Source organism: Embleya scabrispora (genome assembly GCF_002024165.1).
In the GTDB taxonomy this organism is placed as follows: Bacteria; Actinomycetota; Actinomycetes; order Streptomycetales; family Streptomycetaceae; genus Embleya; species Embleya scabrispora_A.
Genome location: NZ_MWQN01000001.1, coordinates 1,826,980 through 1,884,650 on the forward strand (window position 1 = coordinate 1,826,980; position 57,671 = coordinate 1,884,650).

The following is a 57,671-nucleotide window of genomic DNA, read 5'->3' on the forward strand; positions in this document are numbered from 1 at the left end:
TCGGGGGCGCGGGGATCGCGGTTGCTCGACCGGAGACCACCTCACTATCGATGTCCTGCGGTACCCGGGCTCAAGACTTCCGCCCGGGCGATCCCGATGGCGCTTCCACTCCTTCGTTCTTCCCTCGGTGACGATGCACTGCGTACTGCCGGTACTGCGGTACTACTGGTGTTCCTCGTGTTGCGCACTGCCGGTGATACATACCGCTCGGTGGCCTGTGACAGCACCACCCTTCGACAGCCGGCCCCGATCGCCCGTCCTGCCACCACTTGGCGTGGAACCCCACTGCCGAACCTCCCGGTGCGTGCGCCCGCAGTCGACGCCTTCACCGAGGTACTGCTCACCTACTGCACTGCGGGTACTGCTCACGGTGGCCACTATCACCCAGGCCACCCGGTGCGACCGTCGGTCCCGTCGCCGCCTTTCGACAACTGGCTTCGGAACCCCACCAGCGCACCGTCCTGCACACTGCAACTTCGCGTACTTCGCCCGGCAGTTCATGTCTGCCAGGGCCTTCTGTCTCTCTGGGCTACAAGAGAAACCATACCCACACCAGAACCCAATGTCTACTCCCGCCACAACAGATTTTTCCCAGTCCCAGGAGCACAAAATCCGCCTCGCACCAAGGCCATCCTCAACGGCCGCCCATACGGATCGAACTCCACCACGCACGCAGCCCGCCCCACGCACAGTCGAAGGCGGATCGCAGACGGATCCAGGATGAGCGAACCCGCCCCACTCACCCCAGTCCCGGTCGAACGGTGTTCCCCGGCCGTGGCCCACCGCTTCCGCTTGGGCGATGCATCCGGGATACCGGCCCCCTGCGGGGCAACCGGGCGTAGGCCCTATCCGTCTACGCGCTCCAGCACGACAACGGGGATCTGCCTGCCCGCAATTGCCTCGAACTCGGCGAACTTCGGGACGAGCGCCACCTCTTGCGCCCACAGTCGCTCGCGCTCTTCTCCGTGCGCGAGCCGGGCCGTGACCGGCACGGTCCGGGTGCCCACCTCGACGGTGACGCGCGGGTTCGCCATGAGATTGCGGACCCATGCCGGATCACGCGGACTGCCACCGTGGGTTCCGAAGACGGCCCAGCCGTTGTCGACCGGCTGGAAGAACAACGGGTTGATCCGCTTGCGGCCGCTCCTGGCCCCGATGTTGTGCACCAGGATGAGCGACATTCCCCGTTCGTCGAAGCCGGGTATCCGGGGCGGGACGGGACGGCCTGCCGCGAACTCCGCCTCGCTGCTCCAGGACACACACCCGGCGTTCGCCCGGAACTCGGCGATGATCCGTTCGTTCCAAGTGGTGCCGTCCGGCACGGTGACATCGTTCGCGCCGGTCGTGGACGGGTCGGACATGGCTTCCCTCTCGCTATCCGGAGCACGTGCTCCTCAAAGTAGCACGCGCGGAGCACCTGCTCCGGATAAGCCATAGACTCATCCCCATGCCAGTGGCCGAACCAGAAGAACCGGAAGACCCAAAAGAACCGAAAGGCACCACAAAACGCCGCGCGGCGCGCGCGGACGCGACCCGCAATCGCGAAGCGATCATCGAGGCCGCCTCGGAAGTCCTGGCCACCCGCGGCACCGCGGTGGACGTGCGCGAGATCGCCGCCCGCAGCGGAGTGGGCATGGGCACCCTCTACCGGCACTTCCCCAAGAAGGAAGACCTCATCCGCACCGTCCTGCACCGGGAATTCTCCCGATGGGCGGACTCCGCACGCCAAACGGCCATCGAGGCCCGAGACCCCTGGGCCGCCCTGACCGACTTCTACCGACAGGCCCTCACCGGCTACGCACGCCACAGCGCCATCATGGAAAACTTCGCCCTGACCTGGTCGGTCCCCGACCTCGACGGCATCCGGCAGCTTCGCCTGGTCATCGAGGAACTACGCGCCCGCGCCACCGACGTGCTGCGCCCCGGCGTGACCACCGACGACCTTCTGCTCCTGCTGGTCTCCCTGGGCCACGCCGTACAGGTCACCGACGACTGCCGCCCCCACATGTGGAACAGACTGCTGCACATCTCCCTCGCCGGCCTGCACGCCGACCACCGCGAGCCACTACCCACCGAGCCGGCACCGACACCCGCAGCACCAAAGCACCGAGCCGCCACCGACCCCGCCCGAGACAACTCGGCATGACCCGAGAGGCGGCCGATCTGCAAGTTTCCCCACTGGCTGGCCGCCTCTTGGTGGTCCTGAGCTGTGTATCTGACCGCGTGCGGACAGACTCGGACTGTCGACCCCCGCTTTGTTCGGTTCGGCTTCGGTGCGAACCGTGCGGGCGTCGAGCAGCCGGCCCGCCCGGTCGGACATCGCGCCTTGTCCGGGGGATCCCGGGCGGGTCCTGGTCGCGATACGGTCGGGCTCGGCCTGGTGGGGAGGTGCCCGGGTGATGACCGTTGTGGGCATGTTCTTGTACGCGGCAGCGATGATCTTGATGGTCAAGTTCACCTTTCGCGAGATCCGACGGTGGCTGCGGGGTGAAACGGGCCGGTCGCGCCTTTGGTGGCGCATATCCGGACCTCCGACCCGCCCCTGGAGCGGAGCGCCGGGCCGTTCGGCCGGTCCTTGGGGACGGACGCCGATCCCGTCGCCTCGCCCCCGGGAGTGGGCTCCCGAACTGCCGTGGCCGGGCGAAGTCTGGTGGGCACTGGTGCCCTTCGCCGAGGTCGCGGGCGCCAAGGATCGGCCGTGCCTGGTGTTATCCGTACAGGGCGATGTCGCGTTGGTCGCCAAGATCACCAGTAGGTACCATCCCGCAGCCTCGGGGTTGATCCCGCTTCCACCGGGCAGCGTCGACGATCGTCAGGGCCGCCAGAGTTACGTGGATGCCCGCGAACACCGCTACGTCGCTTTCTCCGACTTCCGCCGGTGTGCGGGGTCCGTTCCCCCGACCGTGTGGCACCAGGTGCACCGAAACGTTCCCTGACTCGGCGCCGCGGGCTCGGTACGAGACCGACCGATGCTACGACGCCGGTCTGGTTTCCGTCAGCGTCGTACCCATACGTCGTGTTTCCTCGGGGCCAACCGCATGGATGAGTTCGTCGGCGACATCGTAGGCATACGCCGTCGTCGCCGGAGCACCCTGGGCGGCGCTCATAACCAGGCTGAGCCGCCCACAAGGTCCGCATTGGGATATCGCGCACGCACGCCACCCCACGCGGCCCTCCGCCCGGCGTGGACATCGACCCAGGGCGTGAAAAAGCCCAGGTCAGCGGGCTGACCTGGGCCTGATTTCGGGTGGGCACAGACAGACTCGAACTGTCGACCCCTGCTTTGTAAGAGCAGTGCTCTAACCAACTGAGCTATGCGCCCGGATGTGAGAGGACAGCCTACCGAATCCGTGGGGGTGCGTCGTGCCGCGTTGGGGTGGGGGTGGTCACGTCGTGGGGTGGCGGGAGTTGGGGGTACCGGGAGTTGGGGGTGCCGGCGGGGGTCGGCGGGGCGGGGAGGTGCGGGGCCTGTTGTGTTGGTGCTGGTCGGGGTGGTGGCGCTGTGTCTTGCTGCGGGTCGGGGTGCCCGTTTGGCGGCCGCTGTGCACGTGCGGTTGGTTGTGTGTGGCGGCGTTGCGGGGGGCCTGTGGTGGGCTTGTTCGGTGTCGCCGATGTGCTTTTCTGCGGTCGGCTGGGGTGAACGGCATCGGGTGCCTACCGCGCCGTGCCCCCGCCTGCGGCCGGTGACTGTGAGGGCTCGCCCGTCGGCACTTGTGGGAGGCCGGTGCTGCCTGGGAAAGCCCGGTTCGGCGGTGTCTGAGGGGGGCCGATCGGGACCTGCTCCCGGAAGTCGAGCATCTTCGCCCGCGCGGCCCGATTGACCTCCGGATCGACCCAGAGCGACCAACTCGGCGACATCACGATGTCCCGGAGCTGCTTGGTCGGCACGATCTCATACCCCGGAAATCCCAGGATCCCGGCGTCGATCCTCGACGTCGCCGTCGCCGAAACCCGCACGCCGTCGCGGCGGATCACCTGCGCGGCCCATTCCGAGGGTTCCTTGCCGCCGGGGTCCGGCGTCTGCCCCTCGGCCCGCGTCTGCGCGAGATAGCCGTGCGTGCCGTCGGGTCCCACAAAGGCATCACAGACGCGGTACATCTTCCGGACCGCCGCGCAGTCGTCACCCGCGGGATCCCGACCGCTCGCCTGCACCGTCACCGTGAGCGTCGCCGCTCCCTTGGGACTCGCCACGAGCGTCACCACGAACGCACCCACCGAAGTCGGGTCCCCCGTCTTCGACACGATCCCGGCTCCGGTCAGGTCCCGCATGCTGTCGCCCAACGGCATCTGCCGAAGGATCCGCGCGATCTCCTGCGGGGAGACCACCTCTCGGCCCGCCGGCGGAACGGCCGCCGGGTCGGGGGGAGGGCTGGTACTCGGCGCGGGCGCGCCCGCCGGTCCCGACGTCGCCCGTGTCGCCGACCGGCCGTCGTCCATCCCCGGGAGCACCACCGCGGCGGCCCCGCCCAGCGCCACCACCGCCACCGCCGACGCACCGATCCGCATCCGGCGCGCCCGGCGCATCCGTCGCCCCCGGGTGATCCCGCCCGCGACCAATCCCGCGGGCGGGATCAATTCGGCCGCCGCCCCGCGCATCGCGGCGGCCAACTGCTGCTCCTCAGAACCCGGGGATCCCATCGGCCTGCTGTCTCCTAGACATCCGTTCCACCACGTGTCGTGCCCCGCCCCGAGGCGGTGTCGGCAGGTCGCCCGCTCCCCACTCGGACCGGGCGGCCGTTACGTACCGTTCCGTACTCTTCCGTACCGGATACGGGCGCGACCACGGAGTGCGCCCGGCAGCCCGCCGGATCGCGCCGCAGGCCGCCCGCTCACCCACTAGATAGGACGCAGTGGACCCCCCGGCGCGTCACGGAAATTCGCCCGGATCATGAAGTACGTTCCACGCCAAGGCAGTTGCATTCCGAAGCCACGGTATTGGACCGCACCCCACGTCATCCGCGACACACCGTCCGTACCGAACCCCCCACGTGTCCCACGACCCGCCGGCCATCGGCCCGCGATTCGCCCGTGTCGAAGCGATGATTCCGCACCACCCGCGGAGTCTCCCTCTCGGCGGTACGAAGGCCGCCGCGCACGCGCAGCCGACCCGCACGCCGCCCCGAGGAGCCGACCCGATGAACCCGAGCACCCCAGACGACCTGCGCACACTGCTCGAAACCCACATCGCCGAGGGAACACCCCCGGGCGCCGTGGCCCTGCTCGCCCGCGGCGACCGCGTCGAGGTACGGGCCGCCGGCTCCCTCGACGCCGCCGGCACCGCCCCGATGGCCCGGGACTCGATCTTCCGCATCGCGTCACTCACCAAGCCCGTCGTCGCCGCCGCGGCGATGATGCTGATCGAGGACGGCCGAATCACCCCGGACGACCCGGTCGACGACCTCCTCCCGGAACTGGCCGACCGAAGCGTGGTCCGCACGCCCTCCGCCGCGATCGACGACGTGGTCCCCGCCGATCGCCCGATCACCGTGCTCGACCTGCTCACGTTCCGGGCCGGCTACGGCTTCCCGAGCGACTTCTCGCTGCCCGCGCTCGTCCCGCTGATGGAAAGGCTGGGCCAGGGTCCGCCGCAGCCGCAACAGGTCCCCGCGCCCGACGAGTGGATGGCGCGGCTGTCCGAGATCCCGCTACTCCACCAGCCGGGCGAGGGCTGGCTCTACAACACCTGTTCGGACATCCTCGGCGTACTGATCGCCCGGGCGGCCGGTCGTCCGCTGCCCGAATTCCTCGCCGAACGACTGTTCGAGCCTCTCGGCATGGTCGACACCGGCTTCGCGGTACCGCCCGCCGACCTGGGGCGGTTCACCACCTGCCACCTCACCGACCCGGACGGCAGCCTCCGTATCGTCGACGCCCCCACCGGCCAGTGGAGCACCCCGCCCGCCTTCCCGTCCGGTGGCGGCGGCCTGGTCTCCACCGTGGACGACTACCACGCCTTCACCCGCCTGCTCCTCGCCGAGGGCACCGTCGCCGGGCGGCGTCTGCTCTCGCCGGAGTCGATCCGCCGGATGACCACCAACCACCTGACCCCGGCGCAGCGCAGGGCCACCGACCTGTTCCTGGAGGGCCAGGGATGGGGCTTCGGCGGCTCCGTCGACATCGAGGCCGCCAACGCGTGGAACGTCCCCGGCCGCTACGGATGGATCGGCGGCACCGGCACCACGGCCCACATCGTCCCGACGACCGGCAGCACCGCCATCCTCTTCACCCAGGTACAACTCGCGGATCCCACCCCTCCCGCCCTGATGCGCGCGTTCTGGCAACTCGCCGCCCACGCCTGACCCCACGGCCCGCCGGCGGTCCCGGGAATCGTCCCGCCGCCCGACAACGTTGCCCTGCGACATGAAGACATCGGCCCCGGACCCGGCCCCCACCGACGCCCCGCTTCGCTACACCGCCTTCTCCACCGACCCGAACGGCGGCAACCCTGCCGGCGTGGTCCTGGACGCCGGCGCTCTGACCGACCGGGACATGCTCACGATCGCCGCCGAACTCGGCTACTCCGAAACAGCCTTCCTCACCCGAACCGAAACCGAAGCCGGACCCGGACCCGGACCCGAAGCCGGAATCAAAAGCGGAACCGGAACCGCAGCCGAATCCCCAGCCGAAGCCGCAGTCGAACCCACCACCCCCCGCACCTACACCGTCCGCTACTTCAGCCCCCTCGCCGAGGTCTCCTTCTGCGGCCACGCCACCATCGCCGCCGCGATCGCCCTCGCCGAGCGCATCGGCCCCGGCCCGCTCGCCTTCACCACCCCGGCGGGCCTCGTCCCGGTCGACGTAGCCCCCGGCCCCGACGGCCGGCTCCGCGCCACGCTCACCAGCGTCGAGCCGCACCACACCCCCGCCCCGGCCGCCGACGTCGCCGAAGCGCTGGCCCTGCTCGGCTGGAGCGCCGACGACCTCGACCCCGAACTGCCGCCCGGCTACGCCTACGCCGGTGCCCACCACCTGATCCTGGCCGCCGCGACCCGGTCCCGCCTGGCCGATCTGGATTACGACTTCGACGGCCTCGCCGCCTTCATGCGAGCCCGCGACCTGACCACGCTGCAACTGGTCCGACGCACCTCGGCGGACACCTTCCACGTCCGCGACCCGTTCCCCGTCGGCGGCGTGATCGAGGACCCGGCCACCGGCGCCGCCGCGGCCGCCCTCGGCCACTACCTGCGCGCCCTGTCCCTGGTCCCCGCGCGAGCCACCCTGACCCTGCACCAGGGCGACGACCTCGGCCGCCCCGGCGTACTCACCGTCGACCTCGACGAACACGACCCCCGCATCCGCGTATCCGGCCCGGCCGTCCCGATCCCCACCCCGACCGCCTGAACCCGCCACCGGCCCCGCCGCCCAACCACGCCGCCGAGCAGCCCCCGCCCGCCCCGATCCGGGTTAGCCAATTTGTGCCACAGGTGGTCCAGACCATTGCCGACCGGAATTCCCTCTTCTAACGTGAAGGAGCGCCCCCGGTAACGAAGGCACGCGACTCGCGCAGGTCGCACCCGACACGATCCGCACCCGGATCGTGTGGTTCCACGTTCGGATGCGGATGTCGACGTCCCATCGACTCGTGACATCCGCGCTCCGGCGCACGTGCGCACGCGCGCGGACCGTTTCGAGGCCGCGTCCGAACGAGTCTGCCCGTCCCGGCACGACTTCGTTCACGAGGAGAAGTTCGATGCGCAAGAGCACCATCCTGGCCACGCTGAGCGCTTCGGTGCTCGCCCTGCCGTTCCTGCTGCCGGCGTCCTCCGCCTCCGCCCACGGGTACATCTCCAGCCCCGCCAGCCGCTCCGCGTTGTGCGGCGAGGGCAAGGTCAAGCGCTGCGGCGACATCCAGTGGGAGCCGCAGAGCGTCGAGGGCCCCAAGGGTTACCCCGCGGGTGGACCGCCCGACGGGCAGCTGTGCGCCGGCGCGGACGGCCGCTGGGCCCCGCTCGACAATCCGCGCAACGGCGCCTGGCCGACCACCCCGCTCACCTCCGGCGCCTCGTTCAGCTTCACCTGGGAGATCGAGGCCCGGCACTCGACCACGTCGTTCCGCTACTACATCACCAAGCCGACCTGGAATCCCGCGACCCCGATCAGCCGCGCCCAGATCGAGAGCACCCCGTTCCTGACCGTCCCGTACCACGGTGCCCAGCCCGCCGCACACCAGGTGCACACCGGCACCCTCCCGGCCGGCCGCACCGGCCGCGCGCTGATCTTCGCCGTCTGGGACGTCGACGACACCGACAACGCGTTCTACTCCTGCTCCGACGTGACCTTCTGACCGGAGCACCCTCCGGAACCACCCGTCACACCCCGCCCGGCGGTCGCCCACAACGGCCGCCGGGCCCGCCACGCCCGACATCCCCACGCACCCGCCCGTCCACCTGCCCACCCGCCCACCAGGCCCGACGGCCCACCTCACCTCCCTCCAAGCGCCCCGTCCGACCCCGGACACGCGCCGAAGGGACGGTTGGTGGACCTCCATCGGACAGCACCTGGAAGGATGGGGAGGATGGAGTGCGCACAGTTCACACGGTGACGGGAGCAGGCGTGGTGGTCGGATCCGCACGACGGTCCCTCGGGGGCGGCCTTCCCCTGTCGCTCACGCTCGCGCCGCTGCTCCTGGCTCTGCTCCCGGGCGCGTTCGCCGGCGGCGAGACCCGTCCGTGGCGCCGGCGCAAGGAAGCCGCCCGCTCGGCCGCACTGGCCGCGCGCGAGGCGGCGGGCGAGGCGTTCCTCCAGTTGGACACCGCGCAGCGGGACATGATGCTCTCGCTGGAGACGGTCCGAGCCGTACGCGGCGCGCGCGGCACCGAGGACGCGCTGCGCGGCTTCGCCGCGGTGAGCCTGCGGATCGACGAGGTGAGCGCCGCCTACATCGCGCTGATGGACCGTCATCCGCTCGACGTGGAGTTGGAGACTGACGAATACGAGTCGGCTCGGCGGGAGTTGGCCGAGGTGGCGAGTCGACTCGACGCCGTGCGCCAGGAGTTGGACCGCTTCGGCACCTCGCTGGGCCCGCTGCTCGCCGACGCCGAACAGGCCCTCGGCCGACTGCCCCCCGCCGTGGACCGGGCCCGCCGCGCCGCCGCCGAGGCCGAACGGGCGGTCGCCGAGACCGAGCGGGCCGGCCTCGGCTCGCCCGCGCTCACCACCCGACTGGCCGCCGTACGCGCCGACCTGACCGAACTGGACCGGGGCCCGGCCGCGCTGGGCATCCCGGGCACGCTCGAGGTGGCCCAGCGGATCGAGACCTCGGCCGCCGAGCTGCGCGCGGAGGCCGAGCGGCTGCCCAGGCAGCGCGAGGAGGTCACCAACCGGCTGTCCTCGCTGCGCACCCGCGCTCAGGCGCTGGAATCCCGCCTGGGCACGATGGAGCCGGCCCTGCACCGACTGCGCCGCGACTACGTACAGTCCTGCTGGATCGACCTGGAGCAGGTGCCGGCGCGCACCCGACAGGCCCTGGGCGTGGCCCGCAGCCGCCTGGAGGAGGCCGGCGCCGCGGCCGGACGCGGCGAGTACGCCGACGCGGTCAGCCGGCTGGCCACCGCCCGGGCCACCCTCAAGGACGCCGACGAGGCGATGGCCTCGGTCAACGACCGGCTGCACGCGCTGGAGGAGGTGGCCCGCGACCCGGAGGCCGAGCTGGAGCGCACCCGGTTCGCGCTGCGCGACGCCCAGCGGCTCGCCCTCGGCGGCCGGGCCAACGCCGAGGAGCGCTACGCCCGCCGGCTGGACGCGCTCGTGTACCGCCTGGAGGCGATCGCCGCAGAGCCGGAGCAGCCCCGCCCGGACTGGTGGCGCTTCCTCAGCGAGACCCGGGACATCCGCGCCGAGGTCGCGGCCACCGTGCAGGTGATCCGCGAGGACCGAGCCGGCCCCGGCCCGCACTGACGCGAGGACCGAGCCGACTCGCCCGCACCGACGAGAACCGAGCCGACTCCCACCGGCACTGACGCGAGGACCGAGCCGAACCCCACCGGCACCGACGCGAGAACCGAGCCGACCTCGACCCGCACTGGCACCAAACCCGGACACTACGCACAGCGATCATCCGCCACCCGAAAGCCGTCATTTTCCGCAATCGACGCACATTCGGCAACTCCACGTAGCGCTTTCGTCGCCATGTTCGACCGGTCGGGTAAAAAATCGGCACCGGTGGCCGCTTTCTCGAAAATCAAGGTTTAAAGTCGACGGACCGGCCGACTTCGGGACCTTGGTCCCGATTCACGGGACGAAACCCCGTGGCGCTCGGGTGCGAGACCCCGGGCGCTCGGGGCGGAGAGCCGAGGCGCCGGGGATGGGTCCCGCGCGCCGCGCCGGCGACCACGATGCTGACACCGGGAAGTCGCACATGCCCGTGCTCTTGATGCTCCTGTTCGTCTTTCTCCTCGTCCTGGTACCGCCGTGCCTGCGCGCGCTGCGCCGGGCTCCGCAGGCGGCCCCGGTGTTGCCCCTGCACACCGACGACATGACCGACATGCACCGCATGATGGCCGTCGCCTACGAGGAGGAGCGCGCGGTGCTGCATCGCCGGGCGGTCAGCTGGCTGCACTCGCTCGGGCGCGGTCCGCTGCGGGTGACCGACGCCCAGGCGGCGACCGGCAACCGCGGCTGCGACCTGGTCACCCTCGGCGACGGCACGGTGCTCGGCCTGTCCTCGACGGGGGTGGTCATGCACGAGTTGTGCGGCGCGCTCGACCGCTTCACCGAGGTCGCGCTGACCCGGGTGCGCGCCGCGCGCGACGGCTTCGAACTGACCTTCGACATGGAGTGCGGCCGGCAGCTGCACGCCCGGGCCGAACTACTGACCGTCCGCGGCGCCTGCGTCTGACCGGTCCGGCGCCGCCCCGCCCGGCAGCGATACCGCGTCCACCCAGCGCTCGCGCACCGTGTCCGGCCCGGGTCCGCGCAGCGCCACCGTCGCCGCGTAGCCGACGCCCGGCGCCAGGTCGTACATCCGCACCGCATCCTGCCCGTGGTGCGGATGTCCGCCGTCCGGGTCGATCGCCGCAAGGCGGCCCGGCACGCCCGCCGCACGCGCCGCCTCCGGCGGATCCGGCCACTCCAGCAATCGGGGCGGCTCGCCGGCGCCGGACACCGTCAACCGGCGCGGATCGACGGTCAGACCGAGCCCGTACACCTTGAGCAGTGCCTCCTTGCGGGTCCACCGGGTGATCGCGTCGACCGCCCGCGAGCGCGCCGGCAGCCGGCCCTGCGCGGCCAGTTCGGCGCTCGACAGGATGCCCGCGACGGTGGCGATCCGCTCCACGTCCACGCCCACCTCGGCGCCCTCGACCACCGCGAGCACGACCCGCTCCCCGGCGTGCGAGATGGAGAAGTCGAGCCGGGACGGGCCACGCACCACCCTCGGCTTGCCCCGGTCGCACCCGCAAAGCCGGCAGGTCGTATCGAAGCGCACCTCGCCCGGGGCCACGTCGAGCCGGGCCGCCAGCACCCGCCGGGCCAGCGCCCGGGCGGTGGCGAACCTGGCCCGGTCGGCCGGGCGGCGATACCGCTCGTATCTGGCCCGCTCGGCCGCGTCGAACCAGGCCCGCGCGACCGCGTCGGGATCCGGCTCGGCCCACCACACGACACACTCGGCAGGTCCCACGACGGCCCCTCCTCCTCGTCGCGCACCATTCAACCGCGCCCGAACCGGACCCGGGCCCGATCATCCGGAACAGGCGCGCCCGCCCGCGGCCCGACGGCGGCGAGCCGACACACCGCGACGCCGGACGCCTACGCGCCGATCACCGGCCGACGCCGACTCGACTCCGCTCCAACAGCCACTCGGCGATCCGCTCCCCCGCGGACAGTCCCATCGCGGTCAACGCCTCCACATGCGGCGCCGACCAGCCGCTGTCGGCCAGTTCGCCGTGCCCCGGCCGCACCCCGGCGACCGCGGCCCGCAGCAGTTCGATGTCCAGGAGCGAGTCGCCGGCCGCGAACACCGCGTCGGCCGAGGCCCGTCGGGCCACCTCGCGCACCGCGTCGCCCTTGGTCAGCGCGTCCGGGACGAGGTAGAGCTTGCGCCCTTGGAGCGAGACACCGTAGCCGCGCGCGTTCGCCCACTCCGTCAACTCCGGCACGAACTCCGGCGGCAGCGCCGCCCGTTCCACCACCAGATAGCCGAACAGGTCTTCGGCCACCCGGAGTTTGAGCGTCCACTCGGGCCGGGCGACCACTTCGAGGTGGGCGATCACCTCCGGCAGCGGCGCGGCCTTCGCGGCGAGCGTCTTGCGCACCCCCGCGTGCCAGTCCGGGTCGCTCTCGCCGTGCACGAGCAGGTGGCCGCCGTTGGCGCAGATGGCGAACTCCGGTGCCCGGCCGGGCAGTACGATCCGCCCGTACTGCTCCCGGGTGCGCGTGGTGGTGGGCACGAACGTGCTGTGCTCGGCGAGTTCGGCCAGCAGCTCGCTCGCCCGGCGGGTCACGAAGGACATCGGCGCGCCCTCGTACTCCTCCACGCACACCAGCTCGGGCGTCGGCTCCTCGGGGCCCAGCCCCAGCCGCGCGGCGGCCTTCGAGTAGATCAGGGTCCGGTCCAGGTCACTGGCCACCAGCACGTTCACGCCACGCCCCCGTCCCGGCGAAAGCCCGGTTTGACCAGACCCACGCACGAGTAAGGCAGGTCGCCCACGTCGATCACCGGCACCCCGCGCTGGGCGGCGAGCATGCGCACGTGGTCCAGTTCCGCGCCGACCCCCTCGCGGGCGAGGATCTGCCACGGCACCCGGCGCAGCAGCACCCGCGTGGTCTCGCCGACCCCGGGCTTGATCAGGTTGATGTTGTCGATCCCGTACTCGGCGCCGATCCGCTCGACCGCGCGCCATCCGGCCCACGTCGGCGTGCGGTCGCTCGCGGCGAGCGCGGGCTGGTCGCGCGCCACGTCCTGGGCCACCGCGTCGAAGCGTTCGGCGACGGCGTCCAGGAACAGCCCGGACACGTCCGCGTCGGCCAACTCGGCGTAGAACTTCGCGCCGTGGAACTCGTCCGGACCGACCAGGTCGTCGCGCAGCACGGTGCGCGAGACCAGCCCGGACACCGTCGAGTTCAGGCACGCGGACGGGATGAGGAAGTCGTCCCGGGTGCCGTAGGTACGCACGCACGAGCCCGGGTCGGCCAGCACGGCCAACTCCGGGTCGAAGCGCATGCCGGTGGTCGCCGCGGTCAGATCCAGCGCGTCGGACAACTCGCGGGTGATCGCGCCCTTGCCGGTCCAGCCGTCCACGAAGACGATCCGCGACGGGTCGAACTCGCGGCCCAGCCAACGCAGCGCGGTGGTGTCGATGCCGCGTCCGCGCACGATCGACACGGCGAAGTGCGGCAGCGTCAGGCCGTGCGCGCGCCGGGCCCAGCGGCGCATCAGCACGCCCACCGGGGTGCCGGCGCGGGCCAGCGAGACCAGCACCGCGTCCCGGCCGCGTTCGGCGAGGATGGTCTCGGTGACCACGCCGACCGCGTGCGCGATCCGCTCCGCCGAGGCCTCCAGCGCGGCGTGGAACAGCGCCTGGTACTCGGGCGAGGGCTGGTACTCGATGGGCAACGACTCGGCGTAGTGCGCGCCCGCGTGCTGGATCGCCTCCTCGCGCTCCTCCAGCGGCGCTTCCAACTCGACCGCGGACAGGTCCTTGAGCAGCCAGGCGACCTCGTCGGCGGCGTAGGAGGAGAACGCGGGACCGTACAGCGGCTCCGGCAGCTTCCCGGTGTCGGGTCCGGCCGCACCGGGCCGATCGGACTGGTGGTTCATGACCTGCGCACCTCGGGGGTGAAGGAGGGGACGACGAGCAGAGCGACGTGGTCGGTGACCCGGGACAGCGCGTCCAACAGCCCGCCGGGCGCGCGCAGTTCGGGGGTGTCGGCGACCGAGTCGACGACGATCAGCACCTCGTCGAAGCGCCGCCCGGGGTCGGCGCCGGCCGCGACGTTGTACGCGTAGCGCTCGCCGGGCCCGTCCGCCGGATCGTCGTGGGCGGGGAATTGCAATCGGGTACGGATCGCGTAGCCCGGATCGTCCACGGCCAGCACCGGCGAGCGGGTCGTGGTCGAATAGCGCACCTCGACTCCGGCCGGCACGCGCTCGGCCAGCGCGCGGGCCAACCGCAGCGGGGTGTACATCAGTTCCTCGAAGCCGAGGACCAGGATCCGCCGGCCCACCACCTGCCCGGCCAGCGCCGCGCCGAGGGCGGGCAGGACCCGCTCCAGGGTGTCCTGGTCGGCCTGGGTGAACCCGTGCCGCCCGCCGTCGGGCAGGTCGGCGGGCCAGTCCAGGTCGAGGGTGCGCACCGTGCCGGGCGGCCCGTCCGCCGGCCCGCCGGCCTCGTGCGCCGCGACCAGCGCGGTGCCGCGCGCCAGTACGTCCTCGGGCAGGTCGACGGTGCCGGTCGCGAGCGCCACCACGTCCACCCGGGCGCCGAGTTCGGCCGCGAAGACCTCGAACTCGGCCCGGTCGGCGGGACCGCGCACGTCGATCAGCGCGGCGATCACGTAGTGCATCCGAGGCGTGACCGCGTGCAGTGCCCGGATCGTGTTGGTCACCGTGCGTCCGGTGGACAGTTCGTCGTCCACCAGGACCAACGGCCCGCTTCCGGCGAGCAGTTCGCGATCACGCGGCAGGATCAGGTGCGAGGTGGCGTGCGAGTGCTCCTCCTCGAAGGCGCCGAACCGGTCCACGCCGGCCACCGGACGCCGGGTGGAGTGCAGGTAGGCCGCCCCCGGCAGGGCTTCGGCCACGCAGTGCCCCAGGCCCGTGGCGGTCTCCGCGTAGCCGAGCACCACCGGCGTCGGCTCGCCGGCCAGTACGCGCGCCACTCGCTCGCCCAGGTCGCGACCCGCGTCGTGCACCACCTCGGGCAGTTGCGGAACGTGCTTGCCCAACACGGTGGACACCAGCAGGTGGGCCCGGCGCGGGTTGCGCCGCAGCGCGAGCCCGACCAGCGCGTCGAGGCCGTCCCCGACGAGCGCCACGTCGAGCCGCTCGGCGACCCAACTCCCCGACCAGGTCGCCGTATCCGTCGACCCGCCCGTACCCGTCGACCCGACCGAGGCCTTCGCCCCGCCCGGCCCGCCCGGTCCTCCCGGTCCTCCCGGTCCCCCCGGTCCCCCCGGTCCCCCCGACCAGGTCTCCATCCCATGTTGCGTCACGCACGAACCCGCTTCCCTCGTTGCCCCGTATCGACCGATCCCGCCGGGACGTCCCGCCCCGGCCGCCGGCTCACTCCATGACCCCCGCCGCGAGCAGGTCCACGAACGTGACGTCCTCGCGGGCCACGCCGAACGCGCGCGCTCGGCGCATGACCGCCTGCGCCCACGCGCGGTGCGGCTTCACCTCGTTCATCTTGTTGGTGTACGCCGAGCGCAGCACCCCGCCGCCGGCCGCGCTCTCCGCGAGGATGTCGCCGGCGTCGCAGTACTCCTCGTGCGTGACCACCGACATCGCGTGGATCACCGCCACGTGGCTGGGGTGGATCGCGGTCTTGCCGAGCAGGCCGTTGGCCTTGTCCAGTTCGAGTTCGCGGATCAGCCCGTCCAGGTCGGCGGAGATCAGCCGGGTGCGCAGCTCGACCGCCTCCGGGTCCTCGGCCTCGGCGAACGGCGTGCGCCGCAGCTGTGGCTTGAACAGCCGCTCGCCCTGCGGGAAGTACTCCCACACCGGCCCGCTGATCACGTGTCCGGTGCCGTCGGCCCGCCCGAAGACGTTGACGATGTCGCCGATCAGCTGGGCCACCAGGTGCACGTCGTAGGCGGTCAGATCGCGCGAGCGGCGCAGCGCGTACGCGGACTGGAAGTCGGTGGCCCCGATCCGTACCGCCAGGATGCGCTCGCGGTGCACGGCGATCAGCTCGGCGAGTTCGGCGAGCACGGCCCGGCGGTGCTCGATGTAGGCGATCGACGGCGATTCCAGGACGGGCATGGCGAACAGTCGGCGGCCACTCATCGCGATCGCCTCGTCCAGCGCCTTGAGGTAGCGCGCGCCGCTGTCCGGCTCGAACTTGGGCAGCACGAATCCGGTCAGCACGTCGAGCGAGTCGCCGAGCCGCTCCGCGAGGTCGGTGATCTGCTCGGGGTGGCGGACCCGGATGAACAGCAGCGGCCCCTCGGCCCCGGAGCCGGCGAACGCGGCCAACTGCTCGACCAGGTTCTGCTCGGCGCCGACCACCTCGCGGTCGTCGATCGAGTCCTCCAGGCACAACACCATCGAGGTCACCCCGCGGGCGGCCTGCTTGGCGATGTCCGTCGCGAGCGTCCCGCGCGTCGCGGGGCTGTACAGGGTCGCGCCGAGAGCCGAGGCGAGGACGCCGGCATCGCTGTCCCGGTCGAACGTCTCCGGCTCGCGGTGGAACAGGTGGTCGCGGACCGCATCGTCCAGGTAGCCGAAATGCCGCATCGTGATCTGATCCCCCTCGACCGTCGGTGGTGATGGCACAGGCGCGTCGGGAAGGGAACCCGTACCCGCCCCGGATGTAGCGAAAGGCGCATTACGCGCCGAGCCGGTGAGCCGCCGGCAGGTGCTGCCTACGGTAACCGAAAAGCAAAATCGAAGACGTACGATCCGGTTATAGGACCATGTGTTCACACAATCGTCACGGCCCCGACCCACGTTGAGCCCGACTCCTTCGGGACGGCAGGATGGGGACATGACCCAGGTGATGTCCAAGGGAGCGAATACGGCCCTCCCCGCCCGGTCCGTGCGCATGGTCCTCGAATGGCGGCCGGGAGCCGGTGTCCCGGACATGGACGCCTCGGCCCTGCTGCTCGGCGCGGACGACAAGGTGCGCGGCGACCACGATTTCGTCTTCTACAACCAGCCCAGACACCCTTCCGGCACGGTCGTGCACGAGGGCAAGCACACCGCCCCCGACCGCTGCACCGACGGCGTCCGCGTGGATGTCGCCGCACTCACCCCGGATGTCCGGCACGTGATCGTGGCCGCGTCCGCCGACGGCGGCACGATCGGCGCGGTGCCCGGTCTGGTCCTTCGACTGTACGACGTCGACGGCGGCGGCGAGCTGCTCAACTTCCCGATCACCGGCGCGACCACCGAGACCGCGTTCGTGTTCGGCGAGATCTACCGGCGCGGCGACCAGTGGAAGTTCCGCGCGGTCGGCCAGGGCTACGCGAGCGGTCTCGCCGGTCTGGCCACCGACTACGGGATCAGCGTCGACGACGAACCGGCCCCCGCGAGCGCCCCGCCCGCCCCGGCTCCCGTACCGCTGCCGCCGGTGCACCAGTCGCCGCCCACCGCGCCGGCCCCGCCGCCGGCGCCGGTCTTCGGCAACCCCCCGGCGCCGCAGCCGACCTACCAGGACGCGGCCCCCACCGCCGTGCTGCCGCAGTACGACCGGGGCGCCCCGCCCGCCCCGCCCGCGCGGCAGCAGCCGGCGCCGCCCCAGGGCGTGCTTCCCGTCTCGGGCAACGCGCCGTACGGCGGCCCCTCGGTGCCGCCCCCGCCGCGCCACGACGGCCCGACGATCCCGCCGCCGCCGGCCCCGCACACGTTCGGCGGCCCGCCCCCCGGCTACCCGCAGACGCCCTCCGCCGGCGCGCCCGTACCGCCGCCGCCCGGCCCGGGCGGCACCCCGCCGCAGGGCTTCGCCCAGCCTCCCGGCACCCCCTCGCACGGCGTCGCCTTCCAGACCCCGCCGGGCGTGATGCACATGCCCCCGGGCGGCCCGCAGCTCCCGGCCCCGGGGCAGTACCCGCCCGCACACGGCGCCCCGCAGCCCCCGGGCCCGTACACGCCCTCCCACGGCGCCCCGCAGCCCCCCGGGCAATACCCACCGGGCATGACCCCGCCGCAGGGCATGGGCATGCCCCCGCAGCCGCACCACGGCACCCCGCCCCAGGGCCACGGCGGTCCGCCCCAGTTGCGCCGCCTGGACTCGCCGCCGCAGGGCCCGCAGTTCCAGGGCTGATCCGCCTCGCGCACGGGTGACCCGCTCCGCCGACGGACCGGGTCACCCGCCGCACCGGGTCACCGGTGCCCGCGGCTCACTTGTAGCCGCGCGCCCACAGCAGACCCCACCCGTACTCGCGGTCCAACTCGGCCTGATAGCCGTGCACGTAGCGGACCTCGCGGCGGACCACGATGTCGTCGCCGTGGTTCTCCACCACCGCCACCGCGCAGGTGTGCGCCTCGCGCGCGTGCTCGTCCAGCCGCACCTCGATCGGCAGACCCGCGTTCGGGAACAGCGTGACCACGCCGTTGACCTGGTCGAACGCCGGAATGCCCTCGTAGATGTAGACGAAGATGAGCAGTCGGCGCACATTGCGCGCCTGGTCGATGTTGATGAACAGCGTCTCGCCCGACGCCGATCCGGAGCGGTCGTCGGTGTCCAGGCGCACGTACGGCGGCTGGCTGAACTGCCCGTAGAGGTTGCCGAGCGCCTGGACCACGCCCTTGGAGCCGTCGGACATCTCCCACATGCAGCCCAGGTCGAGGTCGATCTTCTGCGGCAGCGGCGGCGACTGCACCGCAAGCGGCCGGAACAGCCCGCCGCTGCGCTGTCGCGGCGGCGCCTGCTCGACCTGCGGGTTCCAGTGCAGGTTGACCCGCAGCGTGCCGGTCGCCGAGCCCGCCTGGGTCAGCGAGACCTCGGGGGTCGAGCGGGTCAGCGCTACCTTGTGCCCGCCGTGGTCCGGCTCGCGTTCGATCAATCCCCGACGCCAGTCGAAAAGCGGCATCAAGCCCTCCCCTGCTCCCCAGAACCCCGAGCCCCCGTGCCCGCGTACGCGCGGTGGCGGCTTCAGTACACAACATAACCGGGCCGGAAAAAACCGGTACCGCGCCCGACGGATGCTCGGACGCGGTACCGGTGTTGCCTGCGGGGTGGTGCCTCGGGCGGCTAGGCGACGCCGGCCTTGGTCTTGGCCTCGCCGTTCTGCCCGGGGACGTGCCCGATCCGCTTGTTCCGCACGATCGAGGAGATCAGCGCGACGCCGATGAAGCCGACCCCGACCACGCCGGTGATGACCTCGTGGATCTCCCACTTGATCGACGCCAGGAGGATGCCGGCGAGCGCGCCGATCGCGTACATCGCGCCGTGCTCCAGGTACACGTAGTCGTCCAGCGTGCCCTGGCGCACCAGGTAGACGGTGAGCGAACGGATGTACATCGCGCCGATGCCCAGACCCAGCGTGATCATCAGCAGGTCCTGGGTGATGGCGAACGCGCCGACCACACCGTCGAAGGAGAACGACGCGTCGAGCACCTCGAGGTAGAGGAACATGAAGAACGCGGCCTTGCCGGCGGCCAGTTGCGCGTCGTTCGGGCCGCTGCGCGCGGGCCGGGCGGCCTCGGCGCCCTCCTCGGCCTCGTCGTCCTCGTCCTCTTCGGCGTTGATCTCACCGAGCGTGCCGTGCGACTCGAAGTAGTCGGAGAGGCCGCCGACGGCCAGGTAGGCGATCAGGCCGAGCACGCCCGCCACCATGACCGTGCCCTCCTTGTGCGCGGGCGCGATCGACTGCGCCACGACCACCAGGACGACCAGCGCGATCAGCGTGGACAGCACGTCGAGCTTGCCGAGCTTGCCGGTGAACCGTTCCAGCGGGCCGACCCAGTGGTGCTCGCGCTCCTCGTCGAACATGAAGTCCAGGAAGATCATCAGCAGGAACAGCCCGCCGAAGGCGGCGATCGCCGGGTGCGCCTCGTCCAGGTGGTTCGCGTAGGTCATCCCGTCGATCATCTTGTCCTCGTGGAACGCGAGGTCCACCACGTCCGTCGGACTCATGCCGGCGGTCAGACACACGATGAGCAGCGGGAAGACGAGACGCATGCCGAAGACGGCGATGAGAATGCCGACCGTCAGGAACATCTTCTGCCAGAAGGCATTCATCTTCTTGAGGATCGTGGCATTTACTACAGCGTTGTCGAAAGACAACGAGATCTCGAGGATCGACAGGATCAGCACGATGCCGAATCCGGTCGCTCCCCAGAAATAGGCGGCGACGGCGAGACCGACCGCCGTCACAGCGAACGACCAGCCGAACGTACGGATTACCACGGATGAGGTCCTTATCTACCTGGGATTGCAATCTCGGGCGGGTCATCAGGAAGACCGGCCCTCGTCCCCCACCCGAGAGTCCTCGGAAAAGGCGTCAGGGCCGGCCCCACCGGGTGACCGACCCTGACACACCGTCAGCGCATACTCATTGCACGCTGACGCCGAAGTCGAGTGCGATCCCCCGCAGGCCCGAAGCGTACCCCTGCCCTACCGCGCGGAACTTCCACTCCCCCTGGTAACGGTAAAGTTCTCCAAAGATCATGGCAGTCTCGCTTGACGCGTCCTCGGTCAGGTCGTAACGAGCCAGCTCGTTGTTGTCCGCCTGATTCACGATCCGAATGTAGGCGTTGCGGACCTGGCCGAAGGTCTGCCCGCGCATCTCCGCGTCATAGATGGAGACCGGGAAAACCACCTTCTCCACCTGCTCCGGAACGGCCGTCAGGTCGACCAGGATCACCTCGTCGTCACCGTCGCCGTCGCCGGTGAGGTTGTCGCCGGTGTGCTCGATCGACCCCTCGGGCTCTTCAGATTGTTGTAGAAGACGAAATAGTCGTCGCCGAGCACCTTGCCCGCGCCACCGCACAGCAGCGCACTCGCGTCCAGGTCGAACGAGGCGCCCGTGGTGGCACGCGCGTCCCAGCCCAGACCCACCAGCACATTGGTGAGATTGGGTGCGGCCTTGCTCAGCGAGACGTTTCCGCCCTTGGCGAGGGTGACCCCCATCGAATCCTCCTGATCGTCGTACATTCGCGTTCAACCTTGCCACGCCCCCGACCCGCCGGGACCCCCTTTTTGCACAGCTCGAGACGTGTACAGGGGCACATTTGACAGCCCTCGGCGCGGGCCCGACCGGTCCGGGACGACGAACGCCCGCCGACCGCGGTGTGCGGTCGGCGGGCGTCGATCACTGTGCGCCGGGTCAGACGTTGACTCCGAAGTCCTTGGCGATGCCGCGCAGGCCCGAGGCGTAGCCCTGGCCCACCGCGCGGAACTTCCACTCCGCGCCGTTGCGGTACAGCTCGCCGAACACCATCGCGGTCTCGGTCGACGCGTCCTCGGTGAGGTCGTACCGGGCGAGTTCCTTGTTGTCGGCCTGGTTCACGATGCGAATGAACGCGTTGCGGACCTGGCCGAAGCTCTGCTGCCGCGTCTCGGCGTCGTAGATCGAGACCGGGAAGACGATCCGCTCGACATCGGCGGGGACACCCGCGAGGTTGACCTTGATCGTCTCGTCGTCGCCCTCGCCCTCACCGGTGAGGTTGTCGCCGGTGTGCTCGACGGAGCCGTCGGGGCTCTTCAGGTTGTTGAAGAAGACGAAGTGCCCGTCCGACGGCGCCTGGCCGCTTCCGTTGAGCAGGATCGCGCTCGCGTCGAGGTCGAAGTCCGTGCCGGTGGTCGTACGCACGTCCCAACCCAGGCCGACGAGAACGGCGGTCAGGCCGGGAGCCTCCTTCGAGAGCGAGACGTTGCCGCCCTTGCTCAGGCTGACGCCCACGAGTCCTCCAAAAAGTTCATGGAGCAACGGGTGCCCCGGGGTTTTCGCCTACGACGTGACAACGCGCCGATCCTAGTCATGAGTTCCTGACCGGCGGGAGATCTCGCCGCGGCACGGGTACCCGCCCCGGTCCGAGCTACGCCCGAACCGACCGGCGAACCTCGCCTCACAGCGCCGCGAGCGCCCTGTGGTACTCCGTCCCGTCCCGCGCGTCGGGCATCGCGTTGACCACGCTCCAGCGGATCACACCGTCCCGGTCGATCACGAAGCTCGCCCGCAACGCGCACCCCTTGTCCTCGGCGAAGACCCCGTACGCCCGCGCCGCGGCGCCGTGCGGCCAAAAGTCCGAGAGCAGCGGAAACGCGTAGCCCTCCCCCTCGGCGAACACTCGCAGCGAGAACGGCGCGTCACAGGAGACCGCGAGCACCTGCACCTCGTCGTTCTGAAAGGCGGACAGCTCGTCGCGCAGCGCACCCAGCTCGGCCGTGCACACGCCGGTGAACGCGAACGGATAGAAGACGAGGAGCACGTGCCTTTCCCCCCGGAAGTCCGCGAGCCGCACGCTCTCGCCGTGCTGGTCCCGCAGCTCGAAGTCGGGGGCCTCACTACCGATCTCCACGGCCATCGTGCGCATCTCCTCGTCCCGGGCAACGTCCGCTTCGCGCCGGCGAGCCTAGGCCCTGTCCGGCCGGACGCCGCACGGCGGCCCGCACGAGCGGGTGGGGGGCCGGCGTTCGGGTGTCGAGGGAGCGGGCAGTATGCGGGCATGTCCTCGATCGAGATCGTCAGCGGCCCGTGGGGCACCGCCTCCATGCCCGCCGAGGTGCAGCGCACGCGGGCCCTGGCCGCCTGGGACGCCTTCCGAGACCTGGCCGGCCGGGTCGACCTCGACGCGCCGTCGCGCCTGCCGGGCTGGGACGGCCGCGCCGTGATCACTCACCTCGCGTCCTGGCCCGACGCCCCGCTGCTGGTCCGCCTGCTGGCCGAGGCGAGCGGCCGACGGGCCCCGGACGCGGCGCCGATGCACCAGGACGAGGTCAACGCGCGCCTGGTTTTGACCCACCGCGACGCCGATCGGGAGGAACTGCTCGCCGCGCTCGACGACGGCCGGGCCCGACTGGTCGCCGCGTTCGACGCCACCGCCGAGGACCCGTCCCTGGCGCTGGCCCGCACCGGTTCGCAGGTCGGCCCGGTCCCGCTGCTCACCCAGCTCGGCGCCATCGCGTACGAGCTGGCCGTACACGCGCTCGACCTGGCCCCCTGCGGCGCGGGCGAGCCGCCGCCGGAGCTGCTGGACGCCGGCGTGCTGGCCCTGGCCGACATCACCGGCGCGCTCGCCGCCCGGCACGGCGTCCGGGCCCGCACCGGCCTGGCCGTCCCCGGCGGCGGCTGGGGCTTCGCCGCCCCCGGCGCGGCCGGCACCGGCTGGGAGGTCTTCCCGCTCCCGCCCGGCCGGCCGAACCTGCCCGCCGTCGAGGCCCGCGCCGCCGCCCTGCTCCTCGACGCCTCCGCCGGCCGCCGCCCGGTCCCCGCCCTCCTGGCCCGCCGCGACCTGAAGCCGCACAACCTCCCGGGCCTGCTGTCCCTGGCCCCCCTGCTCGACCACGTCCCGGGCCTGCCCGGCGGCCCGGCCCTGCGCCTGGCCGCCGCCGCGCTCGGCGGCGTCGGCCGCATAACCGCCCTGCTTCCCGCCCTCACCCGAACCCGCCCCTGACCCGGACCCGGACCCGGACCCGCCGAGCCGGCCCCGAACAGCCGAGACCCCGGTGCGGTGACCTTTGTCACCGCGCCGGGGTCTCTTCGTCTGCTTACCGCAGTGGCATCGAGTCACTTCTTGCCGCTGCGCACCGCCTTGGGCGACACCAGACGGGTCGCCGACCAGTCCTTGACGGCGCCGAAGCTCGTCGTGCGGGCCAATCCCGCCGTCGGCGCGGCTTCACCGATGTCCGAGGGTTCTACATATCCGTCCCGGCCGGTCTTCGGGGTCAGCAGCCAGATATGGCCGCCATCCGTGAGCGTGGCGAGGGCATCCACGAGGGTGTCGACGAGATCGCCGTCGTCCTCCCGGAACCACAGCAGGACGACGTCGGCAACGTCCTCCTCGTAGTCCTCATCGACGAGTTCGTTTCCGGTGAGTTCCGCGATCTCCTCGCGCAGCTCCTCGTCCACGTCGTCGTCGTAACCGAGCTCCTGGACCACCTGTCCGGGCTGGAACCCAAGTCGAACGGCCGAGTTGGCCCGCTCTTCCGCGTGGTCCGCGGTCGCGCTCACGAATCAACCTCCCTTGTCCGGCCCCACAACGCTTCGGGGCTCACGCGCGTAAGTCCACACGCGCCAGGCTGTTCGCGCAAGTACCCAGGTCACGTACTCGCGCAAACGCCACACCACATGTCCTGCGGAAGCTACCCCCACCGGGCGTGGATCACGCACCGTATTCGAGGGTCCAGCCTGACAGACGAAAGCTCACCAGGTGCGCCGGGGCCGTCCGGCGGCCGGATCCGCGCCCCCGACCCGCTCGATCACCGCGTCGGCGCCGGGGACCACCAGACCGGTGTGCCCGTCCTCGAACCGCACCACGTACGGCGGCCCGCCGTCCGGGCCCCTGACCTCGACGATCTCCCCGAATCGATCGCCTCGGCCGACCGTTTTCCCGTGCACGTGGAGCCGGTCGCCAATTCGTGCCCGCATCAGCCCTGACCTCCCTGTCGAAGGGGTGCGAAACCACTCACACCCTCCCAGGGAACTACGCCAGTGCGCTGTGCGTAAGACAGTCGGCGTAAGGTCTTGGAGGTTCACGGTTGCATCACCCCGCAATCGCGAACCGCCGCGTGGAGCGTCCGGCGACAGCCGGACGATCAGGGCAGCTCCGCTCCTGTCGCGGTAACCGAACACGGATCGGGCTCGGTACATGATCGGTGGATGAGACGCAGGCGGGCACCCCGCCGGTCCATTACCGGTCGGTAGAGATGACGGATCCGACGTCCGGGTACCACGATGGGGACGGCGCGACACCGCTCAGGGTGGTCGACCCCGCTCTCGCGGGGAGGGTCCCCATCTACCGATAAGGCGAAGGAACAGCGTGGCTTCCGGACGAGAGCGCTTCTCGATCATCAGCGACGGCCTCCCGAGCCAGCTCCCCGACATCGATCCGAACGAGACCGGGGAATGGCTGGAGTCGCTGGACGCAGTCATCAACGAGCAGGGCCGCCAGCGAGCCCGATACATCATGCTCAAGCTGCTCGAACGGGCCCGTGAACGTCAGGTCGGCGTGCCGGGCCTGCGGAGCACGGACTACATCAACACGATTGCCCCGGAGAGCGAGCCCTGGTTCCCCGGCGACGAGAACATCGAACGGCGCATCCGTGCGTTCGTCCGGTGGAACGCCGCGATCATGGTGTCGCGGGCCAACCGCCCCGGCCTGGGCGTCGGTGGCCACATCGCCACCTACGCGTCCTCGGCGAGCCTGTACGAGGTCGGCTTCAACCACTTCTTCCGCGGCAAGGACCACGGGGAGTCGGGCGACCAGATCTACTTCCAGGGACACGCGTCGCCGGGCATCTACGCACGTGCCTTCCTGGAAGGACGGCTGAGCGAGGCCCAGCTCGACGGCTTCCGGCAGGAGAAGTCGGCCGCGCCGAACGGGCTGCCCAGCTACCCGCACCCGCGGATGATGCCGGAGTTCTGGGAGTTCCCGACCGTCTCGATGGGCCTCGGCCCGCTCGGCGCGATCTACCAGGCCCGGTTCAACCGCTACCTGCACAACCGCAACATCAAGGACACCTCGCGCAGCCACGTCTGGGCCTTCCTCGGCGACGGCGAGATGGACGAGCCGGAGTCGCTCGGCAACATCGGCCTGGCCGCGCGCGAGGAGCTGGACAACCTCACCTTCGTGATCAACTGCAACCTGCAGCGACTCGACGGTCCGGTGCGCGGCAACGGCAAGATCATCCAGGAGCTGGAGTCGTACTTCCGCGGCGCCGGCTGGAATGTGATCAAGGTCGTCTGGGGCCGCGACTGGGACCCGCTGCTGGCCCAGGACACCGACGGCGCGCTCGTGAACAAGATGAACACGACGCCCGACGGCCAGTTCCAGACCTACGCGGTGGAATCCGGCGCCTACGTGCGCGAGCACTTCTTCGGCGACGACGCGCGGCTGCGCCGCATGGTGTCGGACCTGACCGACGAGGACATCCAAAAGCTCGGTCGCGGCGGGCACGACTACCGCAAGGTCTACGCGGCCTTCAAGTCGGCACGTGAGCACGTCGGCCAGCCGACGGTGATCCTGGCGCAGACGGTGAAGGGGTGGACGCTCGGCCCGAACTTCGAGTCGCGCAACGCCACGCACCAGATGAAGAAGCTCACCAAGTCGGACCTGAAGGCGTTCCGCGACCGGCTCTACCTGCCGATCTCGGACGAGCAGCTCGAGGCCGACCTCCCCCCGTACTTCCACCCCGGTGAGAAGTCCGAGGAGATGGAGTACATGCGCGAGCGGCGCGCCGCGCTCGGTGGCTCGCTGCCGCAGCGGCTCGACCGGTCCAAGGCGCTCAAGCTGCCCGGCGACCCGGTCTACAGCGTGCTGAAGAAGGGCTCGAAGCAGCCGGTCGCCACGACGCAGGCGTTCGTGCGCCTGCTCAAGGACCTGATGCGCGACCCGGAGATCGGCAAGCGCTTCGTGCCGATCGCGCCGGACGAGTACCGCACCTTCGGCATGGACGCGATGTTCCCGACCGCGAAGGTCTACAACCCGCACGGGCAGACCTACGACTCGGTGGACCGGGAACTGCTGCTGTCGTACAAGGAGTCGGCGCAGGGCCAGATGTTGCACGACGGCATCTCCGAGGCCGGTTGTGTGGCGTCGCTGATCGCCGCGGGATCGACGTACTCGACGCACGGCGAGCAGATGATCCCCGTGTACGTCTTCTACTCGATGTTCGGGTTCCAGCGCACCGGCGACCAGTTCTGGCAGATGGCCGACCAGCTCAGCCGCGGCTTCGTGCTCGGCGCCACCGCCGGCCGCACCACGCTGACCGGCGAGGGCACCCAGCACGCGGACGGGCACTCGCAGCTGCTGGCCTCGACCAACCCGGCCTGTGTGGCGTACGACCCGGCCTTCTCGTACGAGATCGCGCACATCGTCAAGGACGGTCTGCGCCGGATGTACGGCGAGAACGCCGAGGACGTCTTCTACTACATGACGGTCTACAACGAGCCGATCGCGCAGCCGGCGGAGCCCGCGAACGTCGACGTGGACGGCATCCTCAAGGGCCTGTACCTCTACCAGGACGGCCCCGCCAAGGAGGGCGCGCTGCGCGCCCAGATCCTCGCCTCCGGTGTCGGCATGCCGTGGGCGCTGGACGCGCAGAAGCTGCTCGCCCAGGACTGGAACGTGGTCGCCGACGTCTGGTCGGTCACGTCCTGGAACGAGCTGCGGCGCGACGCGGTCGCGGCGGAGGAGCACAACCTGCTCCACCCCGAGGCCGAGCCGCACATCCCGTACGTGACCCGCGTGCTCGACGGCCGGCCCGGCCCGGTGGTGGCGGTCAGCGACTGGATGCGGGCCGTCCCGGACCAGATCTCGCGCTGGGTCCCGGCCGACTTCGCGTCGCTCGGCACCGACGGTTTCGGCTTCGCCGACACCCGCGGCGCGGCCCGGCGCTTCTTCCACGTGGACACCGAGTCCGTCGTGGTGGGCGTGCTGTCCGAGCTGTCCCGCCGGGGCGAGATCGACCCGGGCGTGGTGGCCAAGGCCATCGCCCAGTACCAGCTCCTGGACGTCAAGGCGGCCGGAGTGGGCACGGTCGGCGGCGACGCCTGACCCGCCGGTGACCCGCCGACAGTGCGGCCGAGGCCCCGATCCGTGCGCGGATCGGGGCCTCGGCCGTTATTTCCCGCGCCGCCGCGAACTCCCCGGTCTAGACTTTCCGGGCCGGCCGCGGGACTTCGGTTTGCGACTTTCGGAACCGCCTCTCAAGCGTCACTTCGCTGTTCGCTCCTCCATTCCCCGGCCGGCACCCACTTTTGCTCGGGCCGAGGGGATGCGTGGTGGACCGCCGGGACCTGGCCGCCTGCGAAGACGTGGTGATGTTCGTCAACGCGGCGGTGACCGCCACCGGGCAACGCGAGTTCCGTGACGACGCGAGCGCACAGCGGTTGTCGGTGGAGTTCCTGCACGAATACATCCTGGGCAACTACCGCGAGCTCTACGCCGCGTCCCTGGCGCTGGACATCAACGACTTCAACGCCGCGCTGATCGTGCGCAACCTGCTGGTGAGCAGCCGCGACCTGACCCCCGAGGTGCGCCGCCGCGAGGGCGAACTGATCGCCCGCCGGCTGGAACTGATGGCCCCTCAGCGGGTCTGGCGACTGTTTCGCGAGCTGGCCGGGCGCGGCGTCAACAACCGGCGCACCCGGGCGATCATGCGGGACTGGACCGCGCAGCGCCGCGATCCGGTCTTCGACGCGGTGAAGTACCGCACCGGGGTGAAGGCGACGATGCGGCACGCCCATCTGGAAGTGCCCGCCGAGACGGGGACGTTCCTGTTCAGCTCGCCGCGGAAGGTGTCTGCGTTCGGCACGCCGCTGTTCGAGACGTGGCGGCAGGCGCACTACGCACAGCGCGCGCTCTACGACCTGCCGTACAGCGTGGCCGAGGGGCTGGCCTCGATGCACGGCATCAAGCGGGCCACGTTCCTGGAGAAGATCGCCCCGCAACTGACCCGCCTGGAGCGCCTGCGCCTGCAGGACGCGGCCGAGCGCGCCGGGGTGGCGGCGGTCCGGGCCGATCTCACCGCGATGCCGCTGACCCGGCTCGCGTCGTATGTACTGTCCCTGTCGCAGACCGAACGGGCGTCCCGGCACGACGAGTTGCGCCACGCGATGACCGTCTCCGCACGCCGTGTGGCGGGTCCCGCCGCGGGCACCTGGGGGCGGGTGGTCGCGGTGCTCGACGACAGTTTCTCGTCCTTCGGTTCGACCGCGAAGCGGCAGCGGCCGCTGGCCGTGGCACTCGCGTGTCGGTTCCTGCTCAAGGCGCTCGCCGAGGAGTTCACCGGGTTGTGGACCTCGGGCACGCACGATCCGCTGCTGGTGCGGCCGAGCGGGCCGACGCCGCTGGGCGAGCGCTTGATCGACGCGCTGGAGCTTGCCCCAGACCGGCTGATCGTGGTCTCGGACGGGTGGGACAACAGTCCGCCGGGGCTGGCCGCCGAGGTGTTGCGGGTGTGGCGCGAGCGGTTGGACCCGACGGGGGCGACCGCGGTGGTGCATCTGAACCCGGTGTACGACGCGGAGGGCTTCGACGTGAAGCGGTTGTCGGCGAGCGTGCCGACGGTGGGTGTGCGCGACGCCGAGGACGTGCCGGCGCTGGTGGAGTTGGCCCGGTTCGCCGAGGGTCGGGCCGGGTTCGCCGAGCTGCGCCGCTATCTGGCGGATCGGCAGGACCGGTTCCGGTCCCGGAAGGCGGCGGCGTGAGCGGCGGTTTCGCGGCGACCGGGCTGGTCGCCCGACCCGCGCAGGTGTGGGGCGCGGTGCGGCTGGTACCGCTGGTGCGGGAGGAGCCGCTGGTCGGCCTGCGCCTGGATCGACGGGTCCACGAGGTCGGTGATCCCTCGATCGTGGACGTCGGCGACGGCACCTACTACCGCTCCTTCATTCCGCACGCGTTCGTCGCGTCGTGGGATCCCGACGGCGACCGGACGGCGGCGTTCGGCACCCAGCTCCAGGAGCGCCCGGTCACGCCGCGCACCGCGCGGATGAAGATGCCGGCCCGGCGCGCGCTGCGCCGGATGGCCCGCGGCGGCGTCGGCAATCGGCTGCGTTTCCTGCCGATGCACCTGGCCATGGAGGGATATCTCGCGCTGCACTTCGGCGGGCCCTCGATCGTGTGGGAGGAGTGGACCGACCGGGCCGTGCGCGAGGGTTTGTCGCCGCGCATGGAGGAGGCGTACTGCGGATACGCGGTGCGCGGTCTGGCCGACGCGCTCAAGGTGTTCGAGATCCATCGGGGCCAGTGCGGGGTCGCGCTGTATGTCGCGGACACGCTCGCGAGCGTGTTCGTGGTGCCGCATCCGTCCGACTACCGGGCCCTGCACGCGACGCTGCTCGAAGACCTGTACGGCGAGGTGCTGTTCCACTACGCGAACTACGTCGAGGCGGTGCCGGACTTCGTGGTGGGGATCGACGCCGATCGGGTGTCCTCGCTCGCCGACCTGCGCCGGGCGGCGGCCGGGCAGGCCGGGGCCTGGGAGCGGTTCCACCATCTGATGTTGTCCGGCCTCACCGCAGAGGGCGCCTACACGAGCGAGTCGGTGTACCGGCTGGGGCCGTTCGAGCTGTCCCGGTTCCTGCCCTCGTTCCGGCTCGACGAGGAGAACCACATCGGCGAGCGGATCGTCCACGAGGACGGGCGGCTGGCCTACTGCAAGACGTTTCGGCTGTCCGCGGCGCAGATCCGCCGGGGCCACCTGCTCACCACGCTGCACACGCACGGCTGGGCCCTGGACGTGGCGGCGACCGCCCTGCGCACCACGCCGTCGGCGCTGGCCCGGCGGATCCGCGAGTCCGGGTTCGAGGGCCTGCTGCGGCAGCACGTGGTGGACCGTCTGGAGCGCGAGGGCCGGCGCCGCTGAGGCCGCCCCGTGCGGGGCGGCCTCGGGGTTGCGCTCAGTCGCGGTCGTTGAAGGTGGCCGCCATGTCGGGGTAGCGCGCCCCGGTGACCTGCCCCGCGATCGGCTCCAGCGCGGCCAGTTCGGCCTCGGTCAGCGTCAGGTCGACCGCCGCCACGTTCTCCTCCAGGCGGTGCCGCTTGGTGGTCCCGGGGATCGGCACCACCGGCAGGCCCCAGACCCGGGTGCGCGACTGCACCCAGGCGAGCGCGATCTGCGCGGGAGTGGCGCCGTGGGCCTCGGCGATCGTCCGCAGCGGCGCCAGGATCGCGGCGTTCGCCGCGGCGTTGTCGCCGGTGAAGCGCGGCTGGGCACGGCGGAAGTCACCCTCGGGCAACGTTTCGGCGCTGGCCCAGGCACCGCTGAGGAAGCCCCGGCCGAGCGGCGAGTAGGCCACCAGCGCGGCGCCGACCTCGCGCACGGCGGGCACCACGCTCTCCTCGATGTCGCGGGTGAACAGGCTCCACTCCGACTGCACGGCGGCGATCGGGTGCACGGCCGCCGCCGCGCGCAGTTCCTTCGCGGTCACCTCGGACAGGCCCAGGTGCCGGACCTTGCCCTCGCGGACCAGGTCCGCCATCGCGCCGACCGTCTCCTCGATCGGCACCCGGACGTCGCGGCGGTGCATGTAGTACAGGTCGATCACATCGGTGCGCAGCCGGCGCAGGCTGGCCTCGGCGGCCTGCTTGACGTAGGCCGCGTCGCCGCGGATCTCGCGCTTGCCCTCGGGGGTGTACGCGATCGCGAACTTGGTGGCCAGGGTGACCCGGTCGCGTCGAGCGCCCTCGCTCAGGAAGGCCCCGAGCAGTTCCTCGTTGGTGTGCGGGCCGTAGACGTCCGAGGTGTCGAACAGGTCGACCCCCAGGTCGAGGGCCCGCTCCAGGGTGGCCACCGACTCGTCGTGCTCGGCGCCCGCGTAGAAGGCGCTCATGCCCATGCAGCCCAGGCCCTGGGCGAAGATCTCCGGGCCGTGCTCACCCAGCTTGAGAGTGCTCATCGTCGTTGCTCGCTTCCGCGTCCGCGTACGTCTCGATCTTGTAGTCGATGACGAGCAGGCAGCTCTGGAGATCGCTGATGCGGTTGCGGACCTCCTCGCGGTGGTCCTCCAACAACTCTCGGCGCGCGCGCCGGGTGTGATCGCCCTGGCGGACCAACTCCGCGTAGCGGAGCATGTCCGCCACCGGCATCCCGGTCAGGCGCATCTTGCCGACGAACTCCAGCCAGTCGAGATCGTGGTCGCTGTAGCGACGACGACTCCCCCGCCCGTCACCGTTCCCTCCCGTCCGGGGGCCCTGGCGGCTGACGTGCCGCATCAGGCCGATCCGCTCGTACCAGCGCAGCGTGTGCGCGGTCAGACCGGTGCGTTCGGCCACCTCGCCGATCGAGTACTTGCCGACCTCGTAGTCCGCGGACGGCCGGGTCTGCTGTACCGACATCGAGAAGCCTCCGGTGGGAGGCCCGCCCCGGTGGGACGGGCACAACGAGAACGCTACGGAGTTCGAGCGCACTCCAAGCAAGCACCCGATCCCGCGGGTGGGTCAAGTCGGGAGCGACGGTGGACCGGGGGTTCGCGGGGCGGCAAACCACCCCCAATCACCGAGGGTGAACGACGGCGTTGATATCGTTCGCGCGTCGGCGACCGGTTTGTCGCCGACGGCGTCGAACGCAGCGAAGTCCGGTGTGATCCCGGCGCTGTCCCGCAACCGTGATGGCCCACCCCGCTCCCGGGGTCGCCGAGCCGGGTCGCCTCGTCCGCGCCGACGACATCGGCCTCGCAGGAGGGGCGATCCGTCCCCACGGGTCCCGACGCCTGCCGCGTCCCGTGGACCTGGAGTTTGCGTTGAGATCCGTACCCCTGCTGCGTTCCGCCGCCGTGCTGCTGTTCGGCGCGCTCGTCCTCACCGGCTGCGGTGACTCGGACGACTCGAAGGACGACAAGACCCAGGGCACGCCCGCGGCGTCCGGCGCCGGCACCGGGTCGGGCCCCGACGCCAAGGCGTTCCCCGTGACCGTGGACTCGGGCGGCGCCAAGGTCACCATCCCCGCCGCGCCGAAGAAGATCGTCTCGCTCGCACCCACCGCGACCGAGATGTTGTACGCGATCGGCGCGGGCGGCCAGGTCACCGCGGTCGACGACCAGTCGAACTTCCCGGCGAACGCGCCCAAGACCAAGCTGTCCGGCTTCAAGCCGAACGTCGAGGCGATCAGCAACTACACGCCCGACCTGGTGGTGACCACCGACGACGCCGACGGCGTGGTCGCGGCGCTGAACAAGCTGAGGATCCCGGTGGTGCTGACGCCCGCCGCGAAGACCTTCGACGACTCCTACGCGCAGCTGAACACGCTGGGCGCGGCCACCGGCCACAGCCGCGAGGCGGGCGAGGTGGCGACGAAGATGAGGGCCGACATCGCGGCCGTCGTCGCCGCGACGCCCAAGCCGGCGAAGCCGCTGACCTACTTCCACGAGCTGGACAACACGCTGTTCACCTCCACCTCGAAGACCTTCATCGGTCAGGTGTACGCGCAGTTCGGACTGAAGAACATCGCGGACGAGGCGGACAAGAGCGGTTCGGGCTACCCGCAGCTGTCCGCCGAGGCCCTGGTGCAGGCCGACCCCGACCTGATCTTCCTCGCCGACGCCAAGGGCGGCGGCCAGAGCGCGGAGACCGTGGCCAAGCGCCCGGGCTGGGACCGGCTCAAGGCCGTGCGCGGCGGCGGTGTGGTCGCGCTCGACGACGACATCGCCTCGCGCTGGGGTCCGCGCGTGGTGGAGTTGGTCCGGGCCGTGGCGGACGCGGTCACCAAGGCCGGTGCGGCGAAGAGCTGACGGCCGGCTCATGCGGGATCTCCTGCCGACCCGACGCCGGCCGGCGCTGCCACCCCTGCTCTGTGCGGGCGGGCTGCTGGTCGGCGCGGTCGTCCTCGGGCTGATCGTGGGCGCGGCCGATCTGCCCGTGCGCGGAGTGTGCCTGGCGCTGCTCGACGAGTTGCCGTTCGTACACCTGGACCACGGACTGACCCCGGTGCAGTACGCCGTGCTGATGGACCTGCGGCTGCCGCGCGTGCTGGCCGCGGTGACCGTGGGCGGGCTGCTCGCCCTGGCCGGGGCGGGGTATCAGGGCGTCTTCCGCAATCCGCTGGCCGACCCGTACCTGCTCGGCGCGGCCTCCGGCGCGGGGCTGGGCGCGACGCTGGTGATCGTGTACGCCCACGGGGACAGCGTGGGCGGTGTGCCGGTGGTGCCGCTCGCCTCCTTCGTCGGGGCGATGGGCGGGGTGCTGCTCGCGTATGCCATCGGCGCGACCTCGAACCGCTCCGGCGGCACCGCGAACCTGGTCCTGGCGGGTGTGGCGGTCGCCCAGTTCCTGGCCGCCGCGCAGACCTACGTCCAGTCCGCCAACACCGACGAACTGCGCCGGATCTACTCGTGGCTCTTCGGCCGGCTGTCCGGGATCGGCTGGGCCGACCTGCGCATGGTCCTGCCGTACGCCCTGCTCAGCACGGTGGTGCTGGTCCTGCACGGCCGCCTCCTGGACGTGATGTCGGTGGGCGACGAGGAGGCGGCGGGCCTGGGTGTCCGGGCCGGCCGGGTCCGGCTGGTGGTGCTGCTCGCCGCGTCCCTCGCCACCGCGTCGGCGGTCGCGATCAGCGGCCTGATCGGCTTCGTCGGCATCGTCGTGCCGCACCTCGTGCGCCGCTTCGTCGGCGGCAGCTACCGGCGGGTGTTGCCGATGTCGCTGCTGTGCGGGGCCACGTTCCTGGTCCTGACCGACGTGCTCGCCCGCACCCTGACCGCGCCCGGCGAACTGCCGATCGGCGTGGTCACCGCGTTCGTCGGCGCGCCGTTCTTCGTCCTCGTGCTGCGCGGCACCCGGAAGGTGGACGTGTGAGCGCGCGCCTGTCGCTGCGCGCGGCCGGGGTCGACCGGGACGGGGTCCCCGTGTTGCGCGACGTGCGCGCCGACGTCGAGCCGGGCGAGTGGGTGGCGGTCATCGGCCCCAACGGCGCCGGCAAGTCCACCCTCCTCAAGGCGGTCGCCGGCCTGCTCCCCCACATGGGCGAGATCACCGTGGCGGGCCGCCCGGTCCGCGGCCTCTCCGCCCGGGAGTCGGCCCGAACCATCGCCTACACGGCCCAGAACCCGGTCGTGCCCGACCGGATGCCCGTCCACGAGTACGTCCTCCTCGGCCGCACCCCCCACCTGGGGTACCTGGCCCGCCCGGGTCGCCGGGACCGCGCCATCGCGAGCGAGGTGATCGACCGCCTCGACCTGGGCCGTTTCGCCGACCGCGACGTGGGCCGGCTCTCCGGCGGCGAACGGCAGCGCGTGGTGCTGGCCCGCGCCCTGGCCCAGCAGGCGCCGGTGCTGCTCCTGGACGAGCCGACCACCGCCCTCGACCTGGGCCACCAGCAGCAGGTCCTGGAACTGGTCGACACGCTGCGGATCACCGACGGCCTGACCGTCCTGACCACCCTGCACGACCTGGGCGTGGCCGCCCAGTACGCGGACCGCCTGCTGATGCTGGTAGGCGGCCGAGCGGTGTCCTCCGGCCCGCCCGCCGACGTACTCACCCCCGACACGATCGCCGAGCACTACCAGGCGAGCGTCACCGTCGACAGGGGCCCGGACGGCCGCCCCCGGGTCCACCCGATCCGCCCGAGACACGGCAACGGGCGAGACGGCATCGAGTAACGACGCCGGCCGCCCCACGAAGACCGCAGGCACGGAACGGAGGAAGCGACAGGCACGAAGGAGCGGGGCGAAGTCGTGTGGGCAACGCGACTCCGGACCGTAAACGCATCGCAGGCCAGGCACCGGACCCGGGTCGAGGCCGCAGCCTGACTCCGGACCCGAAACGCAACGCAACGCAACGCAAGCCAAGCACCAGACCCGAGTCGAAACCGCAGCCTGACTCCGGACCGGAATCGTGTCGGCGGCGGCGGCTTTTTATTGGGCGCTCCGCGCCGGCTCGCGAGGCACCACTTTTCTGCTCCCCCGCTTCGCTCCTCCGCAGAAAAGCGGCCCCTCGCTCGGGGTCGGCTGTCCCTCCGCTTCGCTCCGGGCCATCCGACCCACAACACCGCGGCTCCGCCGCTCTCCGCGCTTCGCGCGTCGATCGCGTGGGCAGCCCCTCTCGTGGGCGCTGACGCGCCACGGGGGACGAGCGGTCGAGACGCCAGGCTCGCGACACGACGCGGACCCCACCCGAACCGGCCACCGCCACGACACGGGCCTTGCCCGGTGACCCGAGTCGTTGGTGTATCCCGTCGGCGCGTCAGCGCCCACGACCCTGGTCGAGGTGGTGATCGACGCGCGCAGCGCGGAGAGCGGCGGAGCCGCCGCTTGTTTTTTGGGCTGGGCGACCCGGAGCGAAGCGGAGGGGCGCACAGCCGCGAGCGGGGTGCCGCTTTTCTGCGGAGGAGCGAAGCGGGGGAGCAGAAAAGCGGTGCCTCGCGAGCCGGCGCGAAGCGCCCAACAAAAAGCCGCCGCCGCCACCACGACCCCGGCCCACCCGACGCGCTCACCTCACGACTCTGCTCACGCACGCACCTCACCTCACGACTCTGCCCACCCCAACAGCCCACCTCACACCCCCGCCCACCCACGCAGCTCACTTCACAACTCACCTCGCGCCCTGCTCCCCCACCCAACCCACTTCGCTCCCCGCTCCTTCACTCACCCAACTCACTCGCGACTCCCCCGCCCACGCAGCTCCCTTCAGGCCCCCACCACACAACTCACTCCACAACTCCGCTCACTCGTTCACGACCCGTCCACCCACACAACCCACCTCACACCCGCGCCCACCCCACACAACTCACGCCCCGCCCCCTCGCCCACCCCATCCCACACGCCCCACACCCCTCGCCCACCCCACCCCACACCCCCACACCCCACCCAAACCCAACCCCCGGCGCTCCCGCCTGTCCGGCAGAGGACAATGGCCCCGTGAGCCCCCAACCCGACCTCCGTGCCGCGACCGTCCGCAGGCTCGAGAAATCCGCCGGCGCTCTGGCGGGCGCGGCGCTCGCGAGGATGGACGAGGCGCTTCCCTGGTACCGGAACATGCCCGCCGACAACCGGTCCTGGATCGGCCTGGTGGCCCAGGCCGGCATCTCCGCGTTCACCGAGTGGTTCCGGCATCCGGAGACCCCGCAGAAGGTCAGCGCCGACGTGTTCGGCACGGCGCCGCGCGAATTGACCCGCACCATCACGCTGCCGCACACGGTCGAGTTGATCCGCACCACGATCGAGGTGGTCGAGGCGGAGATCGCCACCCTGGCCGCGCCCGGCTACGAGCAGGAGTTGCGCGAGTCGCTGCTGCTGTACTCCCGGGAGATCGCCTTCGCCACCGCGCAGGTGTACGCGCACGCCGCCGAGACGCGCGGCGCGTGGGACGCCCGCCTGGAGGCCCTGGTGGTGCACTCGCTGCTGCGCGGCGAGGCCGACGAGGGCATCCTGTCCCGGGCCTCGGCGCTCGGCTGGGGCTCGCCGGACTCGGTCATGGTCGTGGTGGGCAACGCCCCGGACGCCGACGCCCAGGAGGTCGTCGACGGCATCCACCGGGCGGGCCGACACGCCCGGCTGAACGTGCTCACCGGGGTGCAGGGCGAGCGGCTCGTGGTGATCCTCGGCGGCACCGACGACCCGATCCGCGCGACCCGGTCGCTGATCGGCCAGTTCGCCCCCGGTCCGGTGGTGGTCGGCCCCCAGGTGCCCGACCTGTTGGCCGCCGTGCGCTCCGCCCAGGCCGCGATGTCGGGACACCGCGCGTGCGTGGCCTGGCCCGACGCGCCGCGCCCGGTTTCCGCGGACGATCTCCTGCCCGAGCGCGCGCTCGCGGGAGACGACGAGGCCCGGGAGCAGTTGGTGGAGGAGATCTACATACCCCTGCACGCGGCCGGCTCCGCGCTCCTGGAGACGCTCTCCGTCTACCTGGAGCAGGCGGCGAGTCTCGAAGGAGCCGCCCGGATGCTCTTCGTCCACCCCAATACCGTGCGCTACCGGCTGCGACGCGTCGTGGACGTCACCGGCCTCGTACCGACCGAGACCCGTTCCGCATTCACCCTCCAGGTCTCGCTGATCCTCGGCCGACTGGCCGCGATCGAGAGCTAGTCCTCCCCTATTTGTACGAACCCAACAAAGTCACCATCGGATCTTCGTCCCTGCCGATAAGGGGATGCCACCCCCCGCAGGAGAGAGGCTTGACCTCGTGCTCGTACTCGTCGCCCCCGGACAGGGCGCTCAGACGCCCGGATTCCTCGCCCCCTGGCTCGACCTCGACGGCGCGGCCGATCGGCTGCGCTGGTGGTCGGCCGTCACCGGCCTCGACCTGATCCACTACGGCACCAAGGCCGACGCCGACGAGATCCGGGACACGGCGGTGGCCCAGCCGCTGCTCGTCGCCTCGGGTCTGGCGGCCGCGCTCGCGCTGTTCCCGCAGCCCGACGACGTCCCCGACGTGGTCGGCGCCGCCGCCGGCCACAGCGTCGGCGAGCTGACCGCCGCGGCCGCCACCGGGGTGATCACCGCCGAGACGGCGCTGACCCTGGTACGCGAGCGGGGCCGGGCGATGGCCGCCGCCGCCGCGGTCACGCAGACCGGGATGAGCGCGGTCCTGGGCGGCGACCCCGAGACAGTGCTCGCCAAGATCGCCGAGCACGGTCTGACCCCGGCGAACATGAACGGCGCGGGCCAGATCGTCGCCGCCGGCACCCTGGAGCAGTTGGCCGCGTTCGCCGCCGACCCGCCGGAGAAGGCCCGCCTGCGACCGCTGGCCGTGGCCGGCGCGTTCCACACCGAGCACATGGCACCTGCGGTGAGCCGCCTGGCCGAACTGGTCCCCGGCGTGACCGTGCGCGACCCGAGCGTCCCGTTCCTGTCCAACTCCGACGGCACCGTGCTGCGCGACGGCCACGACGTGGTCGCGCGCCTGGTCAGCCAGGTCTCCAACCCGGTCCGCTGGGACCTGTGCATGGAGACCATGAAGGCCCTGGGCGTGACCGGCCTGATCGAGGTCGCCCCGGCCGGCACCCTGACCGCTCTGGCCAAGCGCGCCCTGCCGGGCGTGGAGACGGTCGCGCTGAAGACCCCGGACGACCTCGAGGCCGCCCGGAGGCTGGTCGAGGCACACGGCGGCCCGGCCGCCCCCCAGAGCCCGTCGTGACCCTCGTCGCGACACCCGCTCTGCACCCGGCCGCGAACCCACCCGGCCTCGAACCCGTACGGGAGGACCACGCGTGACCGCAACCATCACCCCCCGCGCCGGAGCCGCGCACGCGCGCATCCTCGGCGTCGGCGGTTACCGCCCGGCCCGGATCGTGCCCAACTCCGAGTTGGTGGACCGGATCGACTCCTCCGACGAGTGGATCCAGTCCCGTTCCGGGATCCGGACCCGGCGCTGGGCCTCCCCCGAGGAGACCGTCGCCGAGATGTCCGTCGCGGCGGCCGGCAAGGCCCTCGCACACGCGGGTCTGGACGCCTCGCAGGTCGGCTGCGTGATCGTCTCGACGGTCACCCACCTCAAGCAGACCCCGGCGATCGCCACCGAGATCGCCCACCGCCTGGGCGCGGGCGGCGGCCGGGCGGCGGCGTTCGACGTCTCCGCGGCCTGCGCGGGCTTTTGCTACGGCGTCTCGCTGGCCAGTGACATGGTCCGCGGCGGCAGCGCCGAGTACGTCCTGGTGATCGGCGTCGAGCGGCTGAGCGACCTGACCAACCTGTCCGACCGGGGCACCGCGTTCATCTTCGGCGACGGCGCGGGCGCCGTGGTGATCGGCCCCTCGAACACCCCGGGCATCGGCCCCGTGGTGTGGGGTTCGGACGGTTCCCAGTCCGAGGCGATCACCCAGACCGTCGACTGGAACGACCTGCGCGACGACCGCGAACAGGAGTTCCCCACGCTCAAGATGGAGGGCCAGAAGGTCTTCCGCTGGGCCGTGTGGGAGATGGCCAAGGTCTGCGAGCAGGCCCTGGACGCGGCCGGCGTCAAGGCCGAGGACCTGGACGCGTTCATCCCGCACCAGGCCAACATGCGGATCACCGACGCGATGATCAAGGCGCTCAAGCTGCCCCCCGAGGTGCCGGTCGCCCGCGACATCGCCGAGAACGGCAACACCTCCGCCGCGTCCATTCCGCTCGCCATGGAGCGCATGCTCGAAAGCGGCGAAGCGGTCAGCGGCGGAACCGCGTTGATCATGGGATTCGGGGCCGGCCTCGTGTACGCGGGGCAGGTCATTACGCTTCCGTAGTCCCCCGTCGGTCGCCGTGAGGCACCGATCGGACGCGCAGCACAGCTTTACCGTCACCGCAAGAGATTCCAATCAAGGAGCATCATGGCTAGCCAGGAGCAGGTCCTCGAGGGCCTCGCCGACATCGTCAACGAGATCGCCGGCGTCCCCCAGGACGAGGTCGAGCTGGACAAGTCCTTCATCGACGACCTGGACGTGGACTCGCTGTCGATGGTCGAGGTCGTCGTGGCGGCCGAGGAGAAGTTCGAGGTCAAGATCCCGGACGACGACGTCAAGGGCCTCAAGACCGTCCGCGACGCGGTGGACTACATCGTCAAGGCCGCCGCCTAGGTCGGATGTAGCGCCGGTCGTTCTCCGGGCCGGACCGCGTTCGCGCGTCCGGCCCGGTCCGTCGCAGTCACACCACGGGCCCCGGCATCGCCGCACCCTCGGCGCGCCGGACCGCCCGAACCCCCAGCGTGAGAGTGAGAAGACAGTGAAGTCGACCGAGCGCAACGACGCCACGCGGGCCGTGGTGGTCACCGGTCTGGGTGCGACCACGCCGGTCGGCGGCGATGTCGCGACCACGTGGTCCGCGCTGCTCGCGGGCACGTCCGGCGCGCGGGCGCTGACCGAGGAATGGGCCGAGCAACTGCCGGTCACCTTCGCCGCGCGGATCGCGGTCGAACCCCTCGAGGTCATGCCGAAGGTCGAGGCGCGGCGCCTGGACCGCTCCGGCCAGTTCGCCATGATCGCCGCGCGCGAGGCCTGGCTCGACGCCGGCTACGCCGCGAAGAACACCGCGCCCGAGGACGCCCCGGACGCCCTCGTGGTGGACCCGACCCGCCTGGGTGTGGTCATCGCCTCCGGCATCGGCGGCGTCACCACCCTGCTCGACGCGTGGGACACCTTCCACGAGAAGGGCCCGCGCCGGGTCGGCCCGCTGACCGTGCCGATGCTCATGCCCAACAGCCCGGCGGCCAACGTCGGCATCGAGCTGGGCGCGCGGGCCGGTGTGCACACCCCCGTGAGCGCGTGCGCGTCCGGCGCCGAGGCGGTCGCCTACGGCCTGGAGATGATCCGCTCGGGCCGCGCCGACGTGGTGGTCTGCGGCGGCACCGAGGCCGCGATCCACCCGCTGCCGATGGCCGCGTTCGCGAACATGATGGCGATGTCCAAGCGCAACGACGAGCCGCAGCGCGCGTCCCGCCCGTACGACAAGGGCCGCGACGGCTTCGTGATGGGCGAGGGCGCCGGCGTCCTGATCCTGGAGAGCGCCGAGCACGCGGCGGCCCGCGGGGCGCGCGTGTACGCCGAGGTCGCGGGCGCCGGCCTCAGCTCCGACGGCCACCACATCGCCCAGCCCGAGCCCACCGGCCGCGACATCGCCCGTGCGATGGCGCTCGCCCTGGCCGACGGCGGCCTGGAGCCGCAGGAGATCGTGCACGTCAACGCGCACGGCACCTCGACCCCGGCGGGCGACGTCACCGAGCTCAAGGCGATCCGCGCGACGCTCGGCGACGCGGCGGCCGACAAGGTCACCGTCACCAGCACCAAGTCGATGACCGGTCACCTGCTCGGCGGCACCGGCGCGGTCGAGTCGGTGGCCACCGTACTCGCCCTGCACCACCGCCTCGCGCCGCCCACGATCAACGTCGACGACCTCGACGACGAGGTCGACCTGGACATCGTGCGGGGCGAGCCGCGCACGCTGCCCGACGGCGCGATCGCGGCGCTGAACAACTCGTTCGGCTTCGGCGGACACAACGTCGTGGTCGCCTTCCGCAGCTTCGAGTAAGGCTCCGTCGTCGTACACCCGTTCGTGCCCCCGTCGCGGATCTCGCGGCGGGGGCACGAATGTTCGCGGCCGAATCCGGCGCGGCGCACCGGGGAGTCGACGTGCCCTCGAGTACTCGGGTACCGGCGCCGCCCGACCCGGGGCAATCCGCAAAAGGGACGAATTCCCCACGCCGGGGCGATCGTTCGACCCGCCGGAACCCCGGGGCGCATTTGCCGACAGCCCGCTCCGACGGCCGCTCTCGGCCCCAAGGCGGAGACGCGAGCGACCCTTCCGGATGATTCGGGAGGGCCGCTCGTATCGGTATGTCTATACGCATGTCTTCGTCTCGGGGATCCCCCGCGTGCTCAGACCACCTGGTGCAGCCAGCGCACCGGGGTGCCCTCGCCCGCGTAGCGGAAGGGCTCCAACTCGTCGTCCCACGGCTTGCCGAGCAACTTCTCCACCTCGGAGCGCAGATCGACCTCGCCCCGCGCCGCCCGGGCGAGCACCGCGCGCAGCCGATCCTCCGGGATCAGGATGTCGCCGTGCGCCCCCGTGACGGCGTGGAAGATGCCGAGCTCGGGGGTGTTGCTGTAGCGCTCCCCCTCGGCATTGGCCGAGGGCTCCTCGGTGGCCTCGAAACGCAGCAGGTGCCAGCCGCGCAACGCCGAGGCGAGGCGCGACGCGGTACCGGGCGCGCCCTGCCAGCACAGCTCGGCCCGCAACATCCCGGGCGCCACCGGTTGGCGGACCCAGTCCAGACTCACGCGCACGCCAAGAACGCCCGCTGCGGCCCACTCGACGTGCGGGCACAGCGCACGCGGCGCGGAGTGCACGTACAGAACTCCACGTGTCGTCACCGGGACCTCCAGGCTTCAAGGACGAGGTTCGCCTTCCCCAGCGGCCTCAAGCCTTGTCTCGGACTGCCTGTTCGAATCCCGGTCTTCCATTGTGCCCCACAGACCACGGATGTACCACAGGCACCAGTTGCTGTCCGTAATCACATGTGGGCAATTGTCCGATGTGCAGGAACAATTCGTTACTCACCGTCTCGGAATGGTGAGCCACTGCACTCAACGTGCCCGGCCGCCGACGACGCCACTCCCGGCATTGTCGGCCTTCACACGAAGGAGTGACATACCGTCGATGGACATCGTCGTGTCGATGCTAGGGGGCGGAGGGGGCGGCGTGGGTCGGAAACGACGAGTAGGGGCGGCAACCGCGACGGTGGTCGCGGCGTTGTTGACGTTGTCCTCCTGCATGGATTCGGGCGACGGCGACGAGGCCGGTCCGGCGGCTGCCGGGGATCGGCTTATTGCCGGGCCGAGCGGTGGGCAAACCCCGAAGCCCGGCAACCCGACCTCGGCCGAACAGCCCAATGGCAAGGTGCTGTCGCCGGCACCCGAGAATCCACCCACCGCGACCGTGCCGCCCCGGCCCCATTCGATGGCGGCCCTGGGCGACTCGATCACCCGGGGGTTCGATACCTGTTCACCCCTCCAGGACTGCCCGGAGAAGTCGTGGGCCACGGGCACCTCGGCCGATGTGAACAGCCACGCGAAACGGCTCGGCCTGCCGGCCGACGCCGTGTTCAACAACGCGAAGACCGGCGCGAGAATGACCGATCTGGCGGCTCAGGCCCGACAGGCGGTCGGCCAGCGGGTCGACTACGTCACGATCCTGATCGGCGCCAACGACGCCTGTCGGCACACCGTGGACGAGATGACCTCGCCGGGCACCTACGAGAGCCAGTTCCGCGACGCGCTGGGCATCCTGCGCACCGGCCTGCCGAACACGCGGGTGCTCGTGGTCAGCATCCCGGACCTGGGTCGCATGTGGGAGACCGGGCACGACGAGTTCCTGGCCCGCGCGGTGTGGTCGGTGGGCAACGTGTGCCAGTCGATGCTGGACGACCCGCAGTCGACCAAACCCGACGCGCTGGACCGCCGACAGCGGGTCCGCGACCGGGTGACCGCGTACAACGCCAAACTGCGCGAGGTGTGTTCGACCTGGGCCAACTGCCGCTACGACGGCGGCGTGGTGAACACCCAGCGGTTCGGCAAGAACGACGTGAGCCACTGGGACTGGTTCCACCCGAGCGCGTCCGGCCAGCGCACGCTCGCCGAGGTGACGTCCCGCCAGGGATACACCTGGGGATAGCCCGTTCGAGTGATTTCACTCCCGGAAACCCTCGGGAGCCCGCTAAGCTCTGACTCGACTACGGAAAAGAGTCGCCTGACAACACACAGCAACCAAGGAGTGGTGACGGCACTCGACGGCGCCGAAAAGAACGGGTGGGGCGGGTGGGACTCGAACCCACGGCCAGAGGATTATGAGTCCCCTGCTCTAACCAGCTGAGCTACCGCCCCTTGCCGTCCACTGCCGGACAGCCTGACGCAGCATAACCGGTCAGGCCCGACCAACGCCCGGGGGGATCCTCGCGGGCGTTGTCTCATCCTGCCCGAAACCGTTCGGATCCCGCCGTCGATCGCGGACGGTCGATCGTCCGTGCCACGCGCGTCCGCCCGGCCGCTTCACCGCCCCCGGCGCCCGTCGCGGCGCCGGGGGCGGGGGCGGGGGCGAAGCGGGCGCCGGAGGCGGGGCGGGCGAGGCGCTATGCCACCAGGGGCGCCAGGCGAGTGCACAGCGTGGTCACGTGGGCGCGCACCATGTCCTCGGTCATCCCGCTCAGCGAGGCGAAGAACCACACCGTCTCGATCGGCGTATCGGCTACGTATGCCCGGATCTCCCGCGCCGCGTCCTCCGGGGTGGTGTGCAGGAAGTGGCCGGGCGCCGCCGACAACCCGCGTGCCCGCCAGCGGTCCGGGTCGATCGGGCGCGGCGGCTCGGCCCCGGTGCCCTCTACCGCGTACCGGTGGTAGCCGTCCCACTGGTGCGCGAGGTGGCGGGAGACCACCGGCCAGTCCCGCTCCGGGTCCTCGGTGATCCAGCCGTTGAGCAGCCCGGCCATCCGCGCGGTCGCCGGATCGTGGCCGCCGGCCCGCAGGCCCTCCAGGTACGGCGCGGCCATCGCCGGGTTCGCGGTGAGCAGCGACTCGCCGAGCAGCCCGGCCCGCCGCGCGCCCTGCGGCCCCTGGTAGCCCAGCCAGATGCGCGGCCGGCGCTGTACGGGCGGCGGGCTGATCGTGCCGGTCTCCCACAACCGGCGGATCTCGCGCGCGCTCGCGTCGGTGGCGCCGAATCGGGTCGCGAGCAGGTCGCCCCGGTCGAAGAGGTCGTACTCGGGCCTGCGGTAGCCGGTGCCGATGCCCAGTTCCAGCCGCCCGCCGCTGACCAGGTCGACGATCGCGGCCTCCTCGGCCAGGTGCGCGGCGTGGCGCAGCGGCGCGATGGTGACGCCGGTGCCGATCCGGGCCCGCTTCGTGCGCGCGGCGATCGCGGCGGCCAGAGTGAGCGGCTGGCTGAGGTAGCCGTCGTCGAAGCCGTGGTGCTCGGTGGTCCAGATCGAGTGCACGCCGAGCCGGTCCGCCTCCTCGCACACCTCCAGCGTGAAGGCGTACAGCCGGGACCAGTCCTGCCGCCACTCGACGGGATTGCGCAGGTCCAGATAGATGCCGACGTCGACCATGCGCGCGCTCCCCACGGGTGGGTGTCCCGACGGGCCGACCCGGGGCGGAGTCCGGAGCGGTCGTCTGACACCGTGATATCTGACTGGTCGTCAGTTTACGGAGGCAGCATGTCGGATTCGATTCCCACCCGGCTCGATCGCCTGGAGGCGTACGAGGAGATTCGCCGCCTGGCCGCCCGCTACGCACTGGCGCTGGACAGCCGGGACGTGCCGGCGCTGGCCGACCTGTTCGTGCCGGACGTGCGCACGGGGGCGGGCGGTGTGGGTCGGGCCGCGCTCGCCGAGTGGTTCGATCCGGTGTTGCGCCCGTACGGGATCACCTTCCACCTGATCGGGAACCACGTGATCGACCTGGTCGACGAGGACCACGCGACGGGTGTCGTGTACTGCCGTCCCGAGCACGAGGTGGGCGACCTGTGGGTGGTGATGCCGATGCAGTATTGGGATCGCTACGAACGGCGGGACGGGCACTGGTACTTCCGCAGCCGCAAGCCCAGGGCCTTCTACGCCGCCGACGTGCTGGAACATCCGCTGGCCGTCCCGGGGCGCTTCCACTTCCCCGACAACCCGATGATCACCGATGCGCAGTTGCCCGAGAAGTGGCCGTCCTGGCGGGAGTTCTGGGCGCGGACCGGGAGCGAGTGAGCCGGGGCGGCCCGGATACGCGACAGCGCCCGCCGGTGGACCGGCGGGCGCTGTCGGTGGCTCCCGCAATTGGACTCGAACCAATAACCTGCCGGTTAACAGCCGGCTGCTCTGCCAATTGAGCTATGCGGGATTGCGTCGGACCGTCTGGCGGCCGCTGCGTGGAATACATTAGCGCATTCCGAGGGGTGGCCCGCACCAGGGTTTTTCCGGTAGGACCTCACAGGTTGCCTACGCACGTCGCCCGGGTAGGCGCTGACGTGCACGGGCGGGACAAACGACCGCGGAGGACACCATGATCAACAAGCTCACCTTCGTTACCGGCCTCGCCATCGGCTACGTCCTGGGGGCGAAGGCCGGGCGGGAGCGGTACGAGCAGATCCGCAAGCTTTCCGGCACGGTGGCGAGCAGCCCGCCGGCGCAGAAGGCCGGGCACGCGGCGGCCGGGCTCGGCCGCGAGGCGGGCGTCAAGGCCGGCCGCGCGATCGGCGAACACCTGCCCGAGCGGGTGGGTCGGCACCTGCCGGACCGCTTCGGCGGACACGGCACGAACGGCACGTCGGTGACATCACGCCGCGGACAGGGCCTGTAGCACCTCGAAGAGCCCGACAACACGCCGGCCGGCCCCGGGGTGGACCAACGGGAACCCCCGTGGGTCCACCCCGGGGCCGGCGGCGCGTGCGGACCCGAAACGACCCCGGGACCCCACCGGGCCGACGCACGCACGTCTGCGGATCCGCGAACACCGTCCACCGCCTCGAACCCGGCGACCGACGCGGAAGCCGGCAGCACGCCGGGCCGGCGGGTCGCGGGCACCCGAAGCCGGGCATGGACCCGGTGGCCCGCGCAGACCCGGCGGCACGCCCGACCCGCGAGGTCGCGGGGCGCCGGAGGCGGGGCGTGGATGCGGTGGTCTGCGTGGGCCGGCGGTGTGCGCCGGCGAGCGGGCGTGGGCGCGAAGGCGTGCCTGAGCGGCGGGTGGCGGGTGTTCGCGGGCGGGCCGTGGGTGGGTCGGGGTGGTCAGTCCCTTCTGTGGCGGCCACTTGTTTCGGGGCTTTCTCGGGGTGGGGCCACGGCGCCCGGGTGCAGGCGGTTGCGCACCTCGCGGTACTGGGCCCGGACCGCGTCGCCGAGGGCGAGTTCGTCCTCGTCGGCCCGGGCGAACGTGTCGATCTCCGCGGGCCACTCCGGCAGCACCCCGAACAGCGCCCAGGCCGCCTGCCGGGCCGCGCCCCGTGCCACGAACCGGCCCGCGAGCGCCGCCGGGGGCACCGCGGTCGGCACCCCGAGCAGCGCGGGCGCGATCCCCGCCACCGCCGCCGAGCGCGCTCCCGGGCCGATCAGGATCAGCCGCTCCACCGCCACGTCCCGGTCCCGCAGCGCGTCCAGCGCGTCGGAGATACCGCACAACATCCCCTCCACCCCGGCGCGCGCGAGCGCCGACGGGGTCATGCTCTCCCGGCGCAGCCCGGTGAGGGTGCCCGCCGCGTGCGGCAGGTCGGGGAGGTGCTCGCCCTCCAGATAGGGGAGCAGGACCAGCCCGCTCGCGCCCGGCGTGCACTCCAGCGCGATGCGATCGAACTCCTCGGCGTCCACGCCCAGCATCGAAGCGGTGCCGCGCAGCACCCGGGCCGCGTTGAGGGTGCGCACCAGCGGCAGGTAGCGACCGGTGGCGTCGGCGTACGAGCCGACCACGCCGGCGGGGTCGGCCAGCGGCACGGGGTGGGCCGCGAAGGCGACGCCGGTGGCGCCGAGTGACACCACCACGTCGCCGTCGGCCAGGTCCGCGCCGAGGGCCAGGGCCGCTTCGGCGCCGGTGCCGGGCGCGACCAGGATCCCCTCCGGCGTCCGCCCGGCGGCGGCGCCCGGCGGCAGCACGATCGGCGTGCGCGGCACCCGGCCGATGGCCAGGTGCATGAGGTCCTCGCGCCACTCCCCCGTGGTGGCGTAGTAGCCCGTGGTGGAGGCGTCCGCCCGGTCGGTGACCGGGTCCGGCGGGCAGCCGAGCAGTTGCCAGGTCACCCAGTCGTGCGGCAGCAGCACGGTGGCGATCCGGGTCACCGCCTCGGGCTCGAACCGGGCGAACCGGCGCAGTTGGGCGATCGCGGACGAGGAGTCCGGCACCGCGCCCGTGGCGGCCGTCCACGCGGCCGGGCCGCCGAGCGCGTCGACCAGGTCGGCGGCGGCGCCGGAGGCCGAGGGGTCCTCGTCGGGCAGCGGATGCCCCAGGATCACCCCCTGGGCGTCCAGCGGCACCGCGCCGTGGTTCTGTGCGGCCACCGCGATCGCCGCCACGCCGTCGAGGAGTCCGCCCGCCGCGGCCTCCCCGAAGGCCCGCAACCACGCGCCCGGCGTGGTCGAGGCGCCCTCCGCGTACGCGGCGCGCCCCTGGCGCAGCGGCGTACCGGTCGCGGCGTCGCAGACGAGAATGCGCAACTGGTGCGCTGAGCAGTGCACCCCGGCGACGAGGGTGGGTGTCGGGCTTGTCGGCATGGGCGAATTCTGACAGCAGACGTAAGCCGAAACGCCAGGGATCAGTCGAGATAGCCCCGCAGTTGCTCCGAGTACGACCGCTCGCGCAGCCGGGACAGGGTGCGTGACTCGATTTGGCGTATTCGCTCCCGGGTCACTCCGAAGACCCGGCCGATCTCCTCGAGCGTGTGCGGCTCGCCGTCGGCGAGCCCGTAGCGCAGCTGCACCACCTGCCGCTCGCGGTCGCCGAGCGTGGACAGCAGCGCCTCCAGGTGTTCGCGCAGCATCAGGTAGGCGGCGGCCTCGGCCGGGGCGGTCGCGTCGGTGTCCTCGACGATGTCGCCGAGCAGCACCTCGTCCTCGCCGACGGGGGTGTGCAGCGACACCGGTTCCTGGGCCAGCCGCAGGATCTCGGTGACCCGCTCGGCGGTGAGGTCGAGCACGGCGGCGACGTCCTGGGCGGTGGGTTCCTCGCCGCGCTCCTGCAACAGGCGGCGCTGGACCCGGATGACCCGGTTGATGAGTTCGACCACGTGTACCGGGACCCGGATGGTGCGGGCCTGGTCGGCCAGCGCCCGGCTCATCGCCTGGCGGATCCACCACGTGGCGTAGGTGGAGAACTTGTAGCCCCGGGTGTAGTCGAACTTCTCCACCGCCCGGATCAGCCCCAGATTGCCCTCCTGGACCAGGTCGAGCAGGCCCAGGCCGCGGCCGACGTAGCGTTTGGCGATCGACACCACCAGGCGCAGGTTGGCCTCGATCAGCCGGCGTTTGGCGCGTTCGCCGTCGCGGACCAGGGTGGCGAGCGCGTCCCGGGCGGCGGGGTCGGCGGGCGGGTCGTCGAGCAGGCGGGCCCCGGCGAACAGACCGGCTTCGACCCGGCGCGCCAGGTCGACCTCGTCGGCGGCGCTCAGCAGCGGCACCCGGCCGATCTCGCGCAGGTACTGGCGCAGCAGGTCGGCGGAGGAGCCGGCGGATTCGGCGGGGCGGGAGAGTTCGTCGGGTTCGCCGTCGGCGGCTGGCACGGCGGTCGCCTCGTCCGGGGTCGGGGTGGGTGGCGCGGTTCCTGGGGTGACGTGCTTCGTGAGGACGGTGGCCGGGCCCGGTTCAGGCTCATCCGTCCGTTCCGTGTGGGCGGGGTCGCCGCCGGGCGTTTTCCCCCCTCTGGTGTGCCGATGCACCTTCCCCAGTCTGCTGTACGAGGGGGCCTGTAGCCGAGAGTCCGGGGGCGGAAATCTCGCCCGACGTGGGCGATTCGCCCGATTCGGTCCGGCCGGGCGCCGGGGAGGGCATCTTTTGGCCGGCCGAACGGGGCGGCGGTCAGCCGCCCGGGGCGTACAGGGCCTCGGCGCCCCGGTCGATCAGGGCCCGCTTGTACGTCTCCAGGGTGGTCAACTCCTGCCAGACCCACCCGTACTCCTCCGCGTCGCGGCCCGGGTCCAGGCGCAGCAGGCGGGACTTGGCGTCGGCGATCCGGCGTTCGGCGGAGAACACCCGCAGCCGGACCAGGTTGCCGTCGGCGTACGCCCGGTCCGGGTCGGTGCTCAACCGCATGTTCTCCACGGCCAGTTCGGTGACCATGTGCCGCACGGCGTCGTCGGGCGCCGCGACGCGCACCTCGCCGACCCAGTTCGCGGTCTGCGCGAGGTCGCAGCACACGCCGCCGGCGGTCGCGATCGCCGCGCGCACCGCCGCGTACGGCGGGGCGGTGAACTCGTCCGCCTCGTAGTGGTCGAACGCGGGCGCGACCAGCGCGGGCGCCTGGAGCGCGAGTTTGAGCACCTCGCGCTGGACCGCCTGGCACATGTCGCGCGGGTCGGGTCGATAGCCCGCGGGCCGCTGCGGGGGCGCCTGCTGTCGGCCGTTGGCCGGGGCGGCGGGCCCCTGGGTGGGGCCGCCGCGCTCGCCGCGCGCGGCCCGTTCGCGCTGCCAGCGGTTGACCTGGGCGACTCGGCCGACCACGAACTTCTCGTCCAAAAAGCCCAGCATCGAGTCGAGTCGGACCGCGTAGGTGTGGCGCAGTGCCTGGTCCTTGATGCCGGCGATGACCGGCGCGGCGGCGTCGAGGGCGGCGACCCGGCCCTCGGCGGTGGACAGGTCGTGGCCCTCGATCCGGCTGCGGATGGCGAACTCGAAGAGCGGGACGCGCGCGTCGATCAGGGCGAGCACGGCCTCGTCGCCCTGTTCCAGGCGCAGGTCGCACGGGTCCAGGCCGCCGGGCTCGACCGCGACGAAGGTGCGGGTGACGAACTTCTGGTCCTCCTCGAACGCGCGCAGCGCGGCCTTGCGGCCGGCGGCGTCGCCGTCGAAGGTGAAGATCACCTCGCCGCGGAACTCGCCGGAGTCCATCAGCAGTCGGCGCAGCACCTTGATGTGCTCGTCGCCGAAGGAGGTGCCGCAGGTGGCGATCGCGGTGCCGGCGCCGGCGAGGTGGCAGGCCATCACGTCGGTGTAGCCCTCGACGATGACCGCCCGGCCGGACTTGGCGATCTCCTTCTTGGCCAGGTCGAGGCCGTAGAGCACCTGGGACTTCTTGTAGATGGGCGTCTCGGGGGTGTTCAGGTACTTGGGGCCGTTGTCGTCGTCGTAGAGCTTGCGCGCGCCGAAGCCGATCACGTCGCCGGTGATGTCGCGGATCGGCCACACCAGCCGGCCGCGGAAGCGGTCCTTCGGGCCGTTGCGGCCCTCGCTGGCCAGGCCGCCCTCCAGCATCTCCTGCGGGGTGAAGCCCTTGCCGCGCAGGAATCGGACCAGGTTCTCCCAGCCCTTGGGCGCGTAGCCGAGCGAGAACCGCTCCGCGGCGTCCTGCGGGAAGCCCCGGTCGGCGAGGAATCGGCGGGCGGTCTCCGCCTCGGGGGTGCCGAGCTGGTCGGCGAACCACGCGGCGGCGATCCGGTGCGCCTCGACCAGGCGGGTGCGCCGGCCCTGCTGGCGCCCGGGGGTGTAGCCGCCCTCCTCGTAGTGCAGCTCGATGCCGTACTGCTGGGCCAGCCGCTCCACGGTCTCGGAGAAGGTGGTGTGGTCCAGGCGCATGACGAAGTCGAGAACGTCGCCGCCTTCGCCGCAGCCGAAGCAGTACCAGAGGTTCTTGGCCGGGCTGACCTGGAAGGAGGGGGACTTCTCGTCGTGGAAGGGGCAGAGCCCCTTGAAGTTTCCTCCGCCCGCGTTGCGCAGTTGCAGGTGTTGTTCCGCGATCTCCGCGATGCGTGCCGTCTCGCGGACCCGCCTGACGTCTTCTTCACGGATACGGCCGGCCACGATCGTCGAGTCTACGGGTCCGCCCGACACCCGGGGGCGGGGACGGGTCGGCCCGGGTTCATCGGGTGGTCAGCGTGGCGTGCAGGGTCAGGGCGGCGCGGTCGGTCAGGGAGGCGACCTGGTCGATCACCACGCGCAGCCGGGCCGCGTCGGTGTCGGCCTCGATCCAGTCGTCGCGCAGGGACGCGTCCAGCCGCTCGGGGGCGCCGGCGGCGAGCAGTTCGACCAGTTCGGTCAGGACGGTGCGCTGGAGCTCGCGCAGTTGTTCGGCGCCCTCGCGGGCCATCACGTAGCGCGCGGTGACCGCCTTGAGCACGGCGCATTCGAGTCGGATCTCGCGCGGGACGATCAGGTCGGCGGCGTAGCGCAGGACCGGCGCGGTGCCGTACAGCTCCCGGGTGGCGTGCTCGGCGGCCAGGCAGAAGCGGCCGATCAGGCCGCTGGTGGCGTTCTTGAGCCGGGCCTGGGCGCGGCGCGAGCCGTCGTAGCCCGCCGGCCAGAAGTCGAGCGCGAGCAACCGGTCCAGCGCCTCGCCGAGTTCGTCGGCCACGCAGTCGGGGCGGTAGCGGCGCACGGTGAGGTCGAGCAGTTCGCGGCGCTCGCCCGCGTCGCGCAGGCGGACCAGGTCGAGGCGGTGCGACTGGACCGCGTCCTCCAGGTCGTGCACGGAGTAGGCGACGTCGTCGGACCAGTCCATCACCTGGGCCTCCAGGCAGCGGCGGCCGGGGTCGGCGCCCTCGCGCACCCAGTCGAACACGGCCCGGTCCTCGTCGTACGCGCCGTAGGCGTGCTTGTCCTCGCGGCGGGGCCACGGGTATTTGAGCACCGCGTCGAGGCCGGCGCGGGTCAGGTTGAGGCCGACGCTGCGGCCGTCGGGGCCGAACGTCTTGGGCTCGAGCCGGGTGAGCAGGCGCAGGCTCTGCGCGTTGCCCTCGAAGCCGCCGCAACTCTTGGCCGCCTCGTCGAGGGCGCGTTCGCCGTTGTGCCCGAACGGCGGGTGGCCCAGGTCGTGCGCCAGGCAGGCGGTCTCGACCAGGTCCGGGTCACAGCCGAGCGCCTGGCCCAGCTCACGGCCGATCTGGGCGCATTCGAGCGAGTGGGTGAGTCTGGTGCGCGGGCTGTCCTGGCCGGCCGGGGTGCTCTCGCCGGGGGTCACCACCTGGGTCTTGCCGGCGAGTCGGCGCAGCGCGGCCGAGTGCAGCACCCGGGCGCGGTCGCGCTGGAACGCGGTGCGCCCGCGTCGCTTGTTGGGCTCGGGGACCCAGCGGGCGAGGTCGTCGGGCCCGTATCGCCGGGGTAGGGATCGGGGTGTCGCCGCGTCTGCCGATGTGCTGTCCACTTGTCCACATTAAGGAATCGCTCCGACATTCGACGGAGGCCGGGCCGCGAACACCGCGCGAAGCCTTCACCGCGCGTCGGACAACTTGCCGCGCAGCTGGAGCACGGCCTTGGTGTGGATCTGGCAGGTGCGGCTCTCGGTCACCCCGAGCACCTGGCCGATCTGGGACAGGGTCAGTCCCTCGAAGTAGTAGAGCGTGACCACGGTCTTCTCCCGTTCCGGCAGCGCGTTGACCGCGCGGGCGAGCAGGTGGCGCATCTCGCGGCTCTCGGCCACCTCGACGGGGTCGTCGGCGGTGGTGTCCTCCAGCGTGTCGACCAGGCTGAGCCGGTCGCCGCCGTCCTGGCCGGTGTGCAGGAGTTCGTCGAGGGCCATCACGTTGATCAGCGAGAGCTGGCTGAAGATCGCGTGCAGGTCCTCGAGCGCGATGCCCATCTCGCGGGCCACCTCGACCTCCGAGGGGGTGCGGTTGAGCTTGGCTTCCAGCCCTGTGTACGCCAGTTCGACCGCGCGGGCCTTCTGTCGGACGGATCGGGGGATCCAGTCCAGCGCGCGCAGTTCGTCGATGATCGCGCCACGGATACGACTGATCGCATAGGTTTCGAATTTGATCGCGCGATCAAGATCGAACTTCTCGATCGCGTCGATCAGGCCGAACATCCCGTACGAGACGAAATCGGCCTGGTCCACATTGGCCGGAAGGCCGACGCCGACCCGCCCGGCGACGTACTTCACGAGCGGCGAGTAATTCAGGATGAGGCGTTCCCGCAGGGTGGGGTCCCCCGAGCGCTTGAAGTCGCTCCAAAGGTTCTCCAGCGCGCGGTTGGAGGCGCCACCGTCCTCGACGGTGACGGCCGGTCCGTTCTCGGACGCGGCCGCGGTGGCGCTCTTACGCCCTGGGGTTTGCTTGGGCATACGTGGCCTTGTGTCGTTCCACGGAAACGTGCGTGTAGATCTGCGTCCTCGCGAGCGTAGCGTGACCTGACGACTCCTGAGCGCTACAACGACGGGGCTCGGCCCCGGTCGCCCGAATTCCGGCATCCCACCCGAAGCCGCCCGGTGCGCGTCGAACCACCTCGGACCGATGCGAAGGGGTCGCCCGAAGCCGCCGTTTCGGACCCGCCGGTGCGCGCGGCGACATCCCCGCGGCGGGCCGGCGGGCCCGGCCGCCGCCTCCCGCGGCCGCGTGTCGCGCGCCCGTGCGGCCACGCCGAAGCGACGGCCGGCGGCGGGGCCGTGGGTGGGCCCCGCGGGATGGCCGGGGGTGGGCGCAGGCGTCGGTGCGGGGATCAGGTCGGTGTTCCGGGCTCGTATGCCTGCTTCGGCGAGGAACCGGGCGGTGGTGGGGCTGTCGGTGCGGCGCGGGGCGTCGTCCGTGCCCGAGCCGGCCTCGGGCGCGGCGGCGGGGGCGGGTGTGAGCCTTCGCCCGCTGCGGGATCCGTCGGTGCGGCGAGTGGCGGGGGTGGGTCGCGCCGGGGGTTCCTTCGTGGGCCGCGTCGGAGTGTCGTGGGCGGGTCCTGCGGGGCGGTGGCGGGTCGCCGTCGGGGCGACTGCGGTCGCCGGTGGGGTGATCCTGTCCGGGGCGGCGTTCTCGGGCGCGCGCTCGTCGGTCACGGGTGTGGCACACCTCCTCGGTCGGGCCTCCTCCCCTCACGGTGATGATCACTGCGGCCCCAGGTCAAGCACCGCCACGGCGACGCCACCCCTTCGAGGTGCGATCGACGAGTTCGCGGGCGGCCAGCACGTCGAGTCGGCGTCGCGTGGCGGCCGGCGCCGATCCCGCCTCGTGCGCGATCGCGGCCGTGGACAGCGCGCCGCGCCACGGCACCACGTCCAGGATTCGGCGGATCTCGGGCGGCAGATCGTCCCCCGGGCGACTCGGACCGGCCAGGACCGGCGCGAGGTCGTCGCCGATCACCCCGACCTGCTCGATCACCTCGGCCGCCCGGGTCACCAGGACCGACCCCGGCTCGCGCAACAGCATGTGTACGCCCGCCGAACTCGGCGAGCCGATCGGACCCGGCACGCCCATCACCTGACGGCCGAGCAGCGCGGCCCGGCGAGCACTGACGAGCGCACCGCTGCGCAGCGCCGCCTCGACCACCACGGTGCCCCGGGTCAGTGCCGCGATGACCCGGTTGCGCTCGATGAAGCGGTAGCGGGTCGGATGTGCGCCCGGGGGCAATTCGGTGACCAGCACGCCCTCCTCGGCGATCCGGGCCAACAACCGCTCGTGCCCGCGCGGATAGTTCACGTCGATGCCGCACGCCAGCACGGCGACGGTGGGCCCGCGCACGGCGAGCGCCCCCCGGTGCGCGGCCCCGTCCACCCCGTACGCGCCACCGGAGACGACCGTCCAGCCCGCCTCGGCCAGCTCGGCCGCGAGCGTCCCCGCGACGTGCGCGCCGTACTCGGTGCACGCCCGAGCGCCCACCACCGCCACCGACCGCAGCGCGGCGAGCCGCAGCGGGGTCGCGCCGCGCGTCCACAGGCCCAGCGGCCGGGCGTCCCCGAGGTCGTCGAGCTGGGTGGGCCACCCCGGATCACCGGGAACCAGGAAGCTCCCACCCACCTCGGCAAGCCGAGCCAAGTCCTCGTCGGGCTCACGCGCCCCGAGCCGAACCCGATACCCCGCCGGATCCCGCCGAGCCAACTCCCCCGGCAACGGCCCATGCCCCCGCAGATCCCGCAACAGCCGAGCCGCCCCATACACCCGCACGGCCCGCCCGAATACCGCATCCCCGGGCTCCACCAACCGACTCAACACCGCCCGAGCCCCCCGCTCCCCCTCCACATCCCGCCCGGGAAAGTCCCCATCCCCCCAAGGCATCGACTCCACCCCACCCACCCCCACCTTCCATCGCCCCGACGACCCCCGCCGGGCGCCCCGACAAGCCCCGATGCCGACCACACGCGGTCACGGAACAGCGCACTCACCGCCCGACCGCACTCGACACCAACCGGTCCGGCGCCCCAACCGCGCACGACCCGGTCCGAACCGGTCGTCACGGGCGAGCCCGCTCACGCGCTCGACCCACTCCGACCGCCACGCGGCCACCCGAAAAGCAATCCGACCGCATCCCACGACGGGCCGATTCGCGGTCGCGACGCCTTGGACGAGCACAGCCGCCCCCGGCAGCGTGCAGTGACGAACCGGCACAGGCGCCGCCCCCCGGACCACCCCCATCGCAACTCCCACCCGCCCCACGCACCCGCGCCCACGGCAACGAACGCGGACAGCCACGAGACCGCGCGCGGACGCCCTGGCACCGGCAGGTCGACGTCAGCGCCCGGGACATCCAGCCACGGGGCGGTACAAGCGCCGGCCCTCCTGCCCCACACCAAAGCTGGCGCAACTCCCATCCACCCCGCTTCATCCGCCCTCGCACACCCGCCCGCCCCCACCCCCACGCCGAGACCGCGAGCGGCCGGGCGAGCCAGGGACGCGAGCCCCTTCGTAAACCGGAGGCGAATGGGACCACAGCGGGCGACGGCGTCCGCAGTGCCGAGTACGTGGGTGACGAAGCAGCGCCGGCGTCGACCCGCCCACCCCGAACCACCCCCATCGCAACTCCCACCCACCCCGCTGCGGCCACCCGCGCACCCCGCCGCCCCCGCGCGAGCCGCGTGCGGGCGGGGCCAGGGCGCGCGACGGCGTCCGCCGTGCCGGGTGTGCGTGGGCAACTGCGCAGCGCGGGCCTTGACCACCCACCCAAAACCCCCGCAACTCCCATCCACCCCACCCCGTCCGCCCCCGACCGTCCGCCCGCTGCACCCCACCCACCGCGCAAGAAACCGCGAGCGACCGGCCAGGCGGTGGGCGCCGTCCGTCCGGGGGGCCGCAGGCGGGTGGGCCCATGGCGGGCGGTAGCGGTGCGGGGGCGGCAGCACGGGCGTTGAGCCGCCCGACCCCGATCTGTCCCGGCCGCAACTCCCACCCACCCCGCTGCGGCCGCCCCGACTGTCCGCCCCCGGGCAACCCCCACCGCCCCCACCTGTCGCGCGCCGGGCCGCACATTGCCGGGTGAGCGGGGCGACGTCCGGCGCTGCCGAACGCATGTGGTGGTGGGATGGGGGCGGGCAGTGGTGCGTTCGACCCGGAAGGCACGTCGCAACTCCCACCCCCGCCGGCTCGCCCCCGGCCTTCCACTCCCCGCACGGCCACCGTCCCCCACCCGCCGCCCGCCCGGCCGCGAGCGGCCGGGCCGAGCGCGGAGGGCAGGCGCGACGGTCCGGGCGGTGCGGGGCGGTGTTTCGAGTGGTGGGCCCGTATGTGGTGTCAGGCGGTCCCTCATCTCTCGAACCCGTCGTCGTCCGCCGTGTCGCCCCGGACCACTCCCGTGCGGAGTTCGAGGGCTGTGTCCACGTCGGAACGGGTGGGGCGGGGGTGGGCGTGCAGGTCGGCCAGGGTCCAGGCGACGCGGAGGACCCGGTCGAGGCCTCGGGCGGTCAGGAAGCCGCGCTCCATGTCGCGCGCCGCCCGGTCGAGGGCGTCGGCGTCGACCGTCCACCGGGTGCGCAGCTCGCGCCCCGGCACCTCCGCGTTGACCGTCCACCCCGTGTCGGCCAGCCTCCGCGCGGCCCGCTCCCGGGCCGCGAGCACCCGTGCGGCCACCACCTCCGACCGCTCCCCCGCCCCCTCCGGGGCGAACAGCTCGGCGCGGGAGACCGTATCCACGGTGACCCGCACATCGATCCGATCCATCAGCGGCCCGGACAGCCGGGCCAGGTACTTGTGCCGCATCAACGACGAGCACGTGCAGTCCACACCCCGTCCGGAGAACCGCCCGCACGGGCAGGGGTTGGCCGCCATCACGAGCAGGAACCGGGCCGGGAAGCACAACATCCCCCCGCTGCGCGCCACGGTCACCGTGCCGGACTCCAGCGGCTGGCGCAGCGCGTCCAGCACCCGCCCGCTGAACTCCGGGCTCTCGTCCAGGAACAACACGCCCCGGTGGGCCAGCGACACCGCGCCCGGGCGTGGGAGGCCGTTGCCGCCGCCGACGATCGCGGGCATCGTCGCGCTGTGGTGCGGCGCGCAGAACGGCGGCGTGGTCATCAGCGGCAGGTCGGGGCGCAGCGTGCCCGCGATCGAGTGCACGGCGCTGACTTCGAGCGAGGCCGGTCCGTCCAGTGCCGGCAGGATCCCGGGCAGCCGCTCGGCGAGCATGGTCTTGCCCGCCCCCGGGC

At 72.0% G+C, this 57,671-nt stretch carries 45 protein-coding genes, 3 tRNA genes and 2 pseudogenes (1 of these 50 running past the window's edge); 23 read left to right on the forward strand and 27 right to left on the reverse strand.

Annotated elements, in window-relative coordinates; translation table 11 throughout:
- Positions 1–845: 845 nt before the first annotated feature.
- Positions 846–1,361 (reverse strand): nitroreductase/quinone reductase family protein, encoded by a 516-nt coding sequence (locus B4N89_RS07900; protein ID WP_078975195.1) that lies wholly within the window; start codon positions 1,359–1,361, stop codon positions 846–848.
- An 86-nt stretch (positions 1,362–1,447) separates the two neighbouring features.
- Between B4N89_RS07900 and B4N89_RS07905 the strand changes: the two genes are divergently transcribed.
- Positions 1,448–2,146: a TetR/AcrR family transcriptional regulator gene (locus tag B4N89_RS07905; protein WP_078975196.1), complete on the forward strand. Its 699-nt coding sequence runs from the start codon at positions 1,448–1,450 to the stop codon at positions 2,144–2,146.
- A 298-nt stretch (positions 2,147–2,444) separates the two neighbouring features.
- Positions 2,445–2,936: a type II toxin-antitoxin system PemK/MazF family toxin gene (locus B4N89_RS07910; RefSeq protein WP_078979189.1), complete on the forward strand. Its 492-nt coding sequence runs from the start codon at positions 2,445–2,447 to the stop codon at positions 2,934–2,936.
- A 312-nt stretch (positions 2,937–3,248) separates the two neighbouring features.
- Here B4N89_RS07910 and B4N89_RS07915 read toward each other — a convergent pair.
- A tRNA-Val gene (locus tag B4N89_RS07915) sits at positions 3,249–3,322 on the reverse strand.
- 332 nt (positions 3,323–3,654) lie between these two features.
- The gene (locus B4N89_RS07920; protein WP_143657895.1) at positions 3,655–4,638 is read right to left on the reverse strand and encodes a hypothetical protein; all 984 of its coding nucleotides are present in this window, start codon (positions 4,636–4,638) and stop codon (positions 3,655–3,657) included.
- 497 nt (positions 4,639–5,135) lie between these two features.
- Here B4N89_RS07920 and B4N89_RS07925 point away from each other — a divergent pair, with 497 nt between their 5' ends.
- From B4N89_RS07925 to B4N89_RS07945, 5 genes are all read left to right on the forward strand, one after another.
- Positions 5,136–6,299, forward strand: coding sequence for a serine hydrolase domain-containing protein (locus tag B4N89_RS07925; RefSeq protein ID WP_078979190.1), 1,164 nt, complete (start codon positions 5,136–5,138; stop codon positions 6,297–6,299).
- Between the two features lie 61 nt (positions 6,300–6,360).
- Positions 6,361–7,341 (forward strand): PhzF family phenazine biosynthesis protein, encoded by a 981-nt coding sequence (locus B4N89_RS07930; protein ID WP_078975198.1) that lies wholly within the window; start codon positions 6,361–6,363, stop codon positions 7,339–7,341.
- Between the two features lie 349 nt (positions 7,342–7,690).
- Positions 7,691–8,284, forward strand: a complete 594-nt coding sequence (locus tag B4N89_RS07935; RefSeq protein WP_078975199.1) for a lytic polysaccharide monooxygenase auxiliary activity family 9 protein — start codon at positions 7,691–7,693, stop codon at positions 8,282–8,284.
- A 254-nt stretch (positions 8,285–8,538) separates the two neighbouring features.
- Entirely contained in the window at positions 8,539–9,897 is a 1,359-nt protein-coding gene (locus tag B4N89_RS07940) for a hypothetical protein (protein ID WP_235618519.1), read from the forward strand.
- A 460-nt stretch (positions 9,898–10,357) separates the two neighbouring features.
- A complete protein-coding gene (locus tag B4N89_RS07945) occupies positions 10,358–10,837 on the forward strand; it encodes a hypothetical protein (protein ID WP_143657896.1) in 480 nt (159 codons plus the stop codon).
- Here the strand turns inward: B4N89_RS07945 and B4N89_RS07950 are convergent.
- The 4 genes and pseudogenes from B4N89_RS07950 to B4N89_RS07965 all read right to left on the reverse strand — a co-directional run bounded on the left by B4N89_RS07950 (position 10,808) and on the right by B4N89_RS07965 (position 16,393).
- The gene (locus B4N89_RS07950; RefSeq protein WP_161500668.1) at positions 10,808–11,617 is read right to left on the reverse strand and encodes a 4'-phosphopantetheinyl transferase family protein; all 810 of its coding nucleotides are present in this window, start codon (positions 11,615–11,617) and stop codon (positions 10,808–10,810) included. The two genes, B4N89_RS07945 and B4N89_RS07950, sit on opposite strands and share 30 nt — an antisense overlap.
- A gap of 139 nt (positions 11,618–11,756) precedes the next feature.
- Positions 11,757–12,578 carry an HAD family hydrolase gene (locus tag B4N89_RS07955; protein ID WP_078975202.1) on the reverse strand — a complete coding sequence of 274 codons (822 nt, stop codon included), beginning with the start codon at positions 12,576–12,578 and terminating at the stop codon, positions 11,757–11,759.
- A pseudogene (locus B4N89_RS07960) lies at positions 12,575–14,973 on the reverse strand (phosphoribosyltransferase). The gene B4N89_RS07955 and the pseudogene B4N89_RS07960 overlap by 4 nt, the downstream one beginning before the upstream one ends.
- 247 nt (positions 14,974–15,220) lie before the next feature.
- Positions 15,221–16,393 carry an HpcH/HpaI aldolase/citrate lyase family protein gene (locus B4N89_RS07965; protein ID WP_078975203.1) on the reverse strand — a complete coding sequence of 391 codons (1,173 nt, stop codon included), beginning with the start codon at positions 16,391–16,393 and terminating at the stop codon, positions 15,221–15,223.
- 250 nt (positions 16,394–16,643) lie between these two features.
- Between B4N89_RS07965 and B4N89_RS07970 the strand changes: the two genes are divergently transcribed.
- Entirely contained in the window at positions 16,644–17,921 is a 1,278-nt protein-coding gene (locus B4N89_RS07970) for a TerD family protein (protein WP_078975204.1), read from the forward strand.
- Positions 17,922–17,997: 76 nt separating this feature from the next.
- Here the strand turns inward: B4N89_RS07970 and B4N89_RS07975 are convergent, their stop codons facing one another.
- From B4N89_RS07975 to B4N89_RS07995, 5 genes and pseudogenes are all read right to left on the reverse strand, one after another.
- Complete coding sequence (locus tag B4N89_RS07975) at positions 17,998–18,690, reverse strand: Tellurium resistance (RefSeq protein WP_078975205.1); 693 nt, start codon at positions 18,688–18,690, stop codon at positions 17,998–18,000.
- A gap of 161 nt (positions 18,691–18,851) precedes the next feature.
- A complete protein-coding gene (locus tag B4N89_RS07980; protein ID WP_078975206.1) occupies positions 18,852–20,009 on the reverse strand; it encodes a DUF475 domain-containing protein in 1,158 nt (385 codons plus the stop codon).
- Positions 20,010–20,154: 145 nt separating this feature from the next.
- A pseudogene (locus B4N89_RS07985) lies at positions 20,155–20,732 on the reverse strand (TerD family protein).
- Between the two features lie 196 nt (positions 20,733–20,928).
- The gene (locus B4N89_RS07990; protein WP_078975207.1) at positions 20,929–21,504 is read right to left on the reverse strand and encodes a TerD family protein; all 576 of its coding nucleotides are present in this window, start codon (positions 21,502–21,504) and stop codon (positions 20,929–20,931) included.
- Positions 21,505–21,670: 166 nt separating this feature from the next.
- Positions 21,671–22,129 carry a peroxiredoxin gene (locus B4N89_RS07995; protein ID WP_078979192.1) on the reverse strand — a complete coding sequence of 153 codons (459 nt, stop codon included), beginning with the start codon at positions 22,127–22,129 and terminating at the stop codon, positions 21,671–21,673.
- A 141-nt stretch (positions 22,130–22,270) separates the two neighbouring features.
- Between B4N89_RS07995 and B4N89_RS08000 the strand changes: the two genes are divergently transcribed.
- Positions 22,271–23,218, forward strand: a complete 948-nt coding sequence (locus B4N89_RS08000; RefSeq protein WP_201260809.1) for a maleylpyruvate isomerase N-terminal domain-containing protein — start codon at positions 22,271–22,273, stop codon at positions 23,216–23,218.
- Between the two features lie 113 nt (positions 23,219–23,331).
- Here B4N89_RS08000 and B4N89_RS08005 read toward each other — a convergent pair whose 3' ends face one another.
- Together B4N89_RS08005 and B4N89_RS08010 are read right to left on the reverse strand one after the other, a co-directional pair.
- Complete coding sequence (locus B4N89_RS08005) at positions 23,332–23,775, reverse strand: DUF3052 domain-containing protein (RefSeq protein ID WP_026217985.1); 444 nt, start codon at positions 23,773–23,775, stop codon at positions 23,332–23,334.
- A gap of 192 nt (positions 23,776–23,967) precedes the next feature.
- Complete coding sequence (locus tag B4N89_RS08010; protein ID WP_078975208.1) at positions 23,968–24,192, reverse strand: DUF1918 domain-containing protein; 225 nt, start codon at positions 24,190–24,192, stop codon at positions 23,968–23,970.
- Between the two features lie 391 nt (positions 24,193–24,583).
- Here B4N89_RS08010 and aceE point away from each other — a divergent pair, with 391 nt between their 5' ends.
- From aceE to B4N89_RS08025, 3 genes are all read left to right on the forward strand, one after another.
- Positions 24,584–27,319 (forward strand): pyruvate dehydrogenase (acetyl-transferring), homodimeric type, encoded by a 2,736-nt coding sequence (gene aceE / locus B4N89_RS08015; protein ID WP_078975209.1) that lies wholly within the window; start codon positions 24,584–24,586, stop codon positions 27,317–27,319.
- A gap of 224 nt (positions 27,320–27,543) precedes the next feature.
- Positions 27,544–28,974, forward strand: coding sequence for a hypothetical protein (locus B4N89_RS08020; protein WP_101897021.1), 1,431 nt, complete (start codon positions 27,544–27,546; stop codon positions 28,972–28,974).
- A complete protein-coding gene (locus B4N89_RS08025) occupies positions 28,971–30,131 on the forward strand; it encodes an ARPP-2 domain-containing protein (protein WP_078975211.1) in 1,161 nt (386 codons plus the stop codon). The genes B4N89_RS08020 and B4N89_RS08025 overlap by 4 nt, the downstream gene beginning before the upstream one ends.
- 34 nt (positions 30,132–30,165) lie before the next feature.
- On the opposite strand, the gene B4N89_RS08030 is transcribed toward B4N89_RS08025, so the two are convergent.
- Complete coding sequence (locus tag B4N89_RS08030) at positions 30,166–31,164, reverse strand: aldo/keto reductase (protein WP_078975212.1); 999 nt, start codon at positions 31,162–31,164, stop codon at positions 30,166–30,168.
- A complete protein-coding gene (locus B4N89_RS08035) occupies positions 31,142–31,603 on the reverse strand; it encodes a MerR family transcriptional regulator (protein WP_078975213.1) in 462 nt (153 codons plus the stop codon). The genes B4N89_RS08030 and B4N89_RS08035 overlap by 23 nt, the downstream gene beginning before the upstream one ends.
- 404 nt (positions 31,604–32,007) lie before the next feature.
- Between B4N89_RS08035 and B4N89_RS08040 the strand changes: the two genes are divergently transcribed.
- The 8 genes from B4N89_RS08040 (at position 32,008) to fabF (ending at position 41,196) form a co-directional block, all read left to right on the forward strand.
- Positions 32,008–32,994, forward strand: a complete 987-nt coding sequence (locus B4N89_RS08040) for an ABC transporter substrate-binding protein (RefSeq protein WP_235618520.1) — start codon at positions 32,008–32,010, stop codon at positions 32,992–32,994.
- 10 nt (positions 32,995–33,004) lie between these two features.
- On the forward strand, positions 33,005–34,057 hold the full coding sequence (locus B4N89_RS08045; protein ID WP_078975215.1) for a FecCD family ABC transporter permease: 1,053 nt from the start codon (positions 33,005–33,007) through the stop codon (positions 34,055–34,057).
- The gene (locus B4N89_RS08050; RefSeq protein ID WP_078975216.1) at positions 34,054–34,860 is read left to right on the forward strand and encodes an ABC transporter ATP-binding protein; all 807 of its coding nucleotides are present in this window, start codon (positions 34,054–34,056) and stop codon (positions 34,858–34,860) included. Before B4N89_RS08045 ends, B4N89_RS08050 begins: the two co-directional genes overlap by 4 nt.
- A 1,257-nt stretch (positions 34,861–36,117) precedes the next feature.
- Positions 36,118–37,284 (forward strand): PucR family transcriptional regulator, encoded by a 1,167-nt coding sequence (locus B4N89_RS08055; RefSeq protein ID WP_078975217.1) that lies wholly within the window; start codon positions 36,118–36,120, stop codon positions 37,282–37,284.
- Positions 37,285–37,381: 97 nt separating this feature from the next.
- Positions 37,382–38,335 (forward strand): ACP S-malonyltransferase, encoded by a 954-nt coding sequence (locus B4N89_RS08060; RefSeq protein ID WP_078975218.1) that lies wholly within the window; start codon positions 37,382–37,384, stop codon positions 38,333–38,335.
- A gap of 73 nt (positions 38,336–38,408) precedes the next feature.
- Positions 38,409–39,419 carry a beta-ketoacyl-ACP synthase III gene (locus tag B4N89_RS08065; protein WP_078975219.1) on the forward strand — a complete coding sequence of 337 codons (1,011 nt, stop codon included), beginning with the start codon at positions 38,409–38,411 and terminating at the stop codon, positions 39,417–39,419.
- Between the two features lie 84 nt (positions 39,420–39,503).
- The gene (locus tag B4N89_RS08070; RefSeq protein ID WP_371863166.1) at positions 39,504–39,749 is read left to right on the forward strand and encodes an acyl carrier protein; all 246 of its coding nucleotides are present in this window, start codon (positions 39,504–39,506) and stop codon (positions 39,747–39,749) included.
- A gap of 145 nt (positions 39,750–39,894) precedes the next feature.
- Positions 39,895–41,196, forward strand: a complete 1,302-nt coding sequence (gene fabF, locus B4N89_RS08075; RefSeq protein ID WP_078975221.1) for a beta-ketoacyl-ACP synthase II — start codon at positions 39,895–39,897, stop codon at positions 41,194–41,196.
- A gap of 347 nt (positions 41,197–41,543) precedes the next feature.
- Here the strand turns inward: fabF and B4N89_RS08080 are convergent, their stop codons facing one another.
- The gene (locus B4N89_RS08080) at positions 41,544–42,038 is read right to left on the reverse strand and encodes a DUF3145 domain-containing protein (protein WP_078975222.1); all 495 of its coding nucleotides are present in this window, start codon (positions 42,036–42,038) and stop codon (positions 41,544–41,546) included.
- 328 nt (positions 42,039–42,366) lie between these two features.
- Between B4N89_RS08080 and B4N89_RS08085 the strand changes: the two genes are divergently transcribed.
- Positions 42,367–43,338 (forward strand): SGNH/GDSL hydrolase family protein, encoded by a 972-nt coding sequence (locus B4N89_RS08085; protein WP_235618521.1) that lies wholly within the window; start codon positions 42,367–42,369, stop codon positions 43,336–43,338.
- Positions 43,339–43,473: 135 nt separating this feature from the next.
- On the opposite strand, the gene B4N89_RS08090 is transcribed toward B4N89_RS08085, so the two are convergent.
- Both B4N89_RS08090 and B4N89_RS08095 read right to left on the reverse strand, forming a co-directional pair.
- Positions 43,474–43,547, reverse strand: a tRNA-Ile gene (locus B4N89_RS08090).
- A gap of 245 nt (positions 43,548–43,792) precedes the next feature.
- A complete protein-coding gene (locus tag B4N89_RS08095; RefSeq protein ID WP_078975223.1) occupies positions 43,793–44,767 on the reverse strand; it encodes an LLM class flavin-dependent oxidoreductase in 975 nt (324 codons plus the stop codon).
- Between the two features lie 108 nt (positions 44,768–44,875).
- On the opposite strand from B4N89_RS08095, the gene B4N89_RS08100 reads away from it, so the two are divergent.
- Positions 44,876–45,412, forward strand: coding sequence for a nuclear transport factor 2 family protein (locus B4N89_RS08100; protein ID WP_078975224.1), 537 nt, complete (start codon positions 44,876–44,878; stop codon positions 45,410–45,412).
- Positions 45,413–45,469: 57 nt separating this feature from the next.
- On the opposite strand, the gene B4N89_RS08105 is transcribed toward B4N89_RS08100, so the two are convergent.
- A tRNA-Asn gene (locus B4N89_RS08105) sits at positions 45,470–45,545 on the reverse strand.
- 162 nt (positions 45,546–45,707) lie between these two features.
- On the opposite strand from B4N89_RS08105, the gene B4N89_RS08110 reads away from it, so the two are divergent.
- On the forward strand, positions 45,708–46,004 hold the full coding sequence (locus B4N89_RS08110; protein ID WP_078975225.1) for a hypothetical protein: 297 nt from the start codon (positions 45,708–45,710) through the stop codon (positions 46,002–46,004).
- 428 nt (positions 46,005–46,432) lie between these two features.
- On the opposite strand, the gene B4N89_RS08115 is transcribed toward B4N89_RS08110, so the two are convergent.
- From B4N89_RS08115 to B4N89_RS08155, 7 genes are all read right to left on the reverse strand, one after another.
- On the reverse strand, positions 46,433–47,905 hold the full coding sequence (locus B4N89_RS08115; protein ID WP_078975226.1) for an FGGY-family carbohydrate kinase: 1,473 nt from the start codon (positions 47,903–47,905) through the stop codon (positions 46,433–46,435).
- Positions 47,906–47,946: 41 nt separating this feature from the next.
- The gene (locus B4N89_RS08120; protein WP_078975227.1) at positions 47,947–49,065 is read right to left on the reverse strand and encodes an RNA polymerase sigma factor; all 1,119 of its coding nucleotides are present in this window, start codon (positions 49,063–49,065) and stop codon (positions 47,947–47,949) included.
- 139 nt (positions 49,066–49,204) lie between these two features.
- On the reverse strand, positions 49,205–51,142 hold the full coding sequence (gene dnaG / locus B4N89_RS08125; protein ID WP_078975228.1) for a DNA primase: 1,938 nt from the start codon (positions 51,140–51,142) through the stop codon (positions 49,205–49,207).
- A gap of 58 nt (positions 51,143–51,200) precedes the next feature.
- Positions 51,201–52,481, reverse strand: coding sequence for a deoxyguanosinetriphosphate triphosphohydrolase (locus B4N89_RS08130; protein WP_078975229.1), 1,281 nt, complete (start codon positions 52,479–52,481; stop codon positions 51,201–51,203).
- A 66-nt stretch (positions 52,482–52,547) separates the two neighbouring features.
- Positions 52,548–53,396: an RNA polymerase sigma factor WhiG gene (whiG, locus tag B4N89_RS08135; RefSeq protein WP_078975230.1), complete on the reverse strand. Its 849-nt coding sequence runs from the start codon at positions 53,394–53,396 to the stop codon at positions 52,548–52,550.
- A 763-nt stretch (positions 53,397–54,159) separates the two neighbouring features.
- Complete coding sequence (dprA, locus tag B4N89_RS08145) at positions 54,160–55,311, reverse strand: DNA-processing protein DprA (protein WP_078979195.1); 1,152 nt, start codon at positions 55,309–55,311, stop codon at positions 54,160–54,162.
- A gap of 1,461 nt (positions 55,312–56,772) precedes the next feature.
- Positions 56,773–57,671, reverse strand: the 3' portion of a protein-coding gene (locus B4N89_RS08155) for a YifB family Mg chelatase-like AAA ATPase (protein WP_078975233.1). It continues 709 nt past the right edge of the window; the window shows 899 of its 1,608 coding nt (coding positions 710–1,608); its start codon lies off the right edge, out of view — the gene reads right to left on this strand; it ends in the stop codon at positions 56,773–56,775.

Bases quoted from the DNA above. Each gene is read 5' to 3' on its own strand.
- B4N89_RS07900 (WP_078975195.1), bottom strand. From the start codon at position 1,361: ATGTCCGACCCGTCCACGACCGGCGCGAACGATGTCACCGTGCCGGAC.
- B4N89_RS07905 (WP_078975196.1), top strand. From the start codon at position 1,448: ATGCCAGTGGCCGAACCAGAAGAACCGGAAGACCCAAAAGAACCGAAA.
- B4N89_RS07910 (WP_078979189.1), top strand. From the start codon at position 2,445: ATGGTCAAGTTCACCTTTCGCGAGATCCGACGGTGGCTGCGGGGTGAA.
- B4N89_RS07920 (WP_143657895.1), bottom strand. From the start codon at position 4,638: ATGGGATCCCCGGGTTCTGAGGAGCAGCAGTTGGCCGCCGCGATGCGC.
- B4N89_RS07925 (WP_078979190.1), top strand. From the start codon at position 5,136: ATGAACCCGAGCACCCCAGACGACCTGCGCACACTGCTCGAAACCCAC.
- B4N89_RS07930 (WP_078975198.1), top strand. From the start codon at position 6,361: ATGAAGACATCGGCCCCGGACCCGGCCCCCACCGACGCCCCGCTTCGC.
- B4N89_RS07935 (WP_078975199.1), top strand. From the start codon at position 7,691: ATGCGCAAGAGCACCATCCTGGCCACGCTGAGCGCTTCGGTGCTCGCC.
- B4N89_RS07945 (WP_143657896.1), top strand. From the start codon at position 10,358: ATGCCCGTGCTCTTGATGCTCCTGTTCGTCTTTCTCCTCGTCCTGGTA.
- B4N89_RS07965 (WP_078975203.1), bottom strand. From the start codon at position 16,393: ATGCGGCATTTCGGCTACCTGGACGATGCGGTCCGCGACCACCTGTTC.
- B4N89_RS07970 (WP_078975204.1), top strand. From the start codon at position 16,644: ATGACCCAGGTGATGTCCAAGGGAGCGAATACGGCCCTCCCCGCCCGG.
- B4N89_RS07975 (WP_078975205.1), bottom strand. From the start codon at position 18,690: ATGCCGCTTTTCGACTGGCGTCGGGGATTGATCGAACGCGAGCCGGAC.
- B4N89_RS07995 (WP_078979192.1), bottom strand. From the start codon at position 22,129: ATGGCCGTGGAGATCGGTAGTGAGGCCCCCGACTTCGAGCTGCGGGAC.
- B4N89_RS08000 (WP_201260809.1), top strand. From the start codon at position 22,271: ATGTCCTCGATCGAGATCGTCAGCGGCCCGTGGGGCACCGCCTCCATG.
- B4N89_RS08010 (WP_078975208.1), bottom strand. From the start codon at position 24,192: ATGCGGGCACGAATTGGCGACCGGCTCCACGTGCACGGGAAAACGGTC.
- B4N89_RS08030 (WP_078975212.1), bottom strand. From the start codon at position 31,164: ATGAGCACTCTCAAGCTGGGTGAGCACGGCCCGGAGATCTTCGCCCAG.
- B4N89_RS08035 (WP_078975213.1), bottom strand. From the start codon at position 31,603: ATGTCGGTACAGCAGACCCGGCCGTCCGCGGACTACGAGGTCGGCAAG.
- B4N89_RS08045 (WP_078975215.1), top strand. From the start codon at position 33,005: ATGCGGGATCTCCTGCCGACCCGACGCCGGCCGGCGCTGCCACCCCTG.
- B4N89_RS08070 (WP_371863166.1), top strand. From the start codon at position 39,504: ATGGCTAGCCAGGAGCAGGTCCTCGAGGGCCTCGCCGACATCGTCAAC.
- B4N89_RS08095 (WP_078975223.1), bottom strand. From the start codon at position 44,767: ATGGTCGACGTCGGCATCTATCTGGACCTGCGCAATCCCGTCGAGTGG.
- B4N89_RS08100 (WP_078975224.1), top strand. From the start codon at position 44,876: ATGTCGGATTCGATTCCCACCCGGCTCGATCGCCTGGAGGCGTACGAG.
- B4N89_RS08110 (WP_078975225.1), top strand. From the start codon at position 45,708: ATGATCAACAAGCTCACCTTCGTTACCGGCCTCGCCATCGGCTACGTC.
- B4N89_RS08115 (WP_078975226.1), bottom strand. From the start codon at position 47,905: ATGCCGACAAGCCCGACACCCACCCTCGTCGCCGGGGTGCACTGCTCA.
- whiG (WP_078975230.1), bottom strand. From the start codon at position 53,396: ATGCCCAAGCAAACCCCAGGGCGTAAGAGCGCCACCGCGGCCGCGTCC.
- dprA (WP_078979195.1), bottom strand. From the start codon at position 55,311: ATGCCTTGGGGGGATGGGGACTTTCCCGGGCGGGATGTGGAGGGGGAG.